The organism is Aliiroseovarius sp. B-4 (assembly GCF_056857795.1).
This window is the reverse complement of record NZ_JBSXNV010000037.1, coordinates 114,538-171,268: the sequence shown is the minus strand read 5'-3', so window position 1 is coordinate 171,268 and position 56,731 is coordinate 114,538. Positions and strand designations below refer to the sequence as shown.

The following is a 56,731-nucleotide window of genomic DNA, read 5'->3' as shown; positions in this document are numbered from 1 at the left end:
GGTTTGCGCCACCAGATGGTCAATCGCGTTCTGAACCAGTGCACCACCCGGATGCCCCGCCCCCAGCATCTGGTCATAAGACGTGCCAGCGTCGGCGACGGTGCGGATGTCACCCAACGCAATCATGGTTCTATCCATGTCACCCAAAAGATTGTTGGCCAATGTTTCGTCTTTCTCTTTCACCAGGTCATACAGCGACGGACCTTCGATGACCGAACCATCGACCCGCACATAACGCCCGGTATAGACGTTGCGAATGCCGAGCCCGTCAAAATAATGCGAGTTATGGGTGTTGTCCGAGAAACAATCCTGTTCTTCTTCCGGATCGTTCAGAAGCAGGCCAAGTTTCATTCGTTCGCCGGCCAGTTCGCCATAGGACAGGCTGCCCAACCCGGTGAAGGCCATAACGATGCCCCGGTTGGCATCCGCGATCGCGTCAGAACGCCCCTGCCCGCCTTCGGACCAATTGGCGACCGCATCCCGAAGGTCCAAGACCAACAGGTCCGTGGCTGCCTTCAGATAAGCCGCACGGCGATCACAATTGCCGCCGGTGCAATTTTCCGTATCGAAATCCGTGACTGGTCGCTGACCTGCACCATGATCCGTGCCCGACAAATCCTGACCCCACAACAGGAATTCGATAGCGTGATAGCCCGTCGCCACATTGGCCTCGATCCCTTCAATCTCGTGCAGGTTTTCCAACAGTTCAGGGGTAATTTCTGAGGCATCAATGCTTGCACCAGCAACGGTCAATTCAGGGTTCGCAATGATATTTGCTGTCGAAAACGGGTTTTCGTCATTGGCCCCCAGATCGGTTGAAACATAGTCGATCAGCCCTTCGTCCAGCGGCCACGCATTTACCTTGCCTTCCCATTCATCGACCGAGGGGTTGCCAAAGCGAAACGCTTCGGTCTGTTGATAAGGCACACGGGCGGCCAGCCAAGCGGCTTTGGCGGCGGCCAGACTGGTGTCTGTCGGTGCGGCCAGAAGCGCATCGACCGCTGTATTCAATTTCTGTGCCAGAGCAAGGCTGTCTTCATACCCCGCCCGGGCAATATCGGCATAGTTGTTCAGGATATCTTCCGGCGTAGATGCCTGTGCAAAGGCCATGCTGCAAAGAAATGCGGTGGTTGTGTAAAGCGACGTTCGGAACATGGAACCCTCGTTGTTGGTGTTTCGAACCCGCTATAGATGAGTTATTTTGTCAGGTAAAGCAATCTTGATTATTTTTGTCGGATATATTCTGACCGGTTTTTCCGCCGAAAACGTTTCACACGCACGTGATGCTTATCAGGGTGCTACAGGCGCTCCAGCTTTTCCAATGCATCAAGCAACGCCTCGAATTGTTCCTGCCCAAGATGGCGCACGTAGCCGTCTGCGATCTGCTCAGCCCGGTCGCGATTGTCGTCAATGATTTGTTGCCCGGCTGCGGTGATCTCTAGCATTTGCCGCCGCCGATCTGCCTTGTCTCGGGTGCGCGTCACCAGACCGTTCGCGACCATCGCCTGAATGATCCGCGTCAAACTGGGCAAAAGCAGGCTTGTCCTTTCACCCAGATGGGTCGCATCCAGCGCACCGTGCTCTGACAACACGCGAAGAATGCGCCACTGCTGTTCTGTGATGCCAATGGGTGCAAGCATCTCGCGCACAGGTCCCATGACCTTTTCGCGGGCGCGCATCAATGCTATTGGCAGGGATCGCCTGGTGGATGGCAACTTGGCCCGCGTCGGTCCTGTTTGTGATCTGGGCATCAATGCTCCTCGAATTTCGATGACGGTTTCATAAGAAAAGCGACGGCGGTCGGGATCAACCGCTAACTTTCATTTGGCAACGACGAGGCTGGCGCACCGACATCAGACAGGCCTTCAGTGCTACACGCTTGGCCGCTCGCCTCAACGGAGGCTCGCGCTTAATGATAAAGCTCAAATCCTTCTCAACTTTTACTAGATTTAGCCCAAACAGTGCCGCGATTGCATCGCATCAGACCAGACAAGACAAGAAGGGCAAGCAGCCCACCCTGTCATCGGCCTTTCTATCCGCTATTGACGAAATCGTTAACGTAGAAATTAACCAAGTGTTAAGATAAAGATAAACTTGAAGGAGAACCGCCCGGCAAAAAAGCTAGAGCCTTGGAGCAACGGGTTTTCCAATAAATAACAAGGACATGGGGATGGCCAAACAGAAAGTTGCCGTGATTGGCGGGGGCGTAGGTGCAATTGCGGCAGTTTATGCCATCACGCAAACGCCAGATTGGGACAAAAAATACGACATCACGATTTATCAATTGGGCTGGCGCAATGGTGGCAAAGGGGCCAGCGGGCGCAACGCGGAATATGGTCAGCGTATCGAAGAGCACGGATTGCATGTTTGGGCCGGATTCTATGACAACGCATTTCGCAATATGCGACGCTGCTATGAACAATTGGTCGAATTGGGGTTGCGTAAGGAAAGTGATCCTTTGGGGACGATGGACAAGGCGTTCAAACCCCTGTCCCATCTATTTCTCGCCGAGCGGGTGCCGACAACCTCACTGGACGAAAACCAATGGCGCCCTTGGGTGATTGATCTGCCCGGTAATGACAAACAGCCGGGATCGGAAACAAAAGTCCCCGACCCGTTTCAAATGATGATGCGCATTCTTGAGATCGTTATCGAATTTATGAAGAAGGGTGAGTTGGAAGACGGCCCGCATCACCAGTTGGGCATCGCGCTGCCATCAGGACTGCTGGGCCACCATCAGTCCATCCATCGCCACGTGGCTTCGATGCCTGCTGATCCGGCAAAGCACACCGCCCGCGATACGAATATCCTGCTGGACTTCATCGACGCCGCCCAAGCCGCTGTCCACGCGATGGAAACGCCTGATAACATTCAGGACGACGCGAAGCGACGTGGCCTCTATCTGGTGGATATCGGGCTGGCCTATATGCGTGGAGTCGTCGGATCTGACACCTTCACCAGCGGATATGATGTTCTTGATCAGTGGGAGTTCACCGACTGGCTGCGAATGAACAACGCAAGCGATCAGGCGCTGGATTGGGTTGCCATTCGCGGATGTTACGACTTCGTTTTCGGCTTTCCACAGGGCAACACAGACCGGCAGGGCGACACCGGCGCAGGCACCGCGATCCGCGCGATGTCGCGTCTGATCTTCACCTATTCGACCGCGATCTTTCACAAGATGCAGGCCGGGATGGGCGACACGATTTTCGGTCCTTACTATCAGGTCCTGGCTGCAATAGGTGTGAAATTCGAATTCTTCTGCGCCGCCCGCGATCTTCATCTGAACGATATCGGCACACGCGTTGATCGCCTTTCAATGGTCCGTCAGGCCAAGGTCAAATCAGGAAACTACGAACCCTTGGTTGACGTGGGCGGCCTGCCCTGCTGGCCGTCCGAGCCGCTGTGGTCGCAACTTGTAGATGGCACCGAACTGAAAAAACAGGGTATTGATTTCGAATGCGAAAAATCCCCGCCGACCGGCACACCATTTGAACTGAAGCGTGGCAAGGATTTCGATATCGTGCTTCTGGGGGCCTCGTTGGGATCGCTGCCCTATATGACGCGGGAGCTGTCGGCCACGTCAGACCGGTGGCGCCTGATGCTGGACCGGGTAAAGACCGTCGGCACCCACGCGGCCCAGCTTTGGCTGAACAAGTCCGTCAAAGATATGGGGTGGGAGGATCGGGTGGAAGTCCACAACAGCCCAACGGCCATCCCTTCATCACCCATGCGGACGATCATCACCGGATTTGCCGAACCGCTGGACACTTGGGCGGACATGTCCCACCTGATCCCGCACGAGGCTTGGCCCGATCCTGGCCCGGCTTCAATTTCATACTTCTGCGCGCCTGCGCCGGACGGCGAAACATTGGATGAGTTCAACACCAATGTCGCATCGTGGATGGACAAAGACCTGCCGGAGCTTTGGCCCAAAGCAAGAAAACGCGGCAAATTCGACAAAGCGCTTTTTCACGACAACCCCGAGTCCGCCGTCTATTCGCGCGTCAATATGTACGGGTCAGAGCGCTATGTCCTGTCCGTCACCAACAGCGTTTATCATCGCCTCGCCCCGTCCGAGAGCGGGTTTTCAAACCTCTACCTCGCCGGAGACTGGACCCGTTGCGGGCTGAATGCGGGATGCGTTGAAGGGGCAACGATGTCGGGGATTGCCTGCGCATCTGCCATCACCGGGGTCGATCTTCTGAATGTCGGAGCCGAAGATATTCCCCGCGAAAACACCCTGCCCGAAAAGGCGATGTTCCAGACGAACTCGATCTCCGGCACCTCATGGCCGTTGACGCCGTTCTTTGCACGTGGCGAGATGACGGGCGTTTTCTTCTTTTATGAAAGGCCCCGCGACGAGGTGCAGACCATGCTGCCCGACGGTATCCATCTGGGTCACTGCCCGATGGTGCGACCGGGATACCACCCTGTGGGCATGTCCTTTTGTAGCTATCACAATGTGCGCGGGTCCTTCATTCCAAACTTTCTGGCAATGCGCCCATACGGAGAAGCGACCTTTGCCATCCCCTACACGCATACGGATGAAGGACACGCGGCACCGTTCTTGTATCCGCGCCGTCTTTACGTCAACAATTCGTCGGCCATCTTTGCGGGCAAATTCTTTTATGCGATGCCCAAGTCGAAGGCGGAAATCAACGTCGAAAACACCCGTTTCACCGCCTCGAATGCGGATGCGTTGTCGATTGATTTCTGCGCCGAGCAGCATCGCGATCCGGTCGCCTTGTCGGGGCACGCGGCACACGGGGCCATATCGGACCTGCTGGACATGACATTCGTCACCCGAAATACGCGTGGGCAAATGTTCTATAACGCGTTCGATCTTCAACTTGACCGGTCCTATGTTGCACCGATATCGGGCGAGGTTTCGGTCACAGATCCCAGTGCAGATGGCTTTCCGGATACGCAGATGGAAGTCGGACCGCTCTTGGATCATCGCGATATGAGGCTTCCGGGTGCCTTCCGAATTTGGTGCTCTTGGTCGATGACAAACCCGTTGGATAGCCGACGCGTCAGACACGCTGCACAAGCACGGTCCTGGGTGCGACGTAACGATTGAGGATATCATGCAGGTTATAAACTGTTTGGCATGTTCCGAGCCGCTGGCGCAGGGGGCGAAGTTCTGCGGGAACTGCGGGGCGGAAGCTGTCTTGGACGCTCAAAACCCTGAACTCCGCGTTCTGACCATCCAGTTTGTCGATCTGGTCGGCTCGACAGCCTATGCCAACTCGACCGAGTTGGAGGCCTATGACGACACAATCGCAGCCTTCCACGAACTGGTCAGCAATGTTGTCCTGACCTATCGCGGCACCGTTTTGCAACGATACGGCGATGGTGTCTTGTCCTGTTTCGGCTTGGGTCATGACGGCGAAGATTCAGCGCTTTCAGCCATCGCGGCTGGCCTGTCCATCGCAAAAAACGCACCCGAAACACTTAATGGCCAGAATGTCCGCGTCGGGATCGACAGCGGTCAGGTCATGTGCCGGGTCGGGCAGACCGGAACTCTATTCCCTCAGCTGGCGGGGTTACATGTCAACAGAGCCGCCCGCTTGCAGGAGCAAGCACCGACAGGCGGCGTCGTGATCTCGGGTGAAACGCAATCGTTCCTGTCTCGACTGGCAGAACTGGACATCACATCGCACAAACCACTCGCGCTGAAGGGCATTGACGTTCCGGTCGACGTTATAGGGGTCTCGGGCTTCACATTCCTTGAGCAATCGGATACCGGCCGAAAGTTGCTTGAACGAGAGAGCGAGTTGTCGACCCTGTTGGGCGAGACGGCGACGACATTTGCGCTGATCGGGCCTGCGGGGATCGGCAAGTCGGCGGTGTTAAGCGAATTGATCCGCCGCGCCGATCCATCGCCCGTCATATGCCTGGACGCACGGGCAAATCTCAGCCAAACGGCGCTGTTTCCGGTCATAGAGGCCGTGCGGAGCGAGTTTTCACTGACCGATGCGTCGCCATCGACCGCATTGCAGGCGGGTTTGTCGGACATCGGCGTCGCCTTGAATGACCAAGACCTGAATTTGATGGCAACCGTTTTGGGGCTTCGCGACGCAACGCCCGTGCCACTGCCGCCGGAACAGCAAAAGTCGCGTCGGATCGAATTGACGACTGAGGCTTTGCGCAAAATTGCGGTCCGTAAGATGGCGGCTTTAGCGTTCGATGATTTCCATTGGGCCGACGAAGAAAGCGCGACTGTTCTGCGCAACCTCATTGACGATCCGGGTTTCACCAACCGATTGATCATCACCAGCCGGCGGACCGACCAAATCAACACATTGATAGATGAAACGGGGATCCAGACCGTTGTCCTTCAGCCATTATCGGATGAAGCAGCGAAGGATGCCCTCGCGGCTTATCCCGCACTGACAGAGGACATGCGGCGCAGCATCATTTCCGGTGCGGAAGGCAACCCTTTGTTTCTGTTGGCTCTGGCTGAACGCGCCCGTCAACTGGGCAACCAAGCCGGCGATCTGCCCCTGCCCCAAAGCATCGAAGCGACATTTCAAGCCATCATCAACGGGCTTGGCCCGTTGAAGGATGTCGTGCAATGCCTGTCGGTTCTGGGGCGCGTGGTTGACCCAGCCCATGCGAGGCTCCTGCTACCTGACCGCAGCAACATCGAGGATGAACTGCGTGTGCTGACCATCAACGGCATCCTGCACAAGCGGCGGGACGGTTTGACCTTTGACCACATTCTTCTGCGTGACGCCGCCTATGAGATGTTGCCCGGCAAACGCCGCCGGGCGCTTCATCTGCAATTTGCCGACCAGTTGCGACTGCACGATCCAGATCTTGTCGCGAAGCTGCCGGAAATCCTGGCCGACCATGTTTTGGCCGCCAAAGCGCATGATCAGATCCCGTCAGCCTGTATTGCGGCAGGGGTCCGAATGCTGATGGCGGCCAACTTTGATCCGGCCATCAAGTATCTGGACAGCGCACAGGTGGATATGGAGAAGCAGGCGAAGGGGAACACCGTCACGCGCGAGGAATACCTTCCGGTTCTGTCCTTGCTTGCCAGTGCCTTGGTGCAACGGTTGGGGTTCTCTCATCCGACCGTGTTGGACAGTTATAAGAAGCTTGAAAGCGCGGTAAGCTATGCCGAGGGCACCGATCGCCAGCGGATGATCACTCTCTACGGTCTGTTTGCGCACCGCATCATCAGCGGTGAGGTCCGCGCCAGCCGTGAATTGGTTGACCAAATGGAAAAGCTGGCAGCAAACGGGTCTGATGAACTTGCCGTCCTGTGGCTTGTCAACAAGACTGCGCAGGAACTCTATTCCGGGGATTTCGAAGCAGCGGAAAACAGCAGCAATGCGCTGAAACGCCTGTATCGCACCGAAGATCATGGGATTCTGTTTGTCGAAATCGGTGCGGATCCACTGGCATCGGTCCTGTCGGCAGACGCACATATCCTTATTCGAAAGGGTGACAAGGATGGAGCTGTGCGTGCAATCGAGGCCGCCAAGAGCCATTTGAACGCGATCGGGGCAACGACTCAGTTGCCATGGATTCATATCTTTGGGGCACAGGCCTTTTTTGAAGGCGGCCACTTACCGCTCGCCTTGACCGAAATTCAGACCGGCATAGACATTGCCGATGAACAGAACGCGGGGTTCTGGTCCCTGATCGGGCGGCTATGGCAGTCGCTGCTCAGGGTTTATGACGGCGATCTGGATACCGCGCCCACGTTCGAAGGCTATATCAGCCATGCCAGCGCAATCGGTGCCCAGTTGAACCTTCCGTTTTACAATGCTGTGTTGGCCAAGGTGAAAGCCGCGCGCGGCGATATGGATGACGCACGGGATTTGATCCGACAGGCGGCAGAGATGATCGAAGCACGGGGCGAACGAGAATGGGCGTCCCGTTTCGAAGCGATCCGTGCGGATATAGAAAAAGATGAGACGGTCGGCGCCTCCGGGTCGGACAACCCGGAGCTGACGTAGCGCCTTCACCACTCACGGCCACCATAATTGATGTAGCCCTACCTGACCGTCATTTGTCAGGCGGAAGCACCCCAGAAATGTCCGGCAGAAGCCGGGACGTAATGTCGCTCCAACGCCGCGATGCGGCCACCCAAAGCGATACCTTGCTAAGTTATCGTGCTAAAAAGACCTTTTGTGTTAGGGCCTTCAGCGCTTCCACTTCTGTGTATATGCGTAGATTGCGTCAAAACTTGTGACGCAGGTCACACATGCAAGCATGTTTGCAGCAAATGTGTGATTTTTTCGTGAAAACCGCTGCAATCTGCCCCTTTTTTCAATCGCCATCGTTCAACGCAATGCCTTCCAGCGCATTCAGATTCGTGATGACGACTGCCCCCTTTTCAAACCGCGCAATTCCATCCCTGGCCCATATCCGCAACTGTCTGTTCACGTTCTCACGGGTAAGGCCGGCATAGGCCCCCAACCAGCTTTGGCTAACCTGAACGCGGTCGGCGCTGGCATCGCCATTCTGATCCTTCAACAACCGCAGAATGCAACTGGCCAGTCGCGACCGCCCACTGGCCAGCGCTTTGAGTTCGAACATTTCAGACGCATTTCTGGCCTTCTGGCACAAGGCAACGATGACAAGTATGGCGCTGTCGCCGTCTTCTTTCAGGATTTGCAACACATCCCGGCGGGCCACTTCCAGACCTGTAACAGGCTCCAACGCAACCACGTCGGCGCTGCGCGGTCCGCCATCCAGACAGGCAATGTCACCGATGACATCTCCGGCACCGACCAGACCCAAGATTGATTTTTGGCCCGTTGCGGTTGTGATACTGACTTCAGCCCGTCCCGTTTCCACGATCAGCAACGATGTCCCCCGCTCGCCATGTCTGAAAATCTGAGTGCCTTTCTTGAAGTCACGCCGCCGCCCCCTTTCTGCAAGAAGCTCAAGCGTTTGACGTTCAAGCGCTTCGATGACCATGCTGTCCCCACCCTGCAATGTCCCGAGCAGTCCGCGTTCAGCGTCGCCGAACTGCCATACCTGATGCTTAAATCAGATGGTTACGAAGGGAAACAATTTAGAGCCAGTCGTGCTGTTCATCAAAAAACGCACAGGCACGTGTCAAAGCGATGCTTCGAGCAACTGCCTTGAATACGGATGCTCGGCATTCATATGTCTCAGGACATCAACATCCAGCACCTCGACGATCTCGCCATCCTTCATCACTGCCAGCCGGTCGCACATGTGACCCACGACGGACAGGTCATGGGACACCATCACATAGGTCAGATTATGTTCGGTGCGTAAATCCGCCAAAAGGTTCAGAATTTCCGCCTGCACAGACACATCCAACGCCGAGGTGGGTTCATCCAGCAACAGCAGGTCAGGCTCCGGCGCCAGCGCGCGCGCAATCGCCACCCGCTGACGTTGCCCGCCAGACAGCTGGTGCGGATAGCGGAAGCGAAACTTTTGTCCCAGCCCCACATCGTCCAACAACCGGACAACCCGCGCGTCGATGTCCTTGAACCCATGCAAATGCAGCGTCTCGCCCAGCACCTGATCAACTGAATGACGCGGGTGAAGCGAGGCATAGGGGTCCTGAAACACCATCTGCACCGTCTTGAAGAAGGACTTGGGCCGTTTGTGCCCGATGACCTGCCCCTCGACCATGATATTGCCTGACCAATCTGGCGCCAGCCCGGTGATGGCGCGCAGGATCGTGGATTTCCCCGACCCACTTTCCCCGACCAGGCCAAAACTTTCGCCCTGTGCCACGTCAAACGTGGCGTGCTTGACCGCATCCACCCGGTCGCGGTGGCTGCCGAACCAGACGTTCAGGTCTTGAACTTCCAACATCTTCATACGCGTCCACTCACACTTGGGGCCTCGGACCAGGCCGGATCACGTTTCAGAACCTCAAGGCGCTCGCGAGGTGCATCCAGCCGGGGAAGAGAATTCAGAAGTCCCCGCGTATAAGGGTGTTTGGCATCGTGCAGCTTGTCCGCGTCGCAGACCTCGACAATGCGGCCCGCATACATGATCAGCACGCGATCACAGAAATCGGCAACAAGGTTCAGGTCGTGGCTGATGAAGATCAGGCCCATCCCGCGTTCTTTAACCAGCTTGTCCATGATATCCAGCACTTGTCGCTGCACCGATACGTCCAGCGCCGAGGTCGGTTCGTCCGCGATCAGGATCTCGGGGTTCGGGATCAACATCATTGCAATCATAATTCGCTGACCCATCCCGCCCGACATTTCGTGCGGATAGGCACGCATCACCCGTTCGGAATCGCGAATCGAGACGGCTTCGAGCATCTCAAGCGACTTGTTATAGGCCGCCGACTTGGATACCGAATTGTGTAACCGATAGGCCTCGATGATCTGATCACCAATAGTCATCACCGGATTGAGCGAGAATTTTGGATCCTGCATTACCATGCTGATCCGCTGGCCGCGCACCTCGCGCATCTCTTTCTCGGTCTTGTCCAGCAGGTTGACGCCTTCAAGGTTGATGTGATCCGCCTCGACGATCCCCGGCGGGCGGATCAGCCGCAAGATGGCGCGGCCGGTCATGGATTTGCCCGAGCCACTTTCGCCCACGATCCCCAACCGCTCGCGCCCCAGCGCGAAGGACACACCGCGCACGGCGTCAAAAACGCCCTGACGGGTTGGAAATTTCACCCAGAGATTTTCAACGTCGAGAAGCACAGTCATTATTCACCTGCCTTCGGATCAAGAACATCCCGCAGACCGTCGCCCAAAAGGTTGAAGGCCAGTGACACGGTGAAGATGGCAAGGCCGGGCATGGTGGCAACCCACCAATGATCCAGAATAAACCGGCGCCCTTCGGAAATCATCGCGCCCCATTCCGGGCTGGGCGGCTGGGCACCAAGGCCAAGGAACCCAAGGCCAGCGGCAGCCAGAATGATCCCGGCCATGTCCAGCGTCACCCGCACTATCAGCGACGAGATACAAAGCGGCCAGATGTGCTTGGTAATGATCCTCAGAGCGCCTGCCCCCTGCAACTTGATCGCGCTGATATAGTCCGATGATCGGATCGTCAGCGTCTCGGCCCGGGCAATCCGTGCGTAAGGTGGCCACGCAGTGAGCGAGATCGCCAAGACCGCGTTTTCGATCCCTGCGCCCAGCGCGGCCACGAAGGCGAGCGCCAAGACCAAGCGCGGGAAGGCCAGGAAAATGTCAGTGATGCGCATAAGGATCGTATCAGTCCAGCCGCCCGCATAGCCCGAGATTGTACCGACCAACAGCCCGGCAACAGGGGCGATCAGCGCCACCAGCGCCACGATATAAAGCGTGATCCGTGCGCCATAGATCAGCCGTGACAGGATATCACGCCCCAGACTGTCAGTGCCGAAGATATGCCCCTCGGTGCCCAGGGGGGCGAGCCGGTTGCCCAGATCCTGCACATAGGGGTCATGAGGCGAGAGCCACGGCGCGGCGGCGGCAATAACCACCAGCGCCACCAGAATGCCCAACCCGATCATCGCCATCGTATTGCTGCGAAAGGACAGCCAGCCTTGATAGAAATTCGAGATTTTCGCGTGACGGCGCGACGTTGGCGTGTCCGTCAGCAGCCATTGTTTCAGCGTTTGTTCGGTCATCGACAGTGTCCCGCCTATTTCGCGCGTGGATCAAAGACCTTGTAGAGCAGGTCTGAGAAGATATTGAGCAGGATGAAGATCAGCCCGACCACGACAGTGCCCCCCAGCACGGCGTTCATGTCAGCGGACAGAAGGGCCGTGGTGATGTAGCTGCCGATACCGGGCCACGAGAAGATGATCTCGGTCAGCACGGACCCTTCCAAAAGGCCCGCGTAACTCAGCGCGATCACGGTAATCAGTTGCACGCGGATGTTCTTGAAGGCGTGTTTCCAGACCACGTCCCATTCCGACATGCCTTTGACGCGTGCCGTGGTGACGTATTCGGCGCTGAGTTGTTCCAGCATAAATGATCGTGTCATGCGGCTGATATAGGCCAGCGAGTAATAGCCCAGCAGCGATGCTGGCAGGATGATGTGCGAAAACGCATTTCGGAACACATCCCAATTGCCATCCAGGGCGGCGTCCACAAGGATCAGGCCCGTGACGCTGGGCACAACGTCGACATAGAAGATGCCCACTCTGCCAGGCCCGCCCACCCAGCCAAGAATACCATAAAAAATCAACAGCCCCATGAGGCCCAGCCAGAAGATCGGCATGGAGTAACCGACAAGGGCCAGCACGCGGGCAACCTGGTCAATCCAGGACCCCTTGCGCACAGCTGCCAGCACACCCAACGGCACCCCCAGGACAATCCCGAAAATGATGCCCAGCGTTGCCAGTTCCAGCGTGGCGGGGAAGACGCGGACGATATCCTCGGACACCGGGCGCGCGTTTAGCAGCGAGGTGCCGAAATCCAGATGCAGCACATCCCAGATGTAATAGAAGAACTGCACGATCAGTGGCTTGTCCAATCCAAGCTGCTGATAAACAGCGTCATAGGTTGACTGCGAAGCGCGTTCACCAACGATGGCCAGCACCGGATCAATCGGCATAACCCGTCCGATGATGAAGGTCACGAACAGCAGCCCCAACAGCGTCACCGCTATTGACCCCAGTGTTCGAACCGTGGTGCGTGCCACTGGCCAAATACTGGCGGAAAGAGGCGCCCTTGGCGGGCGCCTCTCGTGATTGTCTTCGGTCAGGGCCATTTACTTTGTGACCTGCCAATAGGCGGCAGAGGTCACAGCCTGGCCGGTGGACCAGTTCATCACGTTGTCACGCAATGCAGACTGTTCGATCTGCTGGAACATGATCGCAAAGGGCGAAATCTCGCGGAACTCGGCCTGAATGTCCTGATACATCTGGATCCGCTTGTCGCGATCCCCCTCGGTCACGGCTGCCTCGACTTTCGGTGTCAGCCCGCCGGTATCCCAGGCGTTCCGCCAGGCCAGAAGGCCGGTGGCTTGCGCTTCGTCACTGTTGTCGGGATTATAGGCAAAGGTGCCCGCGTTGGTTTGCGGGTCAGGATAGTCCGGCCCCCAAGCCCCCAGATACATGTCCAATTCGCGCGCGCGATACCGTGCAAGGATCTGTTTCGCCGTGCCGACAGTGATATTCAGCGTAATCCCGGCTTGAGCCAATGTGTTTTGCAGGGATTGTGCGATCTCGATCCTTTCCTGCGCCTCGCGCACGCCAGTTTCGATTTCCAGCCCTTCCACGCCAGCCGCCGCCAGCAACTCCTTGGCCTTCTCGATATTCAGCGAGAAGGGATTTTCCTCGGAAGCGCCCAGATAGGTTGCCGGCAAGAAGTTCTGATGGATCGTATATTGCCCCTTCAGAAAGCTGTTCTTCATTCCTTCATAGTCGATCAGGTATTTGAACGCCTGACGGACTTCGGGCTTGGACAGCTCCGGGTGTTTCTGGTTCAGCGACAGATACATCAGACGGCCCTTCAGCTCGTCTTCGACTTTGATACCACCCGCTTCCATCACACCTGCAATGTCCTCCGGGTTCAGGTTGCGGGCGATGTCGATATCACCGCGTTCCAGCAGAAGGCGCTGAGAAGCACTTTCCAGAACATGGCGCACGATCACCCGCTCCATCGCCGGCGCTCCGCCATAGTAATCGGGGTTCGAGGTCAGCGTCACACTTTCATTCGGCTTCCAGCTATCGAGCATATACGGCCCCGACCCTGCGGAATTGGTTTTCAGCCAGGTGTTGCCCATGTCGCCATCGACTTCGTTGGCCATCACCGTTTCCTTGTCGACAATCCCACCAATAGTGGCTGTCAGACAGTTCAACACAAACGATGTCGCGTATTGCTTGTCGGTCGTGATGATCAATTTGTTGCCTTCGGCCCGGATTGTCTCGGTTGCGTTTTCCGGGGTGAAGCCGAATTGGGTCAGGATGAACGCAGGGGTCTTGTTCAGAATAACAGCCCGTTGCAGTGAAAACGCCGCATCTTCGGCGCGCACCGGGTTGCCGGAATGGAAGGTGACACCTTCGCGCATGGTGAAGGTGATTGTCTTGCCGTCTTCACTGACCTCCCAGCTTTCGGCCAGGTCAGGTTTATAGCCCGCAGCAAGATCGAGCGGATCGAGAGTGACCAGTCGGCCATAGACATTGCGGCTGATGTCCGAGCCTGCGAATTCAAAGCTTTCTGCCGGATCCAGCGTGGTCACATCGTCAATACGGTTGGCGATGACCAGCATATTGGCGGGCGTTTCGGCATAGGCTGCGAAGGACGACACCCCCACAGCAAGTCCTATCGCGGCACTTGTCAGCAATCTGTTGATGGTATTCATGTTTGAACCTCTCCTGTTCAGTTATCGTTTGGGCTGCATGCAGGTTGGGGCTATTCCCCCCATGTTATTTCCAGCACACGCAGCCAGTTTTCATGGCAAAGCTTGGCAATCAACGCCTCGCCATATCCGTGTTGCGCCATGGCCTGCCGAAGCTTCGGCAGACCGGCACAAGTTGTTATATCTTGCGGCACGACCGCCCCATCATAGTCCGACCCCAAACCGACGCGATCCTCGCCCAGTTGTTCGATCAGATGATCAAGGTGACGCAGCATCTGTGTCAGCGGCACATCAGGTAGCATCCGCCCGTCATCGCGCAGAAAGGCCACTGCAAAGTTCAGCCCGACCATGCCATCGCTTTCGCGGATTGCAGCCAGTTGTTTGTCCGTCAGATTGCGACTGTGCGGACAGATCGCATGAGCGTTCGAGTGGGTCGCCACCAACGGCTTGGCCGAATGACGTGCGACATCCCAGAACCCCGCCTCGTTCAGGTGAGACAAGTCTATCATGATGCCAAGCTCATTGCACCGACGGATCAGGCGAAGGCCATGATCGGTCAACCCGTCCCCAATATCTGGGGTGCTGGGGTACCGAAACGGGACACCATATCCGAAAATGGTTGACCGGCTCCATACCGGGCCGATCGAGCGCAACCCTGCCTGATACAAAACTTCAAGCGTGTTCAGTTCCGCGTCAATCGCCTCGGCACCTTCGATGTGAAAAATGGCGGCAATATGCCCAGCTTCGAGCGTCTTGCGAATTTGCGCCGCTGTCCGGCAGACGGTCAGCGCGCCACGATCCTGAAGGTCAAACAGGATCGCTATCTGAGACATTGCAACGGGCAACGCGTCTTCCCAGTCAATGGGGTCAGGCAATGGCAGGTCATATTTCGCCTTCGCCATTTCCTGCATCTTGAAATCCATGTCGACGGACGATGGAATGTAGACGGCGAAGAAGCCACCCCCGAAACCACCCGCCCGCGCGCGCAGCACATCTATCGCGCCATCACGTCCGGTCAGAAAGGTTGGCGCAGCCGCTTTACCGCCAGCCCGATAGAGCTTCAACAAGACGTCATTGTGCCCATCGAATACCAAAGGCATGGTTTGGCTGGTCACGTGTGATCTCCCCAAGGCAACACCGCGCCAGCTTATGTCAGGTTTCCTCATAGACGAGAGAAATATTCATGATATTTTCTCATAGAGTGATTACACTTATGAAGAGAGAGCACAATGCCGACCAAATCCTGGCACAGTTTGCCTGAATATCAGGCCCTCCGCGCCTTGATGGAAAGCGGCACAACGTCGAAAGCGGCGGTCAGGCTGGGCTTGTCGCAATCTGCCATCAGCCGCTCCATTGCCAGTCTGGAAGCCCGCACCGGTCGGATCCTGTTTGAACGTGAGGGCGGGCGCCTGCGCCCCACCAGCGAGGCGGTGCAGATGAATCGACGGCTGGATCCATTGTTCGAAGCGCTGGACCGGATCGACGGCCCGCCTGAAATGGCGCGCGAGACCTTGCGCCTTATTGCGCCGCCTACCTATGCCCACCGTTTCCTGGTGCATCACATTGCCACCTTCTTGAAAACAAACCCGCATTTTTATGTCAGCCTTGAAGTTGCCCCGTCCGAAGACGTCATTCGCGGCATCCTGGATCGACGGTTTGATTTGGGGGTCAGCGGTGTCGAGCTGTCGCGCAACGGTGTCAAACTGACCCCCTATCGGTCTGCAACCGCGGTCTGCGCCATGCCGCATGATCACCCGTTGGCAGACAGGTCGATCATCCATCCCACCGACCTGCATGAACAGGCGTTGGTGGCCCTGACGCATCGCCACGCCCGGCGCGCACAACTTGACAAAGTGCTGCAAGCCCACCGCAGCACGCCGCGCATTGTTGCCGAGGCATCGACCTCGTTCGCGGCGGTGGATTTGGCGAAGGAAGGGCTGGGGTTGACCATCGTGAACCCCTTCCCCATCGTGCAATACCGTGCCGACGATGTCGTCTTTCGCCCCTTTGACTCGCAGATCGAGTATCGCAGCTATTTCGTGTCGTCAGACGACAGGCCCACCTCAGGCGTCACACGTGCCTTCATGCGGCACCTCAGATTGCACACGGCAAAAGACCCATTTTCGCAAAAGGCTTAGATACCAGCATCAAGCAATGCCAGATTGTCAAACCGCAATCAGGGCGAGAACAGAATTGTATGCTGCCGGGCTTGCTTCTAGTATCGGGCTGACATGACACGGTGACAGAGGTCGCGGCCTGACAGGTCCGCCTGTTTGAACCATCCAAATGGCAGGAACCCGTTGCTGGACGAGATTAAATCACTAGCACTTCTGACGCTTGGAACGGCACGCGACCTGGCCCCGATAGTCGGGGTTGTGGCCGTGTTTCAGTTTCTGATCCTCAGACAACCCATGGATGATGTCGGTGAAAAGCTGATCGGACTTCTGTTTGTCATGGCAGGGCTGGCAATCTTCATCCGGGGGTTAGAGCTTGCCTTGTTTCCCATCGGGGAATCCCTAGCCGACGCCTTCGCCAACAAGGGCAGTCTGTTCTGGCTTTTGACCTTCGCCTTCGCGTTGGGATTTGGCACGACCGTGGCAGAACCTGCCTTGATAGCCGTCAGTCGCGAAGCCGCGCGGGTCATGTCCGACATTGGTGCCGTTGGCGCCAGCAAGGCCGAACAGGTCAGCTATGCCAATGCGTTGCGATATACCGTCGCGGCGGCGGTGGGGTCGTCCCTTGTCATCGGTGTCATGCGGATATTGCTGGGCTGGCCAATTCATTACCTGATCATCGGGGGCTATGTTCTTGTCGTGATCATGACCGCCTTCGCCCCGGCCGAGATCATCGGCATCGCCTATGACAGCGGCGGGGTGACAACCTCGACCGTGACTGTGCCACTGACCACCGCGCTGGGTGTGGGGCTGGCCAGCGTCATCAAGGGCCGCAACCCGATGATTGACGGGTTCGGGCTGGTCGCGTTCGCCAGCCTGCTGCCAATCGTCTTTGTGCTTGGCTTTGGGATCGTGGGGGCGATGCAATGATTGAAGAACTGCTGGCCACCTTCATCGCGACCATCAAGGATGTGCTGCCCATCCTGGCCGTGTTGATCTTTTTTCAGGCGGTCGTTCTGCGAAAACCGGTGCCACATCTGCGCAGCGTGTTGGTGGGCGGGGTCTATGTGGTTCTGGGACTGGGCCTGTTCCTGTTCGGCCTGAAAGAAGCCCTGTTCCCGCTGGGCGAAGCGATGGCCCGTCAACTGACCGACCCTGCCTTTCTGGGCGATCCCACAGACTGGACCGCGCATGGCTGGACCTATTTGTTCGCCTTCGCCATCGGCTTTTCCACGACCATAGCCGAGCCGTCTTTAATCGCGGTGGCCATCAAAGCACGCGAAGTATCGGGGGGAACGGTCAAGGAATGGGGGCTTCGCATTGCAGTTGCTGTCGGCGTCGCGCTCAGCCTGGTGTTCGGCACCTACCGGATCGTTACGGGAACGCCGCTCTATATGTATATGATCGTGGGGTATGCGGTTGTTATCGTTCAGACTATCTTTGCCCCAAAGAATATCGTGCCACTGGCCTATGACAGCGGCGGGGTCACAACCTCGACGGTAACTGTGCCGTTGGTGGCAGCCCTTGGGCTTGGGCTGGCCTCGACCGTTCCGGGCCGCAGCCCGGCGCTGGACGGGTTCGGTTTGATTGCCTTGGCCAGCCTGTTTCCCATGATCACGGTCATGGGCTATGCGCAATTGGTGCAGTGGAAAGACGCAAGGCGGGACCGACCGCGCGCGCCAAAATCTAGAACGGAGGACATCGAATGAAGTTCAAACTGATTATCTCGCTGGCGCAGGATGCCTATACGGACGTCATTGTTGACGCGGCCCGCAGCGCAGGAGCCACCGGGGCCACGGTGATCACCAGCGTCCGCGGCGAAGGGCTGGAAAAGAAGAAAACTTTTCTGGGCCTGACGGTCGCGGGACAGCGGGATATGGCGCTATTCCTGGTGGAAGAACACCTTGCCGCCAACATTCTTGAAACCATCTGCACAGCGGGCGAGTTTTTGCAGGAACCGGGGCGCGGCGTCGTCTTCCAGATCGACATCGAAGACGCAATCGGCCTTGAAACACAGGTCAAAGCCCTGAAAACATCGTTGGAAAAGGACGAGTTATGAATCAGCCGGAAGAAACCCGTGTTCGCGACGCCGTGCGGCAGGACCCCCATATCATCAATGGTTTGGCATCGGTTGCCGAAGCGTTGCAAATTTTCGAAACCTCCGGGCAAGACACGATGGTGATTGAAAAACGATCGCCTGATGACGAGTTTGGCGTTCTGACGATCAGCATGATCGCACGACAGGTCTTTGCCAGGAACCGCGCACCCGCCCGGGTCAGTGTATACGAGGTGATGGAAAAGCCAGCGATCAACATTTCGGGAAATATGCAAGCGCGCTATGCGATCCGCTTGCTGACCCGGCTGAACCTTGATGTCGCACTGGTGGTGGAGGATGATGTTTTGATCGGAACGGTGGGCTTGCGTGAGCTAACCTTGGCCGAGGCGTCTTCCGTCACGTCAGATCACGCCGACTAACCCAACCACGCGCTTGACGCTGCAACGGGTTCCGGGGCAACTTCCATGTCGGGCATCGCCCATCAACCCGCCAACCATGAACAACGCGCTTCAGCTTCAGGCGCACCACCTGTCCGTCATCAATTTCTGCTCTCAGCGACCCCACTCGGAGCTGTTGAGCGACAGCAACAAGAGCAGGCCGTTAGATGTCCGAAACCTATGACGATTCCTGGCTGCGCGAAAACCTGTCGGAGCTGCCTTACGCCGCGTGCATGACGGACCCTAATTTGCCCGACAACCCGCTGGTCTTCGTGAATGATCTGTTTTGTGATCTGACTGGATACCCGCAGGACCAGTTGATCGGCAAAAACTGCCGCCTGTTGCAAACCCCCGCAACCGATCAGACTGAAGTCGCGCGCATCCACGACGCACTTGAAAAAGGCCGTGAGATTGCGGCTGATGTTCTGAACACCCGTGCAGACGGCACAACCTTCTGGAACCGGCTTTCGATTAAACCCATCCACGACGATGCCGGCACCCTACAGCGGTTCACCGGCGTCCTGATGCAGATCGACGACAGCCCCATTGAATCGCTGCTGGAAGCGCGGCGCCAATCCGAAACCGCCATCAACGAACTGCACCACCGGTTGAAGAACCACCTGTCGCTTATCCACTCGTCCGCGCGGCTTCAGATCCGGGAGAGCGGCGAGAATGAAGGGCTGCTGGCCGTGATGAACCGCATCCAGTCCCTGCAAACATTATATGCCACGATGGAACAGGGGACCGAGGCTCCGACCGACATCAAACGGGTTGACCTGTTTGCCCATCTCGCCACAATCTGCAAGGCCGTTACCGATCTTGAGGATCGCATCGACTTCGAAAGTGATATTCCTGCCGACCCGATTGAGGTGGGTATCGACACGGCCACGCAGTTGGGCATGATGGTGGCAGAGCTTGTCACCAACGCCATGCAACATGCTTTTGGCGAGAACAGGGGAACCATCACATTGCAGGGTGGGGTTACGGCAGATGGCGTCACTATTACCGTCACCGATGATGGTCGCGGAATAACCGATGGGCAAACCGATGCGCTTGGTTCAGGTCTGGGCGGTAAAATATTGCGCCAAATGGCTAAAACTCTGTCAGCAGACCTGAAAACCGAGCAGCGCAATCCCGGAACGGCCGTCCGGTTGAGCCTTTCGTTGGACCGAAAATAACGCGGTCCTGGTTTGCGAAAGAAGCCGGACTTGGGGCAGTTTCATGCGACCCGTTCTAGCCAAGCAACTGCCCGATAGTGGCCACCATGGCCACTGTAGTTGCCAGACCGGTCAACCCCAACAGGGCAAACACACCATCCTTGCTGATCAGCGATATGGACAGCAACGCGACGACGGCCGCCAACAGCGACGACGTCATGGGCACCAGTTCAAGAAACGGCATCGCGGCACCGCACAGTAGGCAGATTGTGTAAAGCAGATAGGAAAAAGGCGGGGTCGCCAGCACCGCCAGCCGACGCGTGGTGACGTCCTGCACCCATTTTAATGGCCCCTCAAGGCGGGACAATGCTGTGTCAAGTTTGCGGCGCGGCAAATGGCGACGCAGGATGAAGGCGGGCAACCAAAGCCTTTCGCGCCCCATTAACAATTGTGCCGATACCATCGCAATCAGCATTCCACTGATCGACGACAGCCCTGGCACGCCACTGAGCGGCGTGACAATGACAAGGCTGACAAAAAGCAGGATCGGCGTGAACGATGCCACGCCCAAGTGATCAATCATCGCTTCGATCGACGTTTCCTTCTGATCTCGTATCTCATGGATGGTCTCCACGATATCGGCGATCTGGTTGTCCGGGTCTTTATCCTGGTTGCCGGTCATTGCGGCACCCCATCGCATTCTGTCCGTGCCAGACGCGTGGCGAACCCAGCACCGATAGCCGCCATCACCGCGCACAGCAAAAGCGCGTGCGCTGCACCAGCAAAATGGGCTACGCCCCCCAGCCCCAGACCTGCCAGAAGGACGATGCCAATCACGGTATTGCTCAGGGCGGTGTATCGCAGACGCGTATCGTTCTGTGTCATATCGGTCAGGAAAATGCTTCGGCCCGACCGCACACCTTGATAAGCGACCTGCGCCACGAACATCAGACTCGTCGCATACCACATGTTCAACGCCCCGCTGCCCCACAGGACCACACCCGCCGTCAATGCGTAAACACCCGATGCGATCAGGCCTGCCAAAATCAACGACAAACGGCTGGATTTATCAGACAGGCGACCCCAGAGAAACGCAGATGCTGACGCCGCCAAGGCTGACGCCACCACCATTGGACCCAGTCGTGTCAGGCTGCTTTCAGACGCACCCACCGTCACCATGACAATGAACGGCGGCGCGAAGGCCGTCGCGGTCAGAAAACTGCGGGCAAGAATAAAGAACTGAAAGGAACGATCTGTGAAAAGCGGCTGAAAGAACTCCGACCAGGCTTGCGCGTTTTCCTTGGCGTCTGTTGTCGCATCTTCTTGAAGCTGCATGAACATCAAAGCTGCGGCGATGAATAGAAGCCCGGCCAGAAACACAAAGCCCGCGACAGCTTCGACCGAAACGCCGCCAAACACCCCAAACGACATCGACGCCCCATAGGCAAACCCGAAAGTCGCCGCGATACTTCCCGCAGCACCAATCACAGCACCACGCTTCCCTTGCGGAACGGACCGTGCCAACGCATCCTTATATGTTGTCGACGCAACCGAGCGACTGATGGCGAGCACCGCCACAGCCGCCAAAATCAACCATCCTGCCCATGCGCCCTCCAACTTGAGGGCGACCATCGCGATCCCGACCGCCATTACGCCCTGCACGGCCGCCCCGATGGCCCAAAATCGTTTTCGGATGGACTGCGTCTGCACCCATCGGGCCACCCATAACTGCGGCAGCAATGCCCCGGCTTCGCGCACCGGAACAAGTGCGCCGATCAGAAACACCGGCGCGCCGATAGCACCCATAAGCCAGCTTAGCACCAGCTTGGGATCAATCAGGGAATCTGCGGTCTTGGACGCACTGAGGGACAGGACATGAACCAACCCGTTTCCGTTGTGGCATTGATCAGTTCGGTCCCCTGCTCCCGCGGTACCTATAGACTGGCCCCTCATCTTCCGAAGGGAATTGGCAATCATCAAATGTGTCTCGGACATGCGCGCCCCGCCTGGCGTGGGAGTTACCATCGGGCCATGCGGGGCGCGTTTCTCCATCCGGTCAACCTAGCTGGCCGCGCGGCGGAACAGCGTGATCACAAACAGGATCAGGAAAACGAAGAAAAGGATTTTGGCAATACCCGCAGCCGTACCGGCAATGCCGCCAAAACCAAGGAACGCGGCAATCAGCGCGACGACGAGAAACGTGATGGACCAACCAAGCATGGTATGTCTCCTTTGTTGCTTTCACTTGAAAGAAGAACGTGTGGAAGCTTGTTTGGTTCCCGATTAATCCTTTCGGAGCCCGAGTTTGGGTAAGACGCCCTTACTGCGTTGCCCCAAATTCCGGTGTCGAAACGATTTTGATATCGGCATTGATCAACGCATCTCGCCCGCGCGCGGTCAGGTCAGTTGTAAAGTTGAACTGGTCCCGCAATTCGAACGGATAGGCTTTCAGCCGCACGCGCGTGGCATAAACCTCGTTGTGCATGATCACCTTCACGGGCCGCGCCCAATCAAGATAGGGGCTGGTGTGCGCCACATCCGTCAGAATGTCGATAATTCCAGCCGTGGGCTTGTCGGGTGCGACCATAAATTCAGCGATACACATCAGGGTTTTCGCCCCGTCATTGGCGTTAGAGATATTTTCAGACCAAATGCGGGAATGCGGAATGGTGACAACGTCGTCGTCGGCGGTGCGAATTTTGACGGACCGCGTGTGGATATCAATCACTTCGCCGTAATCATCACCGATGCGAATCCAGTCACCCGAGCGATAAGGACGTTCGAAAATAGCAACGATGCCCGCCACCGCGCTGGTGGCCCAATCCTTGATGGCAAACCCCAGCGCCACACCGACGGTGCCCAACACCAGCACGAAATTCTTCAGCGTGACATTGAAAACCATCGGAATGATCAAGACCACCGCGACGACGAACAAAGTAAGCCGCGCCAGCGGGATCAGGTTCAGGGCCGGCAGACGGAACCGTGCGGGCAAATGCTCGGCCACACGCGGCACGACAAAGCGCAACAGCTGGTAAAGCAGCGAAGTTAGCACAATGACCAGCCCGGTCTGCACGAAGGTCCAACTGGACACTTCGTTGAACAATTTGGTCAGATCATAATTCTCGGAATTCATCGCGACATCCTATATCTGATCAAGTGGCAGGCCGGCTTCGGACACGATACGGCGCACATGCGGATAAGCGGCTTGCCGAATTGACAGCTTCCCCGCGTCATCATCAACCAGACCAAGCCGTCCCAACGCTGCTGCAAGCCCGACGGGCAATGTCATCGGAAGCACGGTGGCCAAGTCTTTTGCGACGAGTGGGCCATGGATCAGCAACGCATGTAACATGAAATGGCCGATGCGCTCGATCCGCGCGGGCAGTTGCGGCAAGGCTGGATCCTGCAACCAGGTGGTCGTGTTACCTGGATTGCGGTCATCTTCGCCACCTTCCCCGCCTGCTTCCGCTTCCCTGTTCACCGCCGCATCCAACAGTCTGATCGCAGCCCAAGGGCAGCCATAGGCCCGCGCGGCAAGGGTTTTAAGATACGGATCCTTGATTTCGCCGTCGCCCCCTTCGGGCAAAATCTCATCGCCAGATTCGGTGGATTTGAACACCTCGTCGCCCATGTAGGCGCGGATAAGTTCCGCCAGGGCTTTGTCTTTGAACGGCGCAAAACAACGCGCATCTGAAACGACAGCCTCGATGGCGGAGGTCTGCGCGAGATAGGTCCAGGTCCAGCTCGACACCCCCAACAGCACGTTGCGCGACGCGCCATCAAGCTCGGCCAAATAGGACCGCATCGCCGCGCGCCCTTCCAGCGTCCGCCGGACCAGAGATGAAATGTCGGGGACGATCAAAGCACCTTTCCCTGCTGGCACCGCAGCCGCATCGACCAGATCCAGCCCGCGATCAGCCGCCCAATCGGCAAGAAAACCTTGTGGCACGCTGGGCATCGTCACAAAGGCGCAAACGGAATGTGGCCCGTCAGTGCGCCGTGTCCAATCCAAATAGACGCTGTCCAAACGGTCGAACTGATGCACGCGCAATGCGGCCCATAACTCATCGGGGACCACTGATCCTGACACCCGCTCCAGATCATCTGGGAGCAATTCGGCTTTCCGCTCATCCAGCACCCGCAACTTTTCCCACATCCGCCGATAACCATCCTTCAACGAACTGGTCGCTGGCGCGCGCGGCCAATCATACCCGCGAACGGGCACAAGGTCTGTGGGAAACGAGGATGATGTCATTCGGCTACCTGTGAGACTGGCAAAGGGACACTGCTGATCAGTGTGCGATATGAACCGGGAAATGCAAAGGTGTTCCTAAACCTGTCTGGCGTCATTACGGATTGTAGAGCGGCACGGTCGAGATCGACATTTTCGCCGATCCGCTTTCCACCTCGCGGGCGTGAGCGATGTAGATCAACACCTGATTGGCCTCGTCGAAGATGCGTTTCACCCGCAGGCTTTTCAGGATGATCGACATGCGCTGGCTGAACACGTCCTCGCCTTCGTCACTGCGATCAATGTCGCCGATCACGATTGGGCCGGTCTGACGGCAAGATATTGCACTGTTTGACGGGTCCTCGAACCAATTTCCGTTGGACAGTCGATCGACCAACCCACGTTCAAAATAGGCGACATGACAAGTTACACCCTCAACTTCAGGGTCTCTGATCGCTTCAATAATGATATCGTTGCCCAGCCAGTCGACATCGACGTTGCCCACCTGTTCGGCGCGCGCGGGAGCGAGGCTTGCGAGGCTTGTCAGGAATAGGCAGGATAGAACGTATTTGAATGATTTCATAATCTTGGCCACTTTCCTTGATGTATATCATTCGACGCAGTTCGGAGGAGTCCACCTCAACAGCGACCCGGACCTTACGTCGTTGCCCTCACAAACAACAAAAAAAGACATCGCCCTTTGGAACCATTCGGGTCATCCTGCGTTTTCAATCGAAGGTAACTTTGGGACACGCCATGGGGAAGAACATTTTTCGAGTTATGGCCTTTGCCCTGTTGCTGGCCACATCATTGCCCGTCGGGACAGCGCTGGCCCAATCCAGCAACGACGGGATAGATGTCGGGGTCGAAACCGAAATCGTTGATACGGATCAGACCATCTCTGTCACCGAAAGCGTGCGGGATGACCAGATTGCCACCCGCATTCAGGCCATCCTGAAGGCAACCGGGTGGTATGAAGGGGTTCAGGTCGACGTGCAGGATGGGATTGTCTTTCTGGATGGTACAGCGGCATCGTCCAAGCGGCAGGACTGGGCGCGCGATCTTGCGGCGAAAACCGATGGCGTGGTTGCGGTCGTCAATCGGCTGACCGTAGCGCAAGATGCCGACTTCTCGATTGATCCGGCAATTTCAGAGCTGCGCAGCCTTTGGGATAAAACGGTCGCAGCCGCCCCACTGATCCTGTTGGCGCTTCTGATCCTGCCCTTGGCGCTGTTCCTATCAGCAGGTGTTGCGCGACTGGCCCGGTGGGCATTGAAAGAACGGCTGGGGTCCCCTTTCCTGCGCGACGTGACCGCGCGGTTCATCGCTTTGCCGGTGTTTCTTGTGGGGCTGTATATCGTGCTACAGATCGCCGGGCTGACGCAGCTTGCGATTTCGGTCCTTGGCGGTGCCGGCGTGATCGGGATCGTCATCGGTTTTGCATTTCGCGACATTGCCGAAAATTTTCTGGCCAGCCTTCTGCTCAGCCTGCGCCAACCTTTCCGGCGCGGCGACTTTGTCGATGTGGCCGGGCACCAAGGCGTCGTGCATAGTATGAACACCCGTAGCACGGTTCTGGTTTCACCCGAAGGAAACCACATTCAGATCCCCAACGCCGCCGTTTTCAAGGCGACAATCGAAAACTTCTCGGCCAGCCCCAGCCGCCGCGGATCGTTCGAGGTGGGCATTGGCTATGACGCTTCGATCAGCGATGTACAGAAGATCATTCTGCGAGTACTGTCAGAACATGACGCGATTTCGACCGACCCGGAGCCGATGGTTCTGGCAGATACGCTGGGCGCGTCCACGGTAATCATAAAGATCTACTATTGGTTTGACGGGGAAGCCATTTCACCTCTGAAACTGAAATCGGTCCTTATCCGGCGCGTGATGAAGGCCCTGATCGACGCTGGCATCAGTATGCCCGATGAAGCCCGAGAGATCATCTTCCCGGAGGGCATTCCGCTGGCATCTGCGTCAACCCCCGACACCGACAAGCCGAACATCGCCTCGAAACCAGAGCCCAAACGCGAACCTGAACGCACGGTGATGGACGAAGATCTGTCGAACGAGGTGGACAACCTGGAACCGCAGATGCAGGTGCAGGTCGAAGGCGACAAAGACAGCAACCTATTGGACAGCTGACACATGACCGAAGAAGAAATCCAAGAAGAACAGGCCATCGAGGATGCCAGCAAGCTGACGGCCAAAACTGTTTACGAGGTGATCCGGCGCGACGGAGAAGAAGAACTGGACCGCAGCAATGGATCGCTGTTCTGGTCTGGCGTGTCCGCCGGGATCGTCATCAGTTTTTCTGTTTTGGGCGAGGCGGTTTTGCGGACCTATCTGCCCGACACAACTTACAGCTATCTGATCGAGAACCTTGGCTACTCTCTGGGATTCGTGATGGTGATCATCGGGCGGATGCAATTGTTCACGGAAAACACCATTACGACGGTTCTGCCCTTTCTGCACAGCCCCAGTTGGTCCGTGTTCAACCGCATCATTGTTTTGTGGTCGATCGTTCTGTTTGCCAACACCGTTGGTGCCTTTGCAATCGCAACGTTCTACGCTTACAGTGGCGCCATCTCAGCCGAGATCCTGCCTGCAATCGAACAGCTTTCACGCCACGCCACCGGTATGCCGGCCGCCGAAAGTTTTGCCCGGGCAATTCCGGCAGGGATTCTAGTGGCCGCTATCGTCTGGATGTTGCCCGAGGCTGGCGCATCCTCGGTGTCGATCATCGTTCTGTTCACATGGTTGATCGCGGCCGGGGATTTCACCCACATCGTCGCCGGCTCGGTGGAAATGGCGTATCTGATCGTTACCGGCGGGCTCGAACTGCGACAGGCCGTGTTTGGCTTCTTCTTGCCGGTCTTGGCGGGCAATGTGGTGGGGGGCACCGCTATCTTTGCGATGCTGGCATGGGGTCAGGTTCATCGTGAAATCGACTAACTTGGACTGACTTGGACTGACAAAATCATCGACGCGATGATGCCACCACAGGGTGGCAGTCAAAAACCATCGCATCGACATGGAAAGGCGGACAGATGAACAACATGACCATGAGCCTGGGCGGAGCAATCGTCTTAGCCCTTGATATATATGCCATATACAGTATCCTGTGCTCTCGTTCATCGTCGCTTTCCAAGGTGCTTTGGACGGTCATTATCCTGTTGCTGCCGATCCTTGGCTTCCTCGTCTGGTTGCTGTTTGGCCCTCGCAGCTTGGATTAACGCACCTGGCTGATTGGTTTTTCGCAAAAAGGTGTTTCACCATTTTAGGATGCAGGCAAAGCGATGGTGCTGAACAAGGATTACGACCCCACCCACGATTTCGTCATCGGCAATGAAACCGCCGCCCGCAGACTGGTCTGGTTTGTCGACTTTACCGACAAACCCACACGGCGCCTTCGGGACATCATTCTGCGGCTGGCCGACCGATTGTCCCCTGATCAGGTCACGGTTGCCGTCCGCTTCACCTACCCTGAAGGGGACAAGCGGGCCGACATTGCAGCGCGGGCTGCCATCGCTGCCGGGCAACAGGACCGATTCTTCGACATGGTCACTGCGTTGTTTGAAGCGCCTCCGAAATATACACGCGCGTCCGTCGGAAAACTGGCCGACAAACTGGGGTTGGACCTGGCCCGGTTCGAGGCTGACCTTGATGCACCAGACGTCGCCGAACGCATCCAACATGACCGCAACTCGTTGTCGAAAGAGGTTCCACCCTCGGCGCCCTATCTGTTTATCGACGGAACCCTGTATCAAGGTGTTTGGGACGAAGTAGCCCTGCTGGAAGCGATCGAGCGTCCGCTGGGTGTCCGGCTTGAGGTTGCTGCATTTCGTTTTATTGATTGGGCCGCGTCCGCCGGGATGACGTTGATCGTCGCGACGGTCGCAGCGTTGCTTTTCGTCAACGTCGGATTCTTTGACTTTTTCGATGCGCTCAGAAACACCACGATCGGCCTGTTTGCGGGAAGTTGGCGGTTGGAACTCAGCTTGTTGAGTTGGATCAATGACGCGCTGATGGCGTTGTTTTTCCTGTTGGTCGGGATCGAAATCAAGCACGAGTTTGTTGAAGGCGAGCTGTCAAACCGTTCGGCGGCTGCAATGCCCATCATTGCCGCATTGGGCGGCATGGTGGTGCCTGCCGGGATATATGCCGCGTTGAATTGGGGCACCCCAGAGGTACGTGGCTGGGGGGTCCCGATGGCAACTGACATCGCATTTACTCTTGGTATATTGGCCCTGCTGGGCAACCGGGTGCCAACATCGCTGAAAATATTTGTGTCGGCACTGGCCATCGTAGATGACCTTGGCGCAATCCTGGTGATCGCTGCCTTCTATGGACACGGCTTCCAACTTGCAGCATTCATCGCGGCATGTGTTATCTTCGCTGCAATGATGGCGATGAACATCGGCAAGATCTATTGGCGTGCACCTTATCTGATCCTTGGCGTTGTTCTGTGGTATTTCATCCATGAAAGCGGTCTGCATGCAACACTGGCCGGTGTGCTGACGGCCGTTGCCTTGCCCAGTCGCGCAAAAGCCAACCGGGCCGCGGTGGCAGCCCAGACCGCAAAGCTGTTCGAACGTGACAAACAGATCGGATCGGAAAACATCGTCGCCGCCCCGACTTTCATGCAATTGCAGACGATTATGGACCGGCTTGGTGCGCCAGGCGTTCATGTGCGCCATGCACTGGAGAACTGGATCAATTTCCTTGTCCTGCCGCTGTTTGCGTTCTTCAACACCGGGCTTTTGATCACTGCCAGCAGCGTGAATTTCACGGCTCCCGAAAGTCTTGGTGCGATCCTCGGACTGGTTGTGGGCAAACCGTTGGGTATCTTCCTGTTCGTCTATGTCGCCGCAAAACTCGGCATCGGTCGCCTGTCGTCGGAAATCAACATGGCACAAGTTCTGGGCGCCGGTTGTCTGGCCGGGGTTGGTTTTACCATGTCGATTTTCATCGCAAATTCGGCCTTCGCGGGATCCCAACTGGAATCGGTCAAACTTGCGGTCCTGCTGGCCTCGTTGATTGCAGCGGTGCTGGGCAGCGTCATCCTGATCTATGCCCACCGCGCGGTACAGAAATCCTCAGGAAACGAGCCGGCCGGGGCCGAAGCGCCCTGACCCGGTGGCCGCCCGCGAACCGCTATGTCAGCGTTTCGGTCGAGGAAAAGAACATCGCCTGTGAAATGGCGGACAACACTTGCTCGGCGCGGAACGGTTTGGTGATCAGGAACGCAGGTTCGGGCCGCTCTCCGGTCAGCAGCCGTTCCGGAAACGCGGTGATGAAGATCACTGGAACATCTCCGTGTGCAGCAAGCAAGTCGTTCACAGCATCAATGCCCGAACTTTCGTCGGCCAGCTGAATATCCGCAAGGATCAGATCAGGGCGCCCGTCTGTGCCGATCTCGACCGCTTCATCGCGTGTTTGCGCCACACCAAAGACACCGTGACCAGCGTCGGATACGATCCCTTCAAGGTCCATCGAGATGATAGGTTCGTCCTCGATAATCATCACGGCACCACGTGCGGCCTTGGCCAGCTCGGTCTGGCCGATGCGGATCAAAGCCTCGGCTTCAGCGGGTTCAACGCCAATGATCCTGGCGACATCTTCCGCCGAGAAATCTTCCAACGCGTTCAGCAACACGGCCTCGCGGGAATTTTCGGTCAGCTTTGCCAGACGTTTCTGGGCTTGCGCAGCTGCCCCGCGATCCGCATCAGAAACGGGCGCACCCGAGCTTTGCCAGATGGCGTGAAACAGCCGATACAGCGCCACCCGCGTGTCCTTTTGATCCGGGATGGTATCCGGGTCTGCAATCATCGCCTCCAGGACGGCAGCCGCGTAAGCGTCGCCTGTCGGTTGGCTGCCGGTCAATGCACGGGCATAGCGGCGCAGATAAGGAATATGTGTCGCGATGTGATCCATTTGTTCACCTTTGCCTGTCTTTTCGAACTTTATTTCCCCGGATCGGGAACCCGTTGGTGTTTTGATCGTTGTGCCTATGTTAAGCCGGTATAAACCGAGATAACAGAGTGAAAACAATGTCCGCTGACAACGCCAACAAAAAACGATCACAGGATCTGATCGACGAGAACCTCAAGAAGGCGTTCAGCGAAACGCTGGACGAAGGCGTGCCGGATCGGTTCAGGGATTTGCTGGCGAAGTTAAAGGAAACAGCCCCCGATAGATCCTCGGAGGAGTCAGAGAAATGACATCCCCTGATCCCCGTGATGCTGTGCTGGAGCATATTCCCGCATTGCGCGCTTTTGCCCGCAGCCTGACCAAAGATGCCGTCCGCGCGGACGACCTTGTTCAGGAATGCCTGGTCAAAGCTATCGGCAATTTCGACAAGTTCAGAACCGGCACCAACCTGCGGGCCTGGATGTTTACCATCCTGCGCAACACGTTCTATTCGGAACGCCGAAAAGCAGTGCGCGAAGCTGAAGACCCGGAAGGCGAAATTGTCGGCGCCCTGTCAGTGAAGCCCGATCACGACGGCCACATGCAGATGACCGAGTTCAAGGTAGCGTTTCAACAACTGAAAGCCGAGCATCGTGAAGCGCTGACACTGATCGGCGCGTTGGGCCTGTCGTATGAAGAAGCGGCCGATGCCTGCGAAGTCGCCATCGGGACAATGAAGTCGCGCACCAATCGCGCCCGAAAAGAGCTGGCCCGGCTTATGGATCTGGATGACGACAAACCAACGGAGCTGACTGACAGCCAAACCCTTTCAATCGTCAATCAATCAGGACACATGTGACCCGCGACCGCAGCATCTTGCTAAGCTCACTTCAAAGCCGCTTCGTTGCGGTTTATCTGATCGTCATGGCACCGATTGCGGTGCTGGCCAGCTACTATCAATATACCATCCAGTCAGACCGCCACCAAGCGCGCGAGATTGCCGCGCTCGATGCTGTGGAAAGCGCCTTTGCGCCCGTGACGTCGACCCTGATTCAGGCCGATCTTCTTCTTGACCTTCTCAGCGAATTGACCAGTCGCGGTCTGCCCGGTGGTGGCGAGTGCGACAGGGTGATCGACGCCATCCTACAGGCAAATTTTCCGATCGAGGCTGTGGGGATTTATAACATGGACGGGCAACCGCTGTGTGCACAAGCCATGCAGCGGTCTGGTGTAGCGACGGATGTTGCGTCACCTCCGGTTGCACAATCCCCACGGGTCACGATGACCGACCGCGATATTCTTGCCACAAATATGGTTGCGGACCACATCGTTGCCATCAGGGCCAAGATTCCGAAAGTGGACCTGCCCGATGTGGCGACGGGGTACATGTTCGTCAGCAGAACCCCGGATACTGCAATGGGGTCTGACCGGGCCGTGTATCAGGACCTTGGCAACCTTCTTGCCCCCAATGCCCGCGACATCTTGAGCGGCAGATCAGACCGCGATGTGGCCGTTCTTCCGGTCTCTGCCTTCGATCTGCGTTTGATTGCCACGCTGGCCCCAGGTGTTGCTGCGCCGCCGTTCTGGCTAACCGTCGTCTATGCAGGCTTTGTCCCACTGTTGTTTCTTACTCTCAGCCTGTTGTTGGCCGATCTGCTGATCCGCAAAATGGCATTGAACGACATCACGCGTCTGACCCGCGATATGCGTGCCTTCCGGCAGGATCGCAATCTTCCAAAGGTTGGGCTTAGCCGCTGGGCCACGGACGAAACGGCAGCCATGCAGGCCGAGTTTTCTGTATTATCAGATCAACTGCTGCACGAAGAGGCGGAAGCGCAGAACCGGCTACACAATGCCAACACCCTTCAGCGCGAGATTTTTCATCGCGTTGGAAACAACCTTCAAATCATCCAGTCGATCTTGCGCCTTTACGAAAGTGACGCCAACACACCAGAAGAACGACAACTGGTTCACCGTTTGGCGGCCCGTATCCGCGTGATAAATCTTGTGCACAACGCCATGCACCGTTCGGTCGACGCACCTGTATTGCCGGTTGGTCAGGTTATCAGCAAACTGATCCAGGGCATGCGACACGAAGGCATTGTCTCTGCCAACATCGAATTCGAAGAAACTTACCAAAACGTCGAGCTTCGCCTCAACCGTGCCTATGCGCTGTGCTATCTGCTCGTCGAGAAGCTGACGCGCCTGTCGCGTTCCGGTGCCCGGCACATTCAGATCAGCCTTCTTGAAGACGGCGACCAGGCCAATCTGTCGATTTCAGCGGATGTTGGGCATTTGGCGCAACCCGATCCCGTCAGCGCAAGGCTGCGCCAAGTCTATACCCACGATCTTCATGCAATCGCGCAGTGGCATGAAGACACCAACAGCGTGACCTACAAGGCGGTTATGCCGCGGCAGGTGAAATAGGCTGCTCTGTCATCTGGTGCAAGATTCATGCAAGATATCGGAACCAATCCATCCGTGCCGCGTTGACCTGTCAGAAACCGCAACACGCAAGGAGGCACCTCATGAATTGGGACGAAATCCAAGGTAAGTGGAAGCAGATCAAAGGCCAGTTGAAAGAACAGTGGGGCGAATTGACCGACGACGAAATCGACCAGATCGACGGCAATCGCGAACAGCTTGAGGGCAAGCTGCAAGAAAAATACGGCAAGACCAAAGAAGAAGCTCGCGACGAGGTCAACAAGTGGTTGGCGGACTGACCCCTTCCGCGATATCACCGCATATCAATGCTTAAGCTAAGGGCGCGGTTCAGGCCGCGCCCTTTTCAATTGTTGCACGACCAGTAAGGACATTTCGATGATCGACTATGAAACATTTGTTGTTCGCAGCCTGGTCGCGATGGGGCTGGGTCTGGTCGTGGGTCTGGATCGCGAGTTCAAACACAAACCGTTGGGTATGCGCGCCTATGTGCTGGTCAGTCTTGGTGCGGCAGCGGTCTGCATGGTATCGCTGAACATCGCCTCGGAAGCAGACGCGAAGGGCGACGCCTTCGACCTGTCACGCGTGGTCAGCGGGATCGTCGGGGCATCGGTTTTCTGGGCGCTGGCGCGATCATGTCCAACAGGAGCAACGGAAAATTGCGTGGTGTGGGAAGCGGGTCGCTGATCTGGGTGGTCGGCATCATCGGTCTTGCCGTCGGATTTGGATTTGTGATCGAAGCCGCGACTGTCACCCTGCTGTCCTTTCTGATCCTGACGATGGTTGGATTGCTGCGCAGCCGGTTTGACCTGCAAAACACAGAGGACAGCTGACTGCGGAACAATTTGGCCCGTCGTGCGTTGAATATATACAAACGCCAACGACAAGCCGCATCGACCAGCGCCGTTGGCGACAACGCAAAGGACTGAGACATGGCCAAGATTAAACCGTCATACAAACCTCTCGACCTGAAAGGGTCCGAGCAACATCATGATCTGAAGGATCAGCCTGGTGAAAAAGGCGACAAGGATCATCAGAACAAGTCCGCAACATCATCTGAAGACCCTGAAACCGCTGACGACGACAAGCACCCCGAGACAACGAGCAGCGGCGCACTGCACCAGAGTATTGAAGAAGATAAAGACTGAAATTCCCTCGTTGATCACCATAACCACCACACAAAGGCCCGTGTCATCTTCGCGGGCCTTTTTTTGAAGTATGTGTAGACAACTTGCGCTCAGCTGTCAGGGTCGTCGCCGCGCAGATAGTTGCCCCCGGCGCCCTCACCGCCAAGAAACAAGCCAACCGAGCGGGTCGACGACGTCTGATCGAGGATCACCTTCACCGTGATCAGGATCGGCACCGCGATGACCATCCCGACCACCGACCAGATCCACGCGAAAAACGCCACTGCCACAAACACGACGGTCGGGTTGAGTTTAAGTCGATTTGAAATCACATGGGGCGTAACAAATTGTCCTTCGATCGACGTCAACGCCATATAGGTTGCAAAGATCAGGATGGCCGTCCACGCGTCATCGTAGACATTGAAACCCACGATTGATGCAAGAAGCGCACCAAACACCGCGCCGATATAGGGTATGAAGTTCAGTGAGAACGCGATGACTGCGAACATGATGGGGTTTGGCAGCCCCCAGGCCGCCATCGCGGCACCGATGACAATGCCAAGGCAAAGATTGATCAGGGTGATGCCGCCCAGATACTGGCCCAGCTTTTGCTCGACCTGTTGAACCATCGCGACCGCCGCACGTTTATCTGAGAACCGGGGCAGGCTTTCCACCAGTTTACGCACGAAGGATGACCCCGATGAAATCAGGAAGAACATCAACACAATGGTCAGGACAATCTGCCCCAACACCACCGGGGCGGAAGCGATCAACGAGCTGACAAAGTTCGTGCTTTCGACCACTTTCACCGCCATTGCCGGTTCGTCCTTTGCGCTGGCAACGGCGTCCTCGGCTGCTTTCGCGGCTTCGCCCAGTTTATCCAACGTCTCAGCCGCCGCACTCGGCATTCGACGCAGATCGTTAATCATGTTTGGCAAGTCTTCTGCCAACTGCGCAATCGGGTGGCTGAAGTTCCAGGCCGCAAAGGTCAGCCCCGCGCCTGCCACGGCGCAGATCAAAAAAGCTGTGATGGCGCTGGGGACACCCAGTTTGGACATGCTGCGTTCAACCGGGCGCATGATCAGAAATCCCAGTATGGCGGCCACAATCGGGATCAGGAAATCGCTGGCCCAGTCAAGAACAAACAGCGCAAGGCTCAGAAAGATGCCAATCTGCGCCCAGTTCGGTTTTTGTCTCACCTCATTCCCCTTCACTGTCCGCGCGCGTCTGGCCAAGTGTATCGGCCATCACCGCGCCGCGCTCGCCCATCGGCTTGTCCGGCCCCGTCGTGGTGTCGACGCGAGTCTGGTGTTCCATCTCAGCGTTCACCTTACCACCGACCAGCACAACCATCGCGGAAATCCACAACCACATCAGCAAAATGATCACCCCGGCGATTGCGCCGAAGCTTTCGTTGTAGCTGGCGAAATTCGAGACGTAGACCGTGAACGCAAAGGACGCGGCCATCCAGCACAGGCAGGCAAGCACAGCACCCGGAGAGATCCACGCCCAGCGCGCGTCCTTGCGGCTGGGTCCGAAGCGATAGAGCACTGAAATACCCGCGATCGTCATTAGGATCAGTAAACCCCATGTGCCGATCCGGGTTGCCAGATCGGCGATCGGATCAAGTGACAGAAACCCAAGCAACAAAGGCAGCGCAACGATCACCATGATCGCCAGCAGGATGCCCAGCATCAACAAGGCTGTCAGCGCCAGAAAGGTTGCGTTTCTTTTGAAGAAACCCCGCTTCTCATCCTCGGCATAAACAATATTCAACCCGTCACACAGGGTCGCCACCCCGCGCGAACTGGACCAAAGCGCAAGCCCCACACTGAGGATCAAGGTCAGTTCCAACCCGTCTGCCTGCGCAACCGAAGTCGCCTGATCGCGAATGATCGACAAGGCATCGGCCGGGACCACCCCTTGGAAACGATCCATCTGAGAAACGATCAGGCCGGGATCCAGAACCAGCCCACCGACGGCCAGAAGTGCGGTGATGGCCGGAAAAAGGGCAAGAATCCCGAAGAACGCCACACCGGCCGCAATCAGGTTGATGCGATCGCGACCGAAACGACGCGCGATCCGCGCCGCAATATCAAGCCATCCCTGACCAGGGATGTCGGTTGGGGTTCGTGCGTCGCGACCTCGAGCCATCTATTGTCTCCTGATATCAGCTGTCGGGGATGCCCTGCGCGGCGGTGTTCTGCACGGCGCGGGCGCGGGCAAGCTCTTCTTCAAAGACGCGGTCGGCCTCGGAAAACGCGTCACTATCGTCTGCGACTGCGTTGTCATCAGTCTGGGCCGAATGGCGCATATAGAGAGCACCAGCAACAGCTGCACCCAAAGCAAGGGCGATTCCGCCAACAACCAACGGGTTGTCCTTCGCAAAATCGGCTCCGGCTTGGCCGGCATACCGCATTTTGCGACCGGATGCTTGCGCGACTTCCAAAGCCTTCTCGCGCGCGGCAATAACGCGTGCGCGTGCCTCGGCGGACAGTTCTTCGGTGCCTTCAGCAATGCGGCTGCGCATGTCATTTGCCTGTTGGCGAAGATCCGACAACTGGTCTTGTGCCGCGCCCAGTGCGTCACTGGCGCGATCATGCACCCGTTCCAACATTTCGGGCGGGCGCTTGGTCGAATGCGTCGCCACCATGACAGGCGTGTCGCGATCAGGGTCGCCCTCGGCTGGCTTGGGGCCATTATAGGCACCCATTGATCGACGCATAACCGGTTCGGGATCTGACGATTTTGCCCCGGCTCCGGACAAAAGCCAGCTGACACCAGCGCCCACGGCTGCGACTGCCAGTGGATGCGACTGCGCGTTCCGACCAAAGCGCTCCAGCAGTTTCTGGACGACATCGCCGCTTGCGGCACGCAGGTGCTGTCCTGCTTCTGCGGTCAGCGCTTCGACGGAAACATGGTCGTTCAGCGCCGACAGCTTTTGCTCCAACTCAGCGCGTTCGGCTTCAATTCCATCTTGAATGTGGTCGATGTCATTTTTCATGTGCGGCCTCCTTCAAAGCGTTTGCGTCTCGTCGAATGCGGGCAGCTGTGCGCGACGGTGCGCGGCTGGCCATCTTCAAATCGCTTTGCGCTTTCAGAACCATGATCAGCGCGATCACGGCAAAGAAGCTGGCCACGATCAGCGTGGCCCAAACGACCGAAATGCCCGCAGAGGTCAAAGCAGCAACAAGCGTGCCAGCAATCAAGTTCAATGCGATCATCGCCAGGATCGCCGCACCGACCAACAGGCCGATGGCCACCCCTGCGCGGTTGATGTTTTCGCCAAGCTCGGCCTTGGCCAGCGCTATCTCTTTCTGGATCAGACCTGAACTGAGACGCAGAACATCCGAGATCAGCGACAAAGTTGATTGTTCGGATCTCATGACTTGTCTCCTGGTTTGGTCATCATGCGCGCAATCGCGAACCCGACCAACGCAGCCCCGCCGGCAAACAACAGCGGGTTTCGTTTCGCAAAATCTGATACATCGCGCGACAACTGACCCAGATCCTTGTCGCGGATTGCGTCCGAGGCATCCGCCAAACTGGCAGCCAATTGCCCGAAGCTGCGTTCCTGAAACGAGCCGTCGCGCAAGGACGCGGCGGCTCCACGCAAAGTGTCAGACGCGCGCGATGCGCTGTTTGCAACCGTGTTGGCTGTGGCTTCGGCGGTATCGCGGGCCGAACTTGCGATATCCTCGGCACCCGATTTCAGACCCTCGACCGAGGTTTTGACCGCAGATGTCGTATCGTCCACGGCCTTGTCGATCTTTTTGGCAGCTTGCTTTTTCTTCGCGGTCGATTTGGCAGGTGTGGTTGATTTGGCCATCCTCTCCTCCTTCTTTGCTTGTGTGATAGGGGCTTCCATCCCGTTTGGAACGCGCCGCGTTCGGCCCCGAAGGCGCCTGTCAGATACGAGGGGACGGAAGACAAACGCTGCTTAGGCGCCTTTCGGACCTGCAACGAACCAGATGATAAAGCCGATCAGTGGCAGGACCAAAATCAACAGAATCCAAAGCACCTTGTTCAATGCGGGCACGCCTGATTGCAGCACCGATACAATTGCCCAGATGTCGAGGATCAAAATAATCAGGCCACCTATACCAGACACGAAATCCATTCTGCTTTCCTTTCATTTCCATGCAGCCTGAAAGGCTGCTTTCGCCAAACCAACGCCTGGCTGACCGATTGGTTCCCAAAACAGATTTCGGTGTGTTCAGGACTGTGCTTCCAGATCGGCACATATGATCTTCGCAACCTCGTCAAGCGGATGATTTGTCAGCGTTTTCGGCACCTCGGCGATCACGCGTCTGCGGACCTCTTGATGGATTTCATCACGCAAAACCGCCAATATGTCCGGTGCTGCACATATGACCAGATGCGAAAACTGGTCCTTATGGGCCTTGCGATATAGATGTTCGGCGAGATCCTGAGCGAAGCGTTCTTTGCCCAGTTGGTGCCAATCGGTGTCTTCATAGGCCGATTTTCCCTGATTGGCGCTTTGGTGCACCCGCCCGCGCCGATTGGCGGCCTGTTCACGGATCGCTGGATTGTCCTGTTCTTCCTTCCGCAGCACCTGCAATTTAGGGTGCAGCGCGCTGCCTTCATTGACAAGAAACAGCGCTTTCTCGCCATCCGCGATCAAGACCCAGGTTCCTTTTTGCAGTTTCCTCATGGGGCTTTCCTTTTCTGGTCAAAGATACGTTGATTTAGGCGCGATGCGTCAGAGCGGCCACTGTGCTCGAATAACGCTGCGCGGGTCTAATCCTCAAGGCTGTCCTCGCGCTTGTCGTCGATCAGTTCGCGTTCTTTTTTCTTGCGCGCTTCAAACTTGGCGCCAAACCCTTCGATCTCTTCTTGATCTATGGTTTCCTTTGCGCGTTCAAAAACTTCGTTTTCTTCTTCATCCATGTGGTGCTCATCGTCGTGCGCCAGTTGGTCGAATTTCTTCATCCACAGATCCGACGTCAGTGTCATGGCGTTGATTTCTTCCATCATATCGTCAAGCTGCTGATGCTCGTGCACCGAATGTCGGGCTGCATCCTGTCCCCAAGTTTTTGAAATCAGTTTCGAATAAAAGGTTTCTTCTTCCGCAGCTGCGTGGCTTTTCACATCTTCATAGAAGACGCGCCAAAGCCTGCCTCGGTCTTGTGCGCTGCTCTGCTTGATCTTGTTCAGCAGCTCGCGGTGATTGTCGTGATCGTTCTCGATGGCATCATAAATATTACGCATTTTCAGATAGTTCCTTTGATCGTCGTTCGATTAAGGTCAAGAAAGTGGAGTTAGCCGGCAATCTAGAAAACGCTTCTCTGCATCACGACGGACAAGCACTCACACGGTCCGCATGATACGCTGGATTCTGATGCTGGGCCGTCGTGGCATCCAGCCGCGACAAGCCGTCCGAGATTGCGCAAATCGTTTCGGCACGCGCCTGTACGGGGCGATTATCCATGTGTGACAGCAATCTTTGGTAAATCTCCAAAGCTTTTGTCAGGCTTTGCTCAGGGTGCAGAGCATCTTGATGTCTGCCCGCCTGCCCTTTCGATGGGGAATGAAGTGTTCTCATGTCCACCTTCCATGTATTGTCAACATAGTGCCGCGCCACACGCGCCTGATTTCAAAACGTCACTACACCGTCATTGGTTCCAAACTTTTTGAACAAAATGCCGCGCGGGTTTGGTGTCAGATGGCTTGAACGTCACCGAACAACGGTCCGTCTCGGGGGAACGTTTTGCAGGCCGATGGCGTTGAAGGCCCGCGTATGAATTGTTGGCGTGACGCCTTTGAAACATGCCCAAGCAAGGAGACTGGTCAACTATGCCAGATCATCAAGCAGACCCTGACCGTAGCAGTTTGTTCAATCCGGGACGAAACTGCTGGAGGGTCAACACGGCCCTGAAATTTGAACTGGTGATTGATGGTGCCGCATATTTCCGTGCATTGCGCGAGGCGTTGATCACGGCAGAGCGGCAAGTGCTTCTGATCGGCTGGGATTTCGATCTGGAGATCGAAATGCTGCCAGGGGAAAGCAATGAAGATGGTAACGCTCCGGACGGATATCCCAACAAGGTTGCCGATTTTATCGCGGCCGTGATCGAGCGTGCTCCAGACCTTAACATCTATCTCTTGCGCTGGAGCGGATCAGCAGTGGTCGCGCCGGGCCGTCTGGTGCCTGCGGTGCGCCTGAACATGGCTGGACCGGATCGAATCAAACTGGCACTGGACGGGCGTCATCCTGTCGGCGCATGTCATCATCAAAAGATCGTTGTCGTGGATGACCGACTGGCCTTTTGCGGTGGCATCGACGTCACCGATGCACGTTGGGACACGCCGGATCACACGCCCGATGATCCCCGGCGTGTGCTGCGCGATGGGTCGCCCGCCGCCCCCTGGCATGACGTGACAACCGCCGTGGCAGGCCCAGCCGCGCGCGATTTGGCAGAATTGGCCCGCATACGATGGTCGCGGGCAACCGGAGAGGCGCTAGAGGCACCTGACTTGCCCGATCGCGACATATGGCCCGCTTCGCTGGACGTCAGTTGCCGTGATGTCCCTGTGGCGATTTCGCGAACCGAGCCACCCGACGAAGATCGTCCCCTGATCAACGAAATCGAAGAAATGGTCTTGGATGGAATTGCGTCCGCTCGATCGTCGATTTACATTGAGAGTCAATACTTTGCATCAGACGTCGTCACTGATGCGCTGTTTCGACGTTTGCGAGAGCCAACCGGACCCGATATCATCGTGATAAACCCGGTGCAGGCCGAAAATATTGTTGAAGACAACGCCATGCATGTCACCAGAACGCGCATGGTCAACGAGCTTCAGGAAGCCGATCATGACAATCGGTTCTGCATTCTATCGCCCGTCAATGCTGCGGCTCAACCGATCTATGTCCATGCCAAAGTGTGCGTGATCGATGATCGGGTGTTGCGCGTGGGGTCCAGCAACATCGACCGACGCTCAATGGGGTTCGACACCGAATGCGACCTGAGCATAGAAGCGCGAAATGACAACACCCGCGAGATCATTGCAGGGCTGCGCAATCGTCTCTTGGCCGAGCACTTGGGATGCAGTCCGGACACCCTGAAAGAAAACATCGCCAGGTCCGGCAGTCTCCTTGCCGCTGCGAACGAAATGAACGCCTTGGATGGGCGCGGCTTGCGGCCGCTCGATCTGAAAGAAGATACAGGAGCCGGGGCGATCCTTGCCGATACCCGTCTGCTTGACCCACGATATGAGCGCGGCACCCCCAAGCGACGCGTCGTGACCTCACGCCACATTGCGATGGGTGTGGCGGTGGTGGCGGTTATTGGAACAGCCTATCGCTATCTGCTTGGCTGATCAGTGGTCGAACCACGCATCAAGCTTAGCCAATCATGACCTGTATTACAAAGCAGGATAACATTGCGTTCAGTAGGACCATCAGAGAGGGTAAGCCGCACACAATCCGGCCCGAAGGGCGCCCGTGACCCGTCATGGGGAAGACATATCTGTTTGTGGGAGAGGTCCGAATGACGCAGGTTGAAACGCTGGACGGCAACTTTGACTACATCATCATTGGCGCTGGAACCGCAGGCTGTGTTCTGGCCAACCGTCTGAGCGAAGACCCTAGAACACGGGTTCTGTTGTTGGAAGCCGGCGGCAGAGACAACTACCATTGGGTGAAGATTCCCGTTGGGTATCTCTATTGCATCGGCAATCCGCGCACCGATTGGATGATGAAGACCGCGCCTGAACCGGGCTTGAACGGTCGCGCGCTGGTGTATCCGCGTGGCAAGGTTCTTGGCGGCTGCACCTCAGTGAACGGCATGATCTACATGCGCGGACAGTCTTCTGACTATGACAACTGGCGGCAATTGGGAAATATCGGTTGGGGGTGGGACGATGTCCTGCCTTATTTCCTGAAATCAGAAGACCACCATGGCGGTCATACAGACCTGCACGGCGCAGGCGGCGAATGGAAAGTTTCGAAGCAGAGGCTGCGGTGGGATATTCTATCTGCCATTCAGGACGCTGCGAAAGAGTTCGGGATCCAGCCACGCGATGATTTCAATGACGGCAACAATGAAGGCTCGGGCTTTTTCGAGGTGAACCAGAAAAATGGCGTCCGGTGGAGCACGGCCACGGGGTTTCTTCGCCCTGCCATGGGTCGTGCCAACCTTCGGGTTCTGACGCGGGCGCATACCCAACACTTGATCCTTGACGGCAAAGTCGCCAAGGGCGTCCGTTTTCAGTGGAAGGGCAAACCATTCGAGGCACGTTGCACGGCCGAAATTGTGCTGGCGGCGGGCGCGATCAACTCGCCCAAGACACTCGAACTGTCAGGGATCGGTCAGCCGGACAGGATCTCCGATTTGGGCGTCACACCGGTCCATGAAAGTCCGGGCGTTGGCGAAAATCTTCAGGATCACCTTCAAATTCGTACAGTGTTCAAAGTGCAGAATGCAAAAACCCTGAACACGATGACCAATTCTTTCTGGGGCAAAGCCCGCATGGGGCTGCAATACATGCTGACCCAAAGCGGGCCCCTTTCGATGGCGCCCAGCCAGTTTGGCATGTTCACCAGATCCGATCCCTCACTGGACACTCCAGATCTGGAATATCATGTTCAGCCGTTGTCAACCGACCGGCTTGGCGACCCGTTGCATCCTTTTCCGGCGATTACCGTGTCGGTCTGCAACCTGAGGCCTGAGAGTATCGGGAACTGCCACGCTCAGTCGAAAGATCTGACGATACAACCGGATATCCGGCTGAACTATCTTTCCGCAGAGAACGACAAGCGGGTGGCGGTTAGTTCCATACGGCAGGCACGCAGCATCATGTCGGCCGCGTCACTCAAGGACTATCACCCCGAAGAAATCCTGCCCGGCCCCGCTCACCAGGACGATGCCGCCCTTCTGCAAAAAGCCGGTGAGATCGCCACGACCATTTTTCACCCCGTCGGAACCTGTAAGATGGGCAACGATCCTGCCGCAGTGGTAGGGGCTGATTTGCGAGTCCACGGCCTGCAAGGATTAAGGGTGGTTGACGCGTCCATCATGCCCAGGATCGTATCCGGCAACACCGCATCACCCGTCGTGATGATCGCCGAGAAAGCCGCCGATATGATAAAGCACGGCACCACTTGACTGACCTTTGGGGCATCGTAACGACGGTTTCCGGTGCTGATCTTGTGTTGCAAGGATGCGTTGATGGAAAATCAATTCAACACATCCCAGATCACCGCCGTCGACCGACCGGCGGCGGTGGTTTTCGTTCGCCTGTAAAGCGGACATGCGACATATTCGCTTTTGAAGAGCACTCTGCGGAAAGATGCTCAACATCCACGATCTGTTCGAAGTGGTCAAAGATGTATTGTTGTTCAATTTCGCCGCGATGAGTTGCGTGGTCTAGCCCGGCGCCAACACATAGGCCGCGATGCTTGAACGTGGGGGCAAGACACCAAGGGCCATCCCGCCCGGCGCGCCTCACTGTTGCGCGGGCCGGGCGCGTATCGTTTCTGTTGGTGGCACCTCCTCGTCAAAGTTTAGAATTTACGAAATCGACATATTTTCTTGACGTTTTGCCGAGGGCGCACTTATCTTAATATTTATCGCGCGTCGCGTTCATAGGCTTCAGGTGTTAAAATGGGTCAACTAAAAATTCGCAATATGGAAGAATTCGCGTCGATAAGCGGCATTTCCCGCCCGACCGTGTCCAAATATTTCAATGATCCTGACAGCGTGCGCACCTCAACCCGGGCGAAAATTGAGGCCGCTCTCAAGAAGTATGATTACCAGCCCAACGTGTTTGCGATGAACCAGAACAGGCGCACGACCAAAAACATTGGTATCGTGGTTCCAAATCTCGCTGACCCATTTTTTTCCGAGATCGGACGCCGCGTCGAGTTGGCCTGTATAAAGGCGGGTTATAGCCCAATCCTGCTCAGCTCGCACGGCAGCCCGGACATGGAGCGGGAAAACCTGCATTCTCTGAGGTCTCTTAAACCGGCGGGGGTGCTGCTCGCACCGTTTGGAAGGATGTCGGACAAGGATGCCGTTCAAGCCTTTGACGAAGATTTCCCGCTCGTTCTGTTTGACGCCAATATGAGCGATATCGGTCAGGCTTTCGTAGGGACAGACAATTCACAAAGCGTTGGTCTCATCGTTGAATACCTTTGTCGAAGCGGTGAGGCGCCCTGCTTCTTCGAGATGAAATCCCCAACGAAGCCCAATGCCAACAAACGCCACCAAGCCTATGTTGACAGTATGGAACGACATGGCTTCGAGCCTCGAATATTTCAGGCTGACGGCGACGGTTGGGACTTCGAGGAGATCGGCTGCATCGAAGGCGGACGGTTGCTTTCGTCCAAGGCGTTTAACACCAACACAATCCTGTGCAGCAACGACCGTTTGGCGATCGGCATGCTTTCGGCGGCATATGGTCTGGGCTTGCAAGTGGGGCATGGCGCTGGTTGCGACCTTCGGATTGCCGGTCATGATGATCACCCGTTTTCCAGATTTACCTGCCCCCCGCTGACGACGATCGCGCAAGATTACGAAGCCATTGCGAATCGAGCCGTGGATGAATTGTTCGGTATGCTAGAGAACGAAGAACGCCTCTCCGATCGAACAGAGACGACATTTGAAGGGCGGCTGGTCATGAGAGACTCTGCCTAAGCTGTTGTTTTCGCACCCGTGTTTATTATTTTTTACGCGCGCAAAAATTTAATTGACTTCGCGTCATCAGCTTGAGTATTCTGATCTCATCATCCAACCAGGAGGAGATTTCGGATGTCATATAAAAGAACACTCTATGCTGCGACGGCGATTGCGCTCGTTACAGCTGGCGGTGCAACTGCCGAGAATTTGGTGATTGCGACCGTGAACAACGGCGACATGATCCGCATGCAGGGTCTGACACAGGACTTCACAGACAAGACCGGTCACACGGTTGAGTGGGTCACTCTGGAAGAAAACGTACTTCGTCAGCGCGTCACAACAGATATCGCAGCCAAGGGTGGCTCGTTCGATATCATGACGATCGGTATGTACGAGACACCGATCTGGGCTGCCAACGGCTGGCTTATCCCCATGGATGACCTTTCCGCCGAATACGACGCCGACGACATCCTGCCCGCAATGCGGGGCGGCCTGTCCTATGAAGGGACGCTCTATGCGGCACCGTTCTACGGCGAAAGCTCGATGATCATGTATCGCACCGATCTGATGGAAAAAGCCGGCCTGGAAATGCCCAAGGACCCGACCTGGACCTTCATTCGCGAAGCCGCTGCTGCAATGACCGACCGCGACAACGACATCAACGGCATCTGCCTGCGCGGCAAGGCTGGTTGGGGTGAAGGCGGCGCCTTCATCACGGCGATGTCGAACTCGTTCGGCGCACGCTGGTTCGACGAAGACTGGAACGCCCAGTTCGACAGTCAGCCCTGGGCTGACACTCTGAACTTCTATGTCGGCATGATGAATGAATCCGGACCGAACGGTTATGCGACCAACGGGTTCAACGAAAACCTGAACCTGTTCCAGCAGGGCAAATGCGGCATGTGGATCGACGCCACGGTGGCGGCGTCCTTCGTGACCAACCCCGAAGATTCCGAAGTTGCTGACAAAGTTGGCTTCGCTTTGGCACCCGACAATGGTTTGGGCAAGCGCTCGAACTGGTTGTGGGCATGGGCTCTGGCGGTTCCTGCCGGGACGCAAAAAGAAGCAGCTGCGAAATCATTCATCGAATGGGCCACTTCGAAAGACTACATTGAACTGGTTGCTGCGAACGAAGGTTGGGCAAACGTGCCTCCGGGTGCCCGCACATCGCTGTACGAGAACCCCAACTACCAAGAAGTTCCTTTCGCTGCGATGACGCTGGAATCGATCCTGTCGGCTGATCCGAACAACCCAACCGTGGACCCAGTTCCTTACGTTGGTGTTCAGTTCGCAGCGATCCCGGAATTTGCAGGTATCGCAACTGAGGTAAGTCAAGAGTTCTCGGCTGTTTATGCCGGTCAGCAGTCTGTGGAAGAGGCGCTTGCCAAAGCACAAGCTCTGACAAATGACGCAATGGAAGCCGCTGGCTACCGCTAAACGCGTCCTTGATCCGGGGGGCAACGCACTCTCCCTTTGTGCTCCCCGGATCTCACACAAGTCTTTCAAAAACACGGCTCCGTTCATGATAGGCTGAAGTCTATCAACAGAGGAGGTATGCCCAATGGCAACCCAACATTCCCGATCAGCAGCCCGCATCATGATGGCCCCAGCAGTTATTCTGCTTCTTGGCTGGATGCTCGTGCCCCTGATCATGACGCTGGTCTTCTCATTCAAGAAATACCTTCCGCTGCGCGGCGGCGACCTTGGGTGGGTTGGCTTCGAAAACTATGTGCGCTTTGTCAGTTCCAGTGCTTTTTGGCCGTCAGTGCTTGCAACATTGACGATCGTCGGTGGCGTGCTGGTGATTACACTCGTATTGGGCGTAGTGCTGGCGATCCTGCTTAACCAGCCAATGTGGGGTCAAGGGGTCGTCCGTATTCTGGTGATCGCGCCGTTTTTCGTCATGCCGACCGTTTCCGCGCTGGTCTGGAAGAACATGTTCCTGGACCCGACCAATGGGCTGTTTGCTCATCTATGGCGCTTCTTTGGTGCCGAGCCGGTGTCGTGGCTGTCGGAAGCATCGCTATCGTCCATCGTTCTGATCGTGTCCTGGCAGTGGTTGCCCTTTGCGACGCTGATCCTGCTGACCGCGATCCAGTCACTTGACAGCGAACAGTTGGAGGCCGCCGAAATGGATGGTGCCCCACCGCTCAAGCGTTTTGCTTTCATCACGCTCCCACACCTGAGCCGTGCGATCACAATCGTGCTGCTTATCCAGACGATCTTTCTGCTGGCAATCTTCGCTGAGATTTTCGTGACAACCGGTGGTGCATTCGGCACTCGGACGCTCACGTATCTTATCTTCCAGCGTGTGCTCGAAAGTCAGAACGTCGGCTTAGGCTCGGCCGGTGGCGTATATGCAATCATTCTCGCCAACATCGTTGCCATCTTCCTGATGCGCATCGTCGGCAAGAACCTGGACGCGTGAGGAACACATAATGGCACGCTCAGTAACTCAACAACGCAAGATCATCAATACGACCGCCGCTTGGGCTGTCGGTCTGCTGATCTTCTTCCCAATCCTCTGGACCATCCTGACAAGCTTCAAAACCGAAGCCACGGCTATTGCGGATCCCCCTGTGTTCCTTGCCTTCAACTGGACACTGGAAAACTACACCGCAGTCATGGAGCGTTCAAACTACGCCAAGTTCCTGTGGAACTCGATCATCATCGCGGGCGGCTCGACCATCCTTGGCATCATGATTGCAGTTCCCGCAGCTTGGTCCATGGCGTTCGTGCCCGGAAAGCGGACAAAGGACATCCTGCTCTGGATGCTGTCGACCAAGATGCTACCGGCGGTGGGTGTGCTATACCCTATCTACCTGATCTGCATCAAACTGGGGATACTGGACAGTCGCATCGCGCTGGTCATCATCCTGATGCTGATGAACCTGCCGATCATCGTCTGGATGCTTTATACCTACTTCCGCGAGATCCCCGGCGAAATCCTTGAAGCGGCACGCATGGATGGCGCGTCGCTGCGGGAAGAGATCCTTTATATTCTCACGCCAATGGCGATCCCCGGAATTGCCTCAACCTTGCTGTTGAACTTCATCCTGGCATGGAACGAGGCCTTCTGGACCCTGAACCTGACCGCAGCAAACGCGGCACCACTGACAGCGTTCATCGCAAGCTACTCCAGCCCCGAAGGCCTGTTCTTCGCCAAACTCAGTGCAGCCTCGACCATGGCCATCGCACCGATCCTCATTCTCGGCTGGTTCAGCCAGAAACAACTCGTTAGCGGCCTGACTTTCGGCGCTGTGAAATAAGGAACTGACCAATGGGACAAATCAAACTCAACCAAGTGACCAAAAGCTTCGGTGAAGTCGAAGTCATTCCACCGCTTGATCTCACAATCGAAGACGGAGAGTTCACGGTGTTCGTCGGCCCCTCGGGCTGCGGCAAGTCAACACTGCTCCGCCTCATCGCGGGCCTTGAGGACATCACATCAGGGCATATCGAGATCGACGGCGCAGACGCCACCAACGTGCCCCCCGCAAAACGCGGTCTGGCAATGGTGTTCCAATCCTACGCGCTTTACCCGCATATGTCGGTGCGCAAGAACATTGCGTTCCCGATGAAAATGGCGGGCGTGCCCGAGGACGAACAGAAACGTCGGATCGAGAACGCGGCCAAAGCGTTGAACCTGACCGATTATCTTGACCGCAAACCCGGTCAACTGTCGGGTGGCCAGCGTCAGCGGGTCGCCATCGGCCGGTCGATCGTGCGAGAGCCTGCGGCGTTCCTGTTTGACGAACCATTGTCGAACCTCGACGCCGCCCTTCGGGTCGGGATGCGCCTTGAAATCAGCGAGCTTCACAAGCGCCTTGAGACAACGATGATCTATGTGACCCACGATCAGGTCGAAGCCATGACCATGGCTGACAAGATCGTCGTGTTGCGCGCCGGGTTCATTGAACAGGTCGGATCCCCGCTGGAACTGTATCACGAGCCACGCAACGAATTTGTCGCGGGCTTTATCGGCTCACCCAAGATGAACCTGATGAAGGGGGCAGAGGCGGAAAAACATGGTGCCGCAACGATCGGCATCCGGCCCGAGCATACCGACGTCAGCACCACCGAAGGCACCTGGAAAGGCATCGTCGGCGTGGCCGAGCATCTGGGGTCGGACACGTTCATCCACGTCCATGAAACCGGACTGGACACAGGCCCCGGCGATATGTTCACGGTGCGGATCACCGGCGACATCCAGGTCAAGCATGGTGACGAGATCTACCTCACACCACAGCTCGACAAGCTGCACAAATTTGACGCTCAGGGCCTGAGAATCAACTGATGCAGTTGGCTGGCAAAACAGCACTGATAACAGGGGCCGCCCGGGGTATCGGGCGGGCCTTTGCCGAGGCCTATGTCAACGAGGGCGCTAAGGTTGCCATTGCCGACATCGACCTGGACCGTGCGAAAGCCACAGCCAACCAGATTGGCGACAGCGCACTCTCTGTCCATATGGATGTTACGGATCAGGCCAGTATCGAAAAGGCCATGGCCAAAACTATCAACCATTTTGGGCAGATCGACATCCTGATCAACAACGCGGCGCTCTTTACCGCAGCACCCATCGTCGAGATTGAGCGTGATGATTACCAACGCGTCTTCGATATCAATGTCGGGGGCACGCTTTTCACCATGCAGGCCGCCGCGCGCCACATGATCGAACGCGGCCAAGGTGGCAAGATCATCAATATGGCAAGTCAGGCCGGTCGGCGCGGCGAGGCGCTTGTTGCGGTTTATTGCGCCACAAAGGCCGCCGTGATCAGCCTGACCCAGTCGGCCGGACTTGATCTGATCAAGCACGGTATCAACGTCAACGCGATCTCACCGGGTGTGGTCGATGGCGAACACTGGGACGGCGTGGATGCGTTTTTTGCCAAGTATGAGAACAAGGCACCCGGACAAAAGAAACAGGAAGTTGGCGATGCCGTGCCCTTTGGGCGCATGGGAACGCCAGAAGATTTAACCGGCATGGCCGTCTTTCTGGCCAGCGACGCGGCGGATTATATCGTCGCGCAAACCTACAACGTGGATGGTGGACAATGGATGAGCTGATCTCCCTTTCGAATGCGACCCTTGACCAACTGAACGTCGAACGCCCCCTCTATGACCGTGCGGCGTTGAAGCCCGGCATCGTGCATATCGGCGTCGGCAATTTCCACCGCGCCCATCAGGCATGGTATCTGCACCGTCTGATGCAGGCTGGCAAAGCCTCGGATTGGGCGATTATCGGTGCTGGCGTGCGCCCCTATGATGCCGCGATGCGGGACAAACTATTGGCGCAGGATTGCTTGACCACGTTGATCGAGCTTGACCCGGAGAACGTCTCTGCCGAAGTTGTCGGTTCGATGATCGACTACCTTCCGATCGAGGACGGCAACGCATCGCTTATCCGCCAAATGGCAGACCCCGCCATTCGCATAGTCGCCATGACCGTTACCGAAAGCGGTTACTATGTTGATCCCGTCACTAAAGGGTTCAACGCCGCGCATCCTGATCTTGTGCACGACGCCGCCCACCCTGACGCGCCCCGCACCGCGTTTGGTGCCATGGTTGCCGCGCTTCGGCTGCGTCGTGACGCAGGCCTTGGGCCCTTTACCGGTCTCAGCTGCGACAACCTGCAAGGCAACGGCAACATCCTGCGCCAGACGGTTGTGTCACTTGCGGCCATGTCCGACCCCAACCTTGCAAGCTGGATCGACACCAACGCCACCTTCCCCAATTCCATGGTCGATTGCATCGCACCGGCCACCGGCCCAAAAGAACTGGCCCTTGCGGCGGACTTTGGCATCAAAGATGCCGCCGTTGTCACCCACGAAGCCTATCGCCAATGGGTGATCGAGGACAACTTCTGCGCCGGACGGCCGGATTGGGATGAAGTTGGCGCAACCTTTTCGGATGATGTCCACGCCTTTGAGACCATGAAAATCCGCATCCTGAACGCGGGGCACCAGGTCATCGCAAATGTCGGCGAAATCCTCGGCATGGAAACCATTGCCGAATGCATGGCACATCCCGGCATCTTGGCGTTTTTCGACAAAGTTCAAAGGACCGAAATCGCTGTGACCGTTGACCCGGTTCCCGGTCGCACCCCCGCTCAATATGTTGACTTGATCGTCAAGCGGTTCTCGAACCCTCGGATTATCGACACGACACGCCGTGTGGCGTTCGACGGCTCCGCGCGTCATACGGGCTTTGTCTTGCCGATCGTGCGCGATCAGCTTGCAGCCGGGCGCAGTGTGGACGGCCTTGCGCTGGTCGAAGCACTTTGGGCCCGCATGTGCGCCGGAACCCGCGAAGATGGCACCGACATCGAGGCCAACGATCCAATCTGGGCTGAACTCACATTAGTTGCGCATGCAGCAAAAGAGCGCCCTCGGGCATGGCTGGAGCAAAGTAAAATCTACGGCGACTTGGCAAGTTCAGAAACATTTTCTGATACTTTCCACAAATGGCTTTCGATGATCTGGGTCCAAGGCTGCGAAGCTGCCCTGAGCGAGTATGCAGAGGTGGCGCGTGAAGAGGCGTCTGCCTAGCTGGTAATGTGGCTCGAAGAAAAGGGCTTCCTTGGGCCCGGTTGACTTTTGCGATTAAAGGCAACGATCCAGATATCCGCGAAGAGAGACTGTAACGATCACTACCGGCCACTCTCAGGTGCCATAGGGCTTTTGTTTTCGCCTCTGAGATTATTGTTATTGTTTGCAAGAAAAGAGTGGCGGAGGAGGTGGGATTCGAACCCACGGTAGACTTTCACCTACGTCGGTTTTCAAGACCGGTGCATTCAACCACTCTGCCACTCCTCCGACGAGCGAAGGGATAGCGGTGGTTGTGCGATTCTGAAAGCAGGTTTTCGCGGGCTGGTTTCTGCCCACCGCAAGATCGCGTTGCGCGAGAGCCTTTTCACGCGTGCGATGTATCGTTAGACTACCGCATAATCGGGATCGATACCCGGCAGCAGAGCAGTTCCGGGCGCAAGGCCCGCATGACAATTAGGGGCGAGACATGGCAAGCAAGACCACTCTGAAAGTGGCCATTGTGTTGGGCAGCGCACTGTTTCTTTCGGGTTGCGAAGACACCAAGCTTCCTGAATTCCTGAAAAAGAACGATACGGGTTCAGCATCCGCAGCAACTGGCAAAAGCGGGCGCGCCCAAAGCCGTGAACGGGATGTAGAAGCACCCGAGATCTTTCAGCTGGCGGAAAAAGGGTTGTGGGACGGTCGTCCCAGCCTTGGTGGTGTTTGGGTGGCGCACCCGGACGCCAAAGACCCCGAACGAGTGATTATCCGCAACCAGTCCAATGGCAAATCCGTCGTTGGTGCTTTGTTTCGGCGAGAACGCGAGGTGCCGGGTCCGCGCTTTCAGGTGTCGTCAGATGCGGCTGAAGCCCTTGGCATGTTGGCTGGTGCCCCTGCCGAGCTGAGCGTGACCGCCTTGCGTAAAGAGGTCATCAGGGAAGCACCTGCCGCGCCGTCCGAGGACCTGGATGATCCCGCCGATATCGAGCAATCTTCGCTGGACGATCCGATTGCGGCGGCGTCGGCGGCACTTGCGAAAACCGAAGCGGCCTCGGCGCAATCTGCACCTCCGCCCAAACCCGCTGTGCCGCAGGCCGCCGCTGCCAGCGCCCTGCCGAAACCCTATGTTCAGGTTGGCATATTCTCGTTTGAGGCTAATGCCGAACAAACTGCGGCCGAGTTGCGAAAGGCCGGTATGACCGTGACAATCAAACCGGGATCATCGAATGGTAAATCGTTCTGGCGCGTGCTGGTCGGCCCGGTCGGCACGCAGGCAGAACGCTCGGCAGCGCTGAAGAAAACAAGCGCGATGGGCTTTACCGATGCCTATCCTGTCTCGAACTAATGCCCTTCCGGGTAAATCAATAAAGGCCACCAACCTCCTATGCTATTCCGTCTCACTTTGCTCATCTCCGCCCTGCTATCCATATTGGCTGTCGCCACCCTGCCGGCCCGCGCGTTCGAAACGCGGGCGAATTCGGCATATGTGCTGGACATCAACACCGGAACAGTTTTGATGGAGAAGAACGCCGACGTCCCACTGCCTCCTGCGTCGATGTCAAAGCTGATGACGGTGAACCTGCTGTTCGAGGCGCTGGCAGATGGGCGCGTCACGATGGGCACCCAGTTTGGCGTGTCGGAACGGGCTGCGTCCATTGGTGGGTCGACCATGTTTCTGGAACAAACCGACCGCCCAACGGTCGAGGACCTTATTCAAGGCATCATCGTTCAGTCCGGAAACGACGCCAGCGTCGTGATCGCCGAAGGACTGGCCGGGACGGAAGACGCCTTTGCCCGTATGATGACCGAACGTGCGCGTGACCTGGGCATGGAAAATTCCAGTTTTGGAAATTCTTCTGGCTGGCCACATCCATTGCAGCGCATGTCGATGAAGGACTTGGCCATTCTTGCACGTCATATCATTGTCGAGTTTCCGGACTATTATCGTTATTTCAGGCAATCCGAATACTACTACAAGGGTCGCGCACCCGATAACCGCTTTAACCGCAATCCGCTGCTGGATCTTGGAATTGGTGCCGACGGCCTGAAAACCGGCCACACGCAGGAAGCCGGATACGGCATTGTCGGTTCAGCCCTGCAAGGCGACCGTCGGATCGTCTTTGTGATTTCAGGGATGGCCTCTGAAAAAGAGCGCGCTGAAGAGGCCGAGGCAATCGTCAACTGGGCGTTTCGACAGTTTACCATGGAGACGACCGTGAAAGCAGGCGAAAAGATTGCCGAAGCGGGTGTCTGGTTGGGCGCAGTCGATACGGTCGGTCTTGTTCCTGCACAGGATGTCAATCTTCTGATCCCGGCAGGGCAACGCGAGGGTGTTTCGGCAACGATCAACTGGAACGGCCCGATTGCGGCCCCGATTGCACAGGGTCAGGAACTTGCTGAAATGGTGATCAGCCGCGACGGTCTCAGCGACACGGTGGTGCCGCTGTTCGCTGACGAAGGCGTGGGGAACGCCGGGTTTGGAAAGCGACTGACGGTGGCCGCCGAACGCGTTCTGGCGCTGGTCATGGGCAATGACGCGCCACCAGCCGCGATCCAGCCAGAAGCCGCGACCATAAGCAACTGACGCAGGAATGGTTGGACTTTTCATCAGTTTTGAAGGCATTGACGGCTCGGGGAAATCCACCCAAGCCAAGCAGTTGGCCAGGGCGCTGGAGCAGGCCGGGCACGAGGTTGTCCTGACCCGCGAACCGGGCGGCAGTCAGGGGGCCGAGGAAATCCGGTCGCTGGTTCTGGAAGGCGACCCGGATCGCTGGTCAGCCGAGACCGAGTTGCTGTTGTTTACCGCCGCCCGGCGCGACCATCTGGAGCGATTGATCCACCCTGCATTGGCTGCGGACAAGATCGTTATCTGCGACCGCTTTGCCGACAGCACGCGCATTTATCAGGGCACCCGATCCGGTGATCTTCGCAACATGGTGGATCAGTTGCATGACCTTGTCATCGGGCGCGAGCCTGACCTGACATTCCTGATCGACATGGATCCCGACACAGGTTTGTCACGCGCCAAGGGGCGCGGCGGCACCCAAGAACGATTTGAGGATTTCGGCGCAGATTTGCAGCACAAGATGCGCGCCGGGTTTCTGGAACTCGCCCAGCAGTTTTCCGACCGCATCCGCGTCATCGACGGAACGCGTGACATCGACACCGTCGCCGCGGATGTTCTGAGGATCGCCCGCGAGGCCGTAGGCGTTGCCAAGTCAGACGCATGAGCACAGATATCGACAACATTCCTGAATCCGACCGGATCGACGGCGCCCCGCACCCGCGCGAAGCCGCTCGACTGATCGGCCAAGACGCGGCCCAGGCGGATTTTCTGGACGCATATACATCCGATCGCTTGCATCACGGGTGGTTGATCACCGGACCGCGCGGCGTGGGGAAGGCGACGCTGGCCTGGCGCATTGCCAGGTTCCTTCTGGCCACCCCGGCGGACGATGGCGGCATGTTTGCAGCCCCTGCCCCCACCAGCCTTGATATCCCCGACGATCACCCGGTCGCGCGGCGCATCCGGGTGCTGTCGGACCCCGGCCTGTTTCTTTTGCGCCGCCCTTGGGACGAAAAAAACAAGCGCCTGAAAAGCGACATCACCGTGGACGAGGTGCGCAAACTCAAGCATTTCTTCGCCATGTCATCGGCCGGGGGCGGGCGTCGCGTGGTGATCGTCGATGCGGCAGACGAAATGAACACATCGGCGGCCAATGCGCTCTTGAAGCTGTTGGAAGAGCCACCGATAGGGGCGGTTTTGATGCTGATCAGCCATCAACCCTCTCGCCTGCTGCCGACGATCCGTTCGCGGTGTCGCGAATTGCGGCTTGCCCCCTTGTCCCCCAGCGATCTGGCTCAGGTGATGGCGGAACTGGATGAAACCCCATCAGCCGAGGACACGATGCGACTGGGAGAACTGGCAGCGGGGTCAGCGGGGGATGCGCTTCGGCTTCGGCATCTTGATGGTCTGGCGATCTATGCTGCTCTGATTGACATCTTTTCGGCAGGGCGAGAATTTGACCGACCGCGCGCCCTTCGATTGGCAAACAGCGCCGTGGGCAAGGCCAATGCCGAAAAGTTCGAATTGATCTTGCGCCTGTTTGATCTTTTTCTGGCCCGATTGGCTCGTCACGGGGCCGGCTTTGCACCGTCCACCGAGGCCGCACCGGGTGAGGCCGCCTGCCTGGCACGCCTCTCCCCCGGTCCGGATGCGGCCCGTGCTTGGGCGCGCTTGCAGCAAGAGTTGTCGGCGCGCGCGGTACATGGGCGGGCTGTTAACCTTGACCCCGCCGCGCTCATCCTTGATATGGTTTTCAGGATCAACGACACGGCGGCGCGCCAAGCCGCCTGAGGCAAGGACGCCACCGATGAGCACGCCCCAGATTACCGACAGTCATTGCCATCTTGATTTTCCGGATTTCGACGGCGAGTTGGATCAGGTCATCGCCCGTGCCGCCGAGTCGGGTGTAACCCGGATGGTGACGATCTGCACGAAGATGGCCAATCTTGACCAAGCCCGCACCATTGCCGAAGCCCATGACCCCGTGTTCTTCGCCGCCGCCACCCATCCGATGAGCGTGGCCCGCGAACCGATGGTCACGGTCGATCAACTGGTCGCGCTTGCTGACCATCCGAAATTTGTCGGCATCGGCGAAAGCGGGCTGGATTATCACTATACGGTTGACAGCCGTGACGCCCAGATCAAAAGCCTGCGCATCCACATCGAAGCTGCGCGCCAGACAGGTCTGCCCCTGATCATCCATTCGCGCGATGCGGATGAGGATATGATGCGCATTCTGACCGAAGAACATCGGAACGGTGCCTATAGCTGCGTCATGCACTGCTTCAGTTCCGGGATCGAGCTTGCGAAAGCTGCGCTGGGTCTTGGCTTCTATCTGTCGATGTCCGGCATCGCCGCTTTTCCTCGCAGTCAAGAGTTGCGCGACATTTTCGCAACCGCTCCGGTTGACCGCATTCTGGTCGAAACCGACGCGCCCTATCTTGCACCGCCGCCGCACCGCGGTCGGCGCAACGAACCGGCCTATACCGCCCATACCGCCAAGGTCGGGGCTGATATATTTGGCCTGCCCTACGAAGCGTTCGCCGCGCAAACGCAAGCCAATTTCGACCGGCTGTTTGTAAAGGTCGCCGCCTATCAGGCGGATGCGTGATGGCGAAGATCGACTTCACCATTCTCGGGTGTGGTTCGTCCGGGGGGGTGCCCCGGCTGGGCGGTCATTGGGGCGATTGCGACCCTGACAATCCCAAGAACACCCGCACCCGCTGTTCAGCCCTAGTGATCCGCACCGGTGAAGATGGTGGCGTCACCCGCGTCCTGATCGACACCTCACCCGATATGCGCCACCAGCTTTTGGCGGCAGGGGTTGGCACGCTGGACGGGGTTGTGTTCACCCACAGCCACGCGGACCACACCCATGGCATTGATGACCTGCGCATGGTGGTCTTCAACATGAAACAGCGTCTGCCTGTGTGGGCGGATGGCCCGACGCAAGAAGCCCTGCTGGCCCGGTTCAGTTATGCGTTTGTGCAGCCCGAAGGGTCCAGCTATCCACCGATCCTCGATCTGCACTCGATCACAGTTGGCAAAGGCGATGTGGTCATCGGTGGCGCGGGCGGCGATATCCGAATGACGCCCTTCGAAGTGCGCCACGGCATGATGGATTCACTGGGATTTCGCATCGGTGGGTTGGTGTACCTGCCGGATGTGAACGAAATTCCTGATGACGTGCTGCCCCTGCTTGAAGATCTGGATGTGTTCGTGCTGGATGCGCTGCGCCGATCGCCGCATC

General features: G+C 57.1%; 57 protein-coding genes, 1 tRNA gene and 1 pseudogene (2 of these 59 running past the window's edge). 33 read left to right on the top strand and 26 right to left on the bottom strand.

Going from position 1 to position 56,731, the window contains the following annotated elements:
- Positions 1-1,155 carry the 5' portion of an imelysin family protein gene (locus tag AC13C8_RS10730; RefSeq protein WP_482847288.1) on the bottom strand. Its footprint begins 96 nt before the window's first position, so only the first 1,155 of its 1,251 coding nucleotides appear in the window; its start codon is at positions 1,153-1,155; its stop codon lies beyond the left edge, outside the window.
- Positions 1,156-1,298: 143 nt separating this feature from the next.
- Positions 1,299-1,751, bottom strand: coding sequence for a homoprotocatechuate degradation operon regulator HpaR (hpaR, locus tag AC13C8_RS10725; RefSeq protein WP_482847287.1), 453 nt, complete (start codon positions 1,749-1,751; stop codon positions 1,299-1,301).
- Between the two features lie 419 nt (positions 1,752-2,170).
- Here hpaR and AC13C8_RS10720 point away from each other — a divergent pair, with 419 nt between their 5' ends.
- Positions 2,171-5,083, top strand: a complete 2,913-nt coding sequence (locus AC13C8_RS10720) for an acetoacetate decarboxylase family protein (protein WP_482847286.1) — start codon at positions 2,171-2,173, stop codon at positions 5,081-5,083.
- 91 nt (positions 5,084-5,174) lie between these two features.
- Positions 5,175-7,976, top strand: a complete 2,802-nt coding sequence (locus tag AC13C8_RS10715) for an ATP-binding protein (protein ID WP_482847285.1) — start codon at positions 5,175-5,177, stop codon at positions 7,974-7,976.
- Positions 7,977-8,289: 313 nt separating this feature from the next.
- Here AC13C8_RS10715 and AC13C8_RS10710 read toward each other — a convergent pair whose 3' ends face one another.
- The 7 genes from AC13C8_RS10710 to AC13C8_RS10680 form a co-directional block, all read right to left on the bottom strand.
- Complete coding sequence (locus tag AC13C8_RS10710) at positions 8,290-8,943, bottom strand: Crp/Fnr family transcriptional regulator (protein ID WP_482847284.1); 654 nt, start codon at positions 8,941-8,943, stop codon at positions 8,290-8,292.
- Between the two features lie 141 nt (positions 8,944-9,084).
- Entirely contained in the window at positions 9,085-9,825 is a 741-nt protein-coding gene (locus tag AC13C8_RS10705) for an ABC transporter ATP-binding protein (RefSeq protein ID WP_091430759.1), read from the bottom strand.
- On the bottom strand, positions 9,822-10,679 hold the full coding sequence (locus AC13C8_RS10700) for an ABC transporter ATP-binding protein (protein WP_091430761.1): 858 nt from the start codon (positions 10,677-10,679) through the stop codon (positions 9,822-9,824). Before AC13C8_RS10700 ends, AC13C8_RS10705 begins: the two co-directional genes overlap by 4 nt.
- The gene (locus tag AC13C8_RS10695) at positions 10,679-11,587 is read right to left on the bottom strand and encodes an ABC transporter permease (protein ID WP_177179333.1); all 909 of its coding nucleotides are present in this window, start codon (positions 11,585-11,587) and stop codon (positions 10,679-10,681) included. The genes AC13C8_RS10700 and AC13C8_RS10695 overlap by 1 nt, the downstream gene beginning before the upstream one ends.
- Before the next feature lie 14 nt (positions 11,588-11,601).
- The gene (locus AC13C8_RS10690) at positions 11,602-12,675 is read right to left on the bottom strand and encodes an ABC transporter permease (protein ID WP_091430764.1); all 1,074 of its coding nucleotides are present in this window, start codon (positions 12,673-12,675) and stop codon (positions 11,602-11,604) included.
- Complete coding sequence (locus AC13C8_RS10685; protein ID WP_482847283.1) at positions 12,676-14,271, bottom strand: ABC transporter substrate-binding protein; 1,596 nt, start codon at positions 14,269-14,271, stop codon at positions 12,676-12,678. It abuts the gene before it with no gap.
- A gap of 50 nt (positions 14,272-14,321) precedes the next feature.
- Entirely contained in the window at positions 14,322-15,368 is a 1,047-nt protein-coding gene (locus tag AC13C8_RS10680) for a dipeptidase (protein WP_482847309.1), read from the bottom strand.
- 129 nt (positions 15,369-15,497) lie between these two features.
- Here AC13C8_RS10680 and AC13C8_RS10675 point away from each other — a divergent pair, with 129 nt between their 5' ends.
- The 6 genes from AC13C8_RS10675 (at position 15,498) to AC13C8_RS10650 (ending at position 20,053) form a co-directional block, all read left to right on the top strand.
- Positions 15,498-16,406: a LysR family transcriptional regulator gene (locus AC13C8_RS10675; protein ID WP_091430770.1), complete on the top strand. Its 909-nt coding sequence runs from the start codon at positions 15,498-15,500 to the stop codon at positions 16,404-16,406.
- Between the two features lie 162 nt (positions 16,407-16,568).
- The gene (locus tag AC13C8_RS10670) at positions 16,569-17,312 is read left to right on the top strand and encodes a DUF1538 family protein (RefSeq protein ID WP_482847282.1); all 744 of its coding nucleotides are present in this window, start codon (positions 16,569-16,571) and stop codon (positions 17,310-17,312) included.
- Positions 17,309-18,091, top strand: coding sequence for a DUF1538 domain-containing protein (locus AC13C8_RS10665; RefSeq protein ID WP_091430772.1), 783 nt, complete (start codon positions 17,309-17,311; stop codon positions 18,089-18,091). The genes AC13C8_RS10670 and AC13C8_RS10665 overlap by 4 nt, the downstream gene beginning before the upstream one ends.
- Entirely contained in the window at positions 18,088-18,441 is a 354-nt protein-coding gene (locus AC13C8_RS10660; RefSeq protein WP_091430774.1) for a P-II family nitrogen regulator, read from the top strand. The genes AC13C8_RS10665 and AC13C8_RS10660 overlap by 4 nt, the downstream gene beginning before the upstream one ends.
- Positions 18,438-18,857: a CBS domain-containing protein gene (locus AC13C8_RS10655; protein ID WP_091430775.1), complete on the top strand. Its 420-nt coding sequence runs from the start codon at positions 18,438-18,440 to the stop codon at positions 18,855-18,857. Before AC13C8_RS10660 ends, AC13C8_RS10655 begins: the two co-directional genes overlap by 4 nt.
- Before the next feature lie 185 nt (positions 18,858-19,042).
- Positions 19,043-20,053: a PAS domain-containing protein gene (locus AC13C8_RS10650; RefSeq protein ID WP_482847281.1), complete on the top strand. Its 1,011-nt coding sequence runs from the start codon at positions 19,043-19,045 to the stop codon at positions 20,051-20,053.
- A 55-nt stretch (positions 20,054-20,108) separates the two neighbouring features.
- On the opposite strand, the gene AC13C8_RS10645 is transcribed toward AC13C8_RS10650, so the two are convergent.
- The 6 genes from AC13C8_RS10645 to AC13C8_RS10620 form a co-directional block, all read right to left on the bottom strand.
- Positions 20,109-20,714, bottom strand: a complete 606-nt coding sequence (locus AC13C8_RS10645) for an exopolysaccharide biosynthesis protein (protein ID WP_177179334.1) — start codon at positions 20,712-20,714, stop codon at positions 20,109-20,111.
- Positions 20,711-21,916 carry an MFS transporter gene (locus tag AC13C8_RS10640; RefSeq protein ID WP_482847280.1) on the bottom strand — a complete coding sequence of 402 codons (1,206 nt, stop codon included), beginning with the start codon at positions 21,914-21,916 and terminating at the stop codon, positions 20,711-20,713. Before AC13C8_RS10640 ends, AC13C8_RS10645 begins: the two co-directional genes overlap by 4 nt.
- Before the next feature lie 177 nt (positions 21,917-22,093).
- Positions 22,094-22,252 carry a DUF1328 domain-containing protein gene (locus tag AC13C8_RS10635; protein ID WP_091430782.1) on the bottom strand — a complete coding sequence of 53 codons (159 nt, stop codon included), beginning with the start codon at positions 22,250-22,252 and terminating at the stop codon, positions 22,094-22,096.
- A 100-nt stretch (positions 22,253-22,352) separates the two neighbouring features.
- On the bottom strand, positions 22,353-23,165 hold the full coding sequence (locus AC13C8_RS10630) for a mechanosensitive ion channel family protein (RefSeq protein WP_482847279.1): 813 nt from the start codon (positions 23,163-23,165) through the stop codon (positions 22,353-22,355).
- A 9-nt stretch (positions 23,166-23,174) separates the two neighbouring features.
- Positions 23,175-24,287, bottom strand: coding sequence for a hypothetical protein (locus tag AC13C8_RS10625; RefSeq protein ID WP_091430785.1), 1,113 nt, complete (start codon positions 24,285-24,287; stop codon positions 23,175-23,177).
- Between the two features lie 94 nt (positions 24,288-24,381).
- Positions 24,382-24,846, bottom strand: coding sequence for a CreA family protein (locus AC13C8_RS10620; protein ID WP_482847278.1), 465 nt, complete (start codon positions 24,844-24,846; stop codon positions 24,382-24,384).
- Positions 24,847-25,019: 173 nt separating this feature from the next.
- On the opposite strand from AC13C8_RS10620, the gene AC13C8_RS10615 reads away from it, so the two are divergent.
- From AC13C8_RS10615 to nhaA, 4 genes are all read left to right on the top strand, one after another.
- Positions 25,020-26,408, top strand: coding sequence for a mechanosensitive ion channel family protein (locus AC13C8_RS10615; protein WP_245744727.1), 1,389 nt, complete (start codon positions 25,020-25,022; stop codon positions 26,406-26,408).
- 3 nt (positions 26,409-26,411) lie between these two features.
- Positions 26,412-27,218, top strand: a complete 807-nt coding sequence (locus AC13C8_RS10610) for a formate/nitrite transporter family protein (RefSeq protein WP_482847277.1) — start codon at positions 26,412-26,414, stop codon at positions 27,216-27,218.
- Positions 27,219-27,313: 95 nt separating this feature from the next.
- Complete coding sequence (locus AC13C8_RS10605) at positions 27,314-27,499, top strand: PLD nuclease N-terminal domain-containing protein (protein ID WP_482847276.1); 186 nt, start codon at positions 27,314-27,316, stop codon at positions 27,497-27,499.
- Positions 27,500-27,562: 63 nt separating this feature from the next.
- The gene (gene nhaA / locus AC13C8_RS10600; RefSeq protein WP_482847275.1) at positions 27,563-29,398 is read left to right on the top strand and encodes a Na+/H+ antiporter NhaA; all 1,836 of its coding nucleotides are present in this window, start codon (positions 27,563-27,565) and stop codon (positions 29,396-29,398) included.
- A gap of 22 nt (positions 29,399-29,420) precedes the next feature.
- On the opposite strand, the gene AC13C8_RS10595 is transcribed toward nhaA, so the two are convergent.
- Complete coding sequence (locus AC13C8_RS10595) at positions 29,421-30,200, bottom strand: response regulator (RefSeq protein WP_482847274.1); 780 nt, start codon at positions 30,198-30,200, stop codon at positions 29,421-29,423.
- Between the two features lie 116 nt (positions 30,201-30,316).
- Here AC13C8_RS10595 and AC13C8_RS10590 point away from each other — a divergent pair, with 116 nt between their 5' ends.
- The 6 genes and pseudogenes from AC13C8_RS10590 to AC13C8_RS10565 all read left to right on the top strand — a co-directional run bounded on the left by AC13C8_RS10590 (position 30,317) and on the right by AC13C8_RS10565 (position 33,766).
- The gene (locus AC13C8_RS10590; protein WP_143064332.1) at positions 30,317-30,487 is read left to right on the top strand and encodes a NepR family anti-sigma factor; all 171 of its coding nucleotides are present in this window, start codon (positions 30,317-30,319) and stop codon (positions 30,485-30,487) included.
- Complete coding sequence (locus AC13C8_RS10585) at positions 30,484-31,035, top strand: RNA polymerase sigma factor (RefSeq protein ID WP_482847273.1); 552 nt, start codon at positions 30,484-30,486, stop codon at positions 31,033-31,035. The genes AC13C8_RS10590 and AC13C8_RS10585 overlap by 4 nt, the downstream gene beginning before the upstream one ends.
- On the top strand, positions 31,032-32,603 hold the full coding sequence (locus AC13C8_RS10580; RefSeq protein ID WP_482847272.1) for a histidine kinase dimerization/phosphoacceptor domain -containing protein: 1,572 nt from the start codon (positions 31,032-31,034) through the stop codon (positions 32,601-32,603). The genes AC13C8_RS10585 and AC13C8_RS10580 overlap by 4 nt, the downstream gene beginning before the upstream one ends.
- A gap of 101 nt (positions 32,604-32,704) precedes the next feature.
- Positions 32,705-32,899 (top strand): CsbD family protein, encoded by a 195-nt coding sequence (locus AC13C8_RS10575; RefSeq protein ID WP_091430803.1) that lies wholly within the window; start codon positions 32,705-32,707, stop codon positions 32,897-32,899.
- A gap of 97 nt (positions 32,900-32,996) precedes the next feature.
- Positions 32,997-33,451, top strand: a pseudogene (locus tag AC13C8_RS10570) (MgtC/SapB family protein).
- A 99-nt stretch (positions 33,452-33,550) separates the two neighbouring features.
- Positions 33,551-33,766, top strand: a complete 216-nt coding sequence (locus AC13C8_RS10565; protein WP_091430806.1) for a hypothetical protein — start codon at positions 33,551-33,553, stop codon at positions 33,764-33,766.
- An 89-nt stretch (positions 33,767-33,855) separates the two neighbouring features.
- Here the strand turns inward: AC13C8_RS10565 and AC13C8_RS10560 are convergent, their stop codons facing one another.
- From AC13C8_RS10560 to AC13C8_RS10520, 9 genes are all read right to left on the bottom strand, one after another.
- Positions 33,856-34,944: an AI-2E family transporter gene (locus AC13C8_RS10560; protein ID WP_482847271.1), complete on the bottom strand. Its 1,089-nt coding sequence runs from the start codon at positions 34,942-34,944 to the stop codon at positions 33,856-33,858.
- A gap of 1 nt (position 34,945) precedes the next feature.
- Entirely contained in the window at positions 34,946-35,899 is a 954-nt protein-coding gene (locus AC13C8_RS10555) for a YihY/virulence factor BrkB family protein (protein WP_482847270.1), read from the bottom strand.
- A 16-nt stretch (positions 35,900-35,915) separates the two neighbouring features.
- Positions 35,916-36,749 carry a DUF3618 domain-containing protein gene (locus AC13C8_RS10550; RefSeq protein ID WP_482847269.1) on the bottom strand — a complete coding sequence of 278 codons (834 nt, stop codon included), beginning with the start codon at positions 36,747-36,749 and terminating at the stop codon, positions 35,916-35,918.
- Positions 36,739-37,131, bottom strand: coding sequence for a phage holin family protein (locus AC13C8_RS10545; RefSeq protein ID WP_091430814.1), 393 nt, complete (start codon positions 37,129-37,131; stop codon positions 36,739-36,741). The genes AC13C8_RS10550 and AC13C8_RS10545 overlap by 11 nt, the downstream gene beginning before the upstream one ends.
- Positions 37,128-37,574 (bottom strand): hypothetical protein, encoded by a 447-nt coding sequence (locus AC13C8_RS10540; RefSeq protein WP_482847268.1) that lies wholly within the window; start codon positions 37,572-37,574, stop codon positions 37,128-37,130. Before AC13C8_RS10540 ends, AC13C8_RS10545 begins: the two co-directional genes overlap by 4 nt.
- Positions 37,575-37,685: 111 nt before the next feature.
- A complete protein-coding gene (locus AC13C8_RS10535) occupies positions 37,686-37,865 on the bottom strand; it encodes a PLDc N-terminal domain-containing protein (protein ID WP_091430816.1) in 180 nt (59 codons plus the stop codon).
- Positions 37,866-37,961: 96 nt separating this feature from the next.
- Positions 37,962-38,420 carry a host attachment family protein gene (locus AC13C8_RS10530; protein ID WP_091430817.1) on the bottom strand — a complete coding sequence of 153 codons (459 nt, stop codon included), beginning with the start codon at positions 38,418-38,420 and terminating at the stop codon, positions 37,962-37,964.
- Between the two features lie 86 nt (positions 38,421-38,506).
- The gene (locus AC13C8_RS10525) at positions 38,507-38,977 is read right to left on the bottom strand and encodes a hemerythrin domain-containing protein (RefSeq protein WP_482847267.1); all 471 of its coding nucleotides are present in this window, start codon (positions 38,975-38,977) and stop codon (positions 38,507-38,509) included.
- 82 nt (positions 38,978-39,059) lie between these two features.
- Entirely contained in the window at positions 39,060-39,197 is a 138-nt protein-coding gene (locus AC13C8_RS10520; protein WP_482847266.1) for a hypothetical protein, read from the bottom strand.
- Positions 39,198-39,562: 365 nt separating this feature from the next.
- On the opposite strand from AC13C8_RS10520, the gene AC13C8_RS10515 reads away from it, so the two are divergent.
- The 9 genes from AC13C8_RS10515 (at position 39,563) to AC13C8_RS10475 (ending at position 50,936) form a co-directional block, all read left to right on the top strand.
- Positions 39,563-41,089 (top strand): phospholipase D-like domain-containing protein, encoded by a 1,527-nt coding sequence (locus AC13C8_RS10515; RefSeq protein ID WP_482847265.1) that lies wholly within the window; start codon positions 39,563-39,565, stop codon positions 41,087-41,089.
- A gap of 170 nt (positions 41,090-41,259) precedes the next feature.
- Entirely contained in the window at positions 41,260-42,876 is a 1,617-nt protein-coding gene (locus AC13C8_RS10510; RefSeq protein WP_482847264.1) for a GMC family oxidoreductase, read from the top strand.
- Between the two features lie 498 nt (positions 42,877-43,374).
- Positions 43,375-44,406: a LacI family DNA-binding transcriptional regulator gene (locus AC13C8_RS10505; protein ID WP_482847263.1), complete on the top strand. Its 1,032-nt coding sequence runs from the start codon at positions 43,375-43,377 to the stop codon at positions 44,404-44,406.
- A gap of 114 nt (positions 44,407-44,520) precedes the next feature.
- On the top strand, positions 44,521-45,825 hold the full coding sequence (locus AC13C8_RS10500; RefSeq protein WP_482847262.1) for an ABC transporter substrate-binding protein: 1,305 nt from the start codon (positions 44,521-44,523) through the stop codon (positions 45,823-45,825).
- A gap of 124 nt (positions 45,826-45,949) precedes the next feature.
- Complete coding sequence (locus AC13C8_RS10495; RefSeq protein ID WP_091430825.1) at positions 45,950-46,816, top strand: carbohydrate ABC transporter permease; 867 nt, start codon at positions 45,950-45,952, stop codon at positions 46,814-46,816.
- Between the two features lie 10 nt (positions 46,817-46,826).
- Positions 46,827-47,657 (top strand): carbohydrate ABC transporter permease, encoded by an 831-nt coding sequence (locus AC13C8_RS10490; RefSeq protein ID WP_091430827.1) that lies wholly within the window; start codon positions 46,827-46,829, stop codon positions 47,655-47,657.
- A gap of 11 nt (positions 47,658-47,668) precedes the next feature.
- On the top strand, positions 47,669-48,685 hold the full coding sequence (locus tag AC13C8_RS10485) for an ABC transporter ATP-binding protein (RefSeq protein ID WP_091430828.1): 1,017 nt from the start codon (positions 47,669-47,671) through the stop codon (positions 48,683-48,685).
- Positions 48,682-49,455, top strand: a complete 774-nt coding sequence (locus AC13C8_RS10480; RefSeq protein ID WP_482847308.1) for an L-iditol 2-dehydrogenase — start codon at positions 48,682-48,684, stop codon at positions 49,453-49,455. Before AC13C8_RS10485 ends, AC13C8_RS10480 begins: the two co-directional genes overlap by 4 nt.
- Positions 49,443-50,936 (top strand): mannitol dehydrogenase family protein, encoded by a 1,494-nt coding sequence (locus AC13C8_RS10475; RefSeq protein WP_482847261.1) that lies wholly within the window; start codon positions 49,443-49,445, stop codon positions 50,934-50,936. Before AC13C8_RS10480 ends, AC13C8_RS10475 begins: the two co-directional genes overlap by 13 nt.
- Positions 50,937-51,113: 177 nt before the next feature.
- Here AC13C8_RS10475 and AC13C8_RS10470 read toward each other — a convergent pair.
- Positions 51,114-51,203, bottom strand: a tRNA-Ser gene (locus AC13C8_RS10470).
- A 199-nt stretch (positions 51,204-51,402) separates the two neighbouring features.
- Here AC13C8_RS10470 and AC13C8_RS10465 point away from each other — a divergent pair.
- The 6 genes in view from AC13C8_RS10465 to AC13C8_RS10440 are tightly spaced (at most 39 nt apart) and all read left to right on the top strand, a layout consistent with a single transcriptional unit that may run on beyond the window.
- Complete coding sequence (locus AC13C8_RS10465; protein ID WP_091430833.1) at positions 51,403-52,260, top strand: SPOR domain-containing protein; 858 nt, start codon at positions 51,403-51,405, stop codon at positions 52,258-52,260.
- A 39-nt stretch (positions 52,261-52,299) separates the two neighbouring features.
- Entirely contained in the window at positions 52,300-53,499 is a 1,200-nt protein-coding gene (locus tag AC13C8_RS10460) for a D-alanyl-D-alanine carboxypeptidase family protein (protein ID WP_482847260.1), read from the top strand.
- 7 nt (positions 53,500-53,506) lie between these two features.
- The gene (gene tmk, locus AC13C8_RS10455; RefSeq protein ID WP_482847259.1) at positions 53,507-54,145 is read left to right on the top strand and encodes a dTMP kinase; all 639 of its coding nucleotides are present in this window, start codon (positions 53,507-53,509) and stop codon (positions 54,143-54,145) included.
- Entirely contained in the window at positions 54,142-55,272 is a 1,131-nt protein-coding gene (locus AC13C8_RS10450; protein WP_482847258.1) for a DNA polymerase III subunit delta', read from the top strand. Before tmk ends, AC13C8_RS10450 begins: the two co-directional genes overlap by 4 nt.
- Positions 55,273-55,288: 16 nt before the next feature.
- The gene (locus AC13C8_RS10445; RefSeq protein ID WP_482847257.1) at positions 55,289-56,092 is read left to right on the top strand and encodes a TatD family hydrolase; all 804 of its coding nucleotides are present in this window, start codon (positions 55,289-55,291) and stop codon (positions 56,090-56,092) included.
- Positions 56,092-56,731, top strand: partial view of an MBL fold metallo-hydrolase gene (locus AC13C8_RS10440; RefSeq protein WP_482847256.1) — the 5' portion only. Its footprint extends 173 nt past the window's final position; only the first 640 of its 813 coding nucleotides appear in the window; its start codon is at positions 56,092-56,094; its stop codon lies beyond the right edge, outside the window. The genes AC13C8_RS10445 and AC13C8_RS10440 overlap by 1 nt, the downstream gene beginning before the upstream one ends.

Bases quoted from the DNA above. Each gene is read 5' to 3' on its own strand.
- AC13C8_RS10465 (WP_091430833.1), top strand. From the start codon at position 51,403: ATGGCAAGCAAGACCACTCTGAAAGTGGCCATTGTGTTGGGCAGCGCA.
- hpaR (WP_482847287.1), bottom strand. From the start codon at position 1,751: ATGCCCAGATCACAAACAGGACCGACGCGGGCCAAGTTGCCATCCACC.
- AC13C8_RS10445 (WP_482847257.1), top strand. From the start codon at position 55,289: ATGAGCACGCCCCAGATTACCGACAGTCATTGCCATCTTGATTTTCCG.
- AC13C8_RS10565 (WP_091430806.1), top strand. From the start codon at position 33,551: ATGGCCAAGATTAAACCGTCATACAAACCTCTCGACCTGAAAGGGTCC.
- AC13C8_RS10645 (WP_177179334.1), bottom strand. From the start codon at position 20,714: ATGACCGGCAACCAGGATAAAGACCCGGACAACCAGATCGCCGATATC.
- AC13C8_RS10635 (WP_091430782.1), bottom strand. From the start codon at position 22,252: ATGCTTGGTTGGTCCATCACGTTTCTCGTCGTCGCGCTGATTGCCGCG.
- AC13C8_RS10545 (WP_091430814.1), bottom strand. From the start codon at position 37,131: ATGAGATCCGAACAATCAACTTTGTCGCTGATCTCGGATGTTCTGCGT.
- AC13C8_RS10540 (WP_482847268.1), bottom strand. From the start codon at position 37,574: ATGGCCAAATCAACCACACCTGCCAAATCGACCGCGAAGAAAAAGCAA.
- AC13C8_RS10530 (WP_091430817.1), bottom strand. From the start codon at position 38,420: ATGAGGAAACTGCAAAAAGGAACCTGGGTCTTGATCGCGGATGGCGAG.
- AC13C8_RS10700 (WP_091430761.1), bottom strand. From the start codon at position 10,679: ATGACTGTGCTTCTCGACGTTGAAAATCTCTGGGTGAAATTTCCAACC.
- AC13C8_RS10630 (WP_482847279.1), bottom strand. From the start codon at position 23,165: ATGAATTCCGAGAATTATGATCTGACCAAATTGTTCAACGAAGTGTCC.
- AC13C8_RS10705 (WP_091430759.1), bottom strand. From the start codon at position 9,825: ATGAAGATGTTGGAAGTTCAAGACCTGAACGTCTGGTTCGGCAGCCAC.
- AC13C8_RS10615 (WP_245744727.1), top strand. From the start codon at position 25,020: ATGGGGAAGAACATTTTTCGAGTTATGGCCTTTGCCCTGTTGCTGGCC.
- AC13C8_RS10555 (WP_482847270.1), bottom strand. From the start codon at position 35,899: ATGGCTCGAGGTCGCGACGCACGAACCCCAACCGACATCCCTGGTCAG.
- AC13C8_RS10660 (WP_091430774.1), top strand. From the start codon at position 18,088: ATGAAGTTCAAACTGATTATCTCGCTGGCGCAGGATGCCTATACGGAC.
- AC13C8_RS10605 (WP_482847276.1), top strand. From the start codon at position 27,314: ATGAACAACATGACCATGAGCCTGGGCGGAGCAATCGTCTTAGCCCTT.
- AC13C8_RS10525 (WP_482847267.1), bottom strand. From the start codon at position 38,977: ATGCGTAATATTTATGATGCCATCGAGAACGATCACGACAATCACCGC.
- AC13C8_RS10680 (WP_482847309.1), bottom strand. From the start codon at position 15,368: ATGCCTTTGGTATTCGATGGGCACAATGACGTCTTGTTGAAGCTCTAT.
- AC13C8_RS10690 (WP_091430764.1), bottom strand. From the start codon at position 12,675: ATGGCCCTGACCGAAGACAATCACGAGAGGCGCCCGCCAAGGGCGCCT.
- AC13C8_RS10685 (WP_482847283.1), bottom strand. From the start codon at position 14,271: ATGAATACCATCAACAGATTGCTGACAAGTGCCGCGATAGGACTTGCT.
- AC13C8_RS10575 (WP_091430803.1), top strand. From the start codon at position 32,705: ATGAATTGGGACGAAATCCAAGGTAAGTGGAAGCAGATCAAAGGCCAG.
- AC13C8_RS10485 (WP_091430828.1), top strand. From the start codon at position 47,669: ATGGGACAAATCAAACTCAACCAAGTGACCAAAAGCTTCGGTGAAGTC.
- AC13C8_RS10495 (WP_091430825.1), top strand. From the start codon at position 45,950: ATGGCAACCCAACATTCCCGATCAGCAGCCCGCATCATGATGGCCCCA.
- AC13C8_RS10550 (WP_482847269.1), bottom strand. From the start codon at position 36,749: ATGAAAAATGACATCGACCACATTCAAGATGGAATTGAAGCCGAACGC.
- AC13C8_RS10595 (WP_482847274.1), bottom strand. From the start codon at position 30,200: ATGGATCACATCGCGACACATATTCCTTATCTGCGCCGCTATGCCCGT.
- AC13C8_RS10450 (WP_482847258.1), top strand. From the start codon at position 54,142: ATGAGCACAGATATCGACAACATTCCTGAATCCGACCGGATCGACGGC.
- AC13C8_RS10590 (WP_143064332.1), top strand. From the start codon at position 30,317: ATGTCCGCTGACAACGCCAACAAAAAACGATCACAGGATCTGATCGAC.
- AC13C8_RS10620 (WP_482847278.1), bottom strand. From the start codon at position 24,846: ATGAAATCATTCAAATACGTTCTATCCTGCCTATTCCTGACAAGCCTC.
- AC13C8_RS10585 (WP_482847273.1), top strand. From the start codon at position 30,484: ATGACATCCCCTGATCCCCGTGATGCTGTGCTGGAGCATATTCCCGCA.
- AC13C8_RS10625 (WP_091430785.1), bottom strand. From the start codon at position 24,287: ATGACATCATCCTCGTTTCCCACAGACCTTGTGCCCGTTCGCGGGTAT.
- AC13C8_RS10665 (WP_091430772.1), top strand. From the start codon at position 17,309: ATGATTGAAGAACTGCTGGCCACCTTCATCGCGACCATCAAGGATGTG.
- AC13C8_RS10695 (WP_177179333.1), bottom strand. From the start codon at position 11,587: ATGACCGAACAAACGCTGAAACAATGGCTGCTGACGGACACGCCAACG.
- AC13C8_RS10720 (WP_482847286.1), top strand. From the start codon at position 2,171: ATGGCCAAACAGAAAGTTGCCGTGATTGGCGGGGGCGTAGGTGCAATT.
- AC13C8_RS10490 (WP_091430827.1), top strand. From the start codon at position 46,827: ATGGCACGCTCAGTAACTCAACAACGCAAGATCATCAATACGACCGCC.
- AC13C8_RS10520 (WP_482847266.1), bottom strand. From the start codon at position 39,197: ATGGATAATCGCCCCGTACAGGCGCGTGCCGAAACGATTTGCGCAATC.
- AC13C8_RS10475 (WP_482847261.1), top strand. From the start codon at position 49,443: ATGGATGAGCTGATCTCCCTTTCGAATGCGACCCTTGACCAACTGAAC.
- AC13C8_RS10500 (WP_482847262.1), top strand. From the start codon at position 44,521: ATGTCATATAAAAGAACACTCTATGCTGCGACGGCGATTGCGCTCGTT.
- AC13C8_RS10650 (WP_482847281.1), top strand. From the start codon at position 19,043: ATGTCCGAAACCTATGACGATTCCTGGCTGCGCGAAAACCTGTCGGAG.
- AC13C8_RS10505 (WP_482847263.1), top strand. From the start codon at position 43,375: ATGGGTCAACTAAAAATTCGCAATATGGAAGAATTCGCGTCGATAAGC.
- tmk (WP_482847259.1), top strand. From the start codon at position 53,507: ATGGTTGGACTTTTCATCAGTTTTGAAGGCATTGACGGCTCGGGGAAA.
- nhaA (WP_482847275.1), top strand. From the start codon at position 27,563: ATGGTGCTGAACAAGGATTACGACCCCACCCACGATTTCGTCATCGGC.
- AC13C8_RS10515 (WP_482847265.1), top strand. From the start codon at position 39,563: ATGCCAGATCATCAAGCAGACCCTGACCGTAGCAGTTTGTTCAATCCG.
- AC13C8_RS10675 (WP_091430770.1), top strand. From the start codon at position 15,498: ATGCCGACCAAATCCTGGCACAGTTTGCCTGAATATCAGGCCCTCCGC.
- AC13C8_RS10710 (WP_482847284.1), bottom strand. From the start codon at position 8,943: ATGGTCATCGAAGCGCTTGAACGTCAAACGCTTGAGCTTCTTGCAGAA.
- AC13C8_RS10655 (WP_091430775.1), top strand. From the start codon at position 18,438: ATGAATCAGCCGGAAGAAACCCGTGTTCGCGACGCCGTGCGGCAGGAC.
- AC13C8_RS10610 (WP_482847277.1), top strand. From the start codon at position 26,412: ATGACCGAAGAAGAAATCCAAGAAGAACAGGCCATCGAGGATGCCAGC.
- AC13C8_RS10460 (WP_482847260.1), top strand. From the start codon at position 52,300: ATGCTATTCCGTCTCACTTTGCTCATCTCCGCCCTGCTATCCATATTG.
- AC13C8_RS10510 (WP_482847264.1), top strand. From the start codon at position 41,260: ATGACGCAGGTTGAAACGCTGGACGGCAACTTTGACTACATCATCATT.
- AC13C8_RS10535 (WP_091430816.1), bottom strand. From the start codon at position 37,865: ATGGATTTCGTGTCTGGTATAGGTGGCCTGATTATTTTGATCCTCGAC.